This is a genomic window from Aeromonas sp. R4-2, from assembly GCF_040908295.1.
Classification (GTDB): domain Bacteria; phylum Pseudomonadota; class Gammaproteobacteria; order Enterobacterales; family Aeromonadaceae; genus Aeromonas; species Aeromonas veronii.
The window spans coordinates 57,316-114,742 of the sequence record NZ_JBFODL010000006.1 but is presented as its reverse complement, the minus strand read 5'-3'; the positions used below and the strand labels follow the sequence as shown (position 1 = coordinate 114,742).

Genomic DNA, 57,427 nt, shown 5'->3' with positions numbered 1-57,427 from the left:
GGGCTGGTGCACGGTCGGATGCGGCCGGTGGAGAAACAGCGGGTGATGGAGGAGTTCAAGGCGGGCATACTGCAACTGCTGGTCGCCACCACCGTCATCGAGGTGGGGGTGGACGTGCCCAACGCCAGCCTGATGATCATCGAGAATCCGGAACGGCTCGGGCTGGCGCAGTTGCACCAGCTGCGCGGCCGGGTTGGCCGGGGTGCGGTGGCCTCTCACTGCGTGCTGCTCTATCATGCCCCCTTGTCCAAGACGGCCCAGAGCCGACTCGGGGTGCTGCGGGAGACCAACGACGGCTTCCTGATCGCCCAGCGCGATCTGGAACTGCGCGGCCCGGGGGAACTGCTCGGCACTCGCCAGACCGGTCTGGCCGACCTCAAGATCGCCGATCTGGTGCGGGATCAGCCGCTTATTCCACAGGTGCAAAAAATGGCGCGCTTCCTTATGGATAGGCATCCGAGCCATGTCGAACCCTTGATACGGCGTTGGCTCGGCTTGCGGGATCACTATTCCAATGCCTGATCGAGGTAGATGCAGAAGATAGGCACATGTCCTTATGGATAGGCACCCGAGTCATGTCGAACCCTTGATACGGCGCTGGCTCGGTCTGCGAGACCACTACTCAAACGCCTGACAACACATCCCAAAACAGGAGGAAAGCAACCATGAATTCCTGGCTACGCGGCCTGCTCTACACCTTCGCCTTCCTGCTGCTGTTTGTCTGGGTTGCCCTCGGCCTGTTCGACGCCGAGCGCGCCAAAGGCCCCATCGCCAGCTGGATCAGCCAGCAGACCGGTGTGCCGGTCACCATAGGGCGACTGGTGTTCAACCCGCTCCACCCCTACACCCTGCTGGCTGAGCAGGTACGTTACGGCGATGCCGTCTCCCTCGACAAGATCTATCTGGAGATCGAGAGCATCGACTGGCTGAGCCGCGACGTGCGCATAGCCCATCTCGATCTCATTCGTCCCGCCATCAAGCTGCCACTGCCCAACCAGTTGCCGAACCTGCCGGTGCACTCCCTCACCATCAACAACAGCACTATCGATCGCCTCAGTCTGGAGAGCAGCGAGCTGACCCTGCGCGGTCTCAATGCCACCCTGAGCGACTGGGAGCTGATCGACCCGAAACGGCAGCCACAGGCCAACCTGAGCCTCAATATCGGCCAGCTGGAGACTCCGCAGTTCACCTTCGCCCGTCTCAACCTGCAAGGACGGCTGGAAGGAGAAGTGCTGCGCACCGACAAGCTGGTGACCAACCTGTTCGACGGTCTGCTGGAGACCGGCATGGTGCTGGACTGGCCCGCCCGCACCCTGCAACTGCATGACCTCAAGGCACGCGGCATGCGGGTGGAGCTGGGTGATCTGACACAACAAGGCTTCCCGCAGCGCTTCCCGTTGCAAAGCGTGTCGCTGGATCGCGGCCAGCTGGACGGCGTCAGCCTCAACGACATCAATAAGGAACTCTCCTTCAACAACTTCAGCGGCCAGCTCACCGCCTTCAACTGGCAGGCGGACAGCCAGCCCACCGGCTATCTGAGCGGCACCCTGGGCGACATGGGGCGCGGCCTGTTCCAGCTGGAGGAGATCAAGGGCAAGCTCGCCTTCTCGCCCCAGCAGATCGACGGCGAACTGCAGGGCAAGGCCTATGAAGGGGAGTTCAATGTCGAGCTCTCCCTCGATACCCAGCAGCAGAAGCTGACCCTGAAAGACCTGGCGCTAAGCGGCATGGATATCAGCCTGCCGCAGGGTTGGTGGCAGGATTGGCAGAGCTGGCGCCCGCAGCAGGTCGATATCCGCAAGCTGGCGTTCGACAAGCTCAAGGTGCTCTCCTTCGACGATTCCATCCCTCTGTCGCTGACCGGCTGGCAGCTCTATCTGAGTGATCTCGCCCTGCGCAATAACCAACCCGGCCCGCTGCTCGGCCGTGCTCGTATCGAGAGCAAGTGGTTCGAGCTGGTATGGGATGGCCTCAGCGCCCGCAACGGCGAGCTGGATGGGGAGCTGACCCCCAGCTCCTGGCAACTGGGCAAACTCACCAGCTCGCTGCCGGATGAGGGCAGCCTCAGCATGAGCGGCCAGTGGGGCCGCGAACCGGGCCAGAGCAGCCGCCTCCAACTGCAGGCGACCAAGCTGGATCTGCAACAGTGGGGCAAGATATTCCACTCCCCTGTCTCGTTCGCTGGCAAAGCGGACGTGAGCGCCGATCTGCAAGCCGAACATGGCAAAACGGCAGGCGAGTGGCGCCAGACCCTGCAGGGCAGCTTTGCCCTCGATGCCGACGAGCCGTTCTGGGACAAGGTAAAGATAGATCCGCTGCTGGATCAGTGGTTCAAGGGGGCGACCCCGCCCACCCTGACGCCGGATCAGCTGTGGCAGGCGATGCAGGAGGGTGACACCCCCTTCTACCGCATCAAGCTGCAGGGCAAGATCGACAAGGGGCAACTACAAGTCGAGCAGGCTGGCGCCTCCACCATCACCCATCTGCTGGCGCTGCAAGGGGGGATCGATCTGGTCAACGAGCAGTGGCAGCTCGATCTGGGGATCCTCAACGGCAACCGCTGCGCCGAGCTGCTCGGCCAGTGGCGCGGGCCGCTGACTGCCCCCACGCTGGCCTGGAGCTTCCCGCAAAAGCAGGACGCCTGCGGCTGGGAAGTGGGAGTACGCTATCCGCCGCAAGGCAACAGCGCCCCACTCTGGCGACCGGCTCCCGCACCGAAAGCCCAAAACCAAGCCCAAGTGCAGACCCAAGCCGGGCAGACAAGCGACAGCCAACAAGGGTAAAAACAGACAAGGCCTCATGATGAGGCCTTGTTGTTTGATGGGGAAACGACGCGGTTACTGGCCCGGACGGCGGGGCGGCTGCACCACGTAGTGACCACAGAACTCCGCCGCCAGCTTGCCGCCGCTGAACAGCTGGATCTTGAGGCTGAAGGTGGCAGGCTCCCCCCGTTTGAGCGGCTGCAGCACGGCGGGCATACCCTCGCGGGCCACTCGTGCCTCCGGCTCCTCATCAACAGGGCCATGATATTTGATGGTGCTCTCGGCCAGCACCGGCTCGCCCACCAGCCCCTCCTCTTTAAGCTGCAGCCAGATCAGCCCCCAGCCCGCCAGCACGCACTGGCTGTAGACACTGCCGGCGAACATGCTGCCATGCACGTTGAAATTGGCCGCCAGATTGGCCTTGAGATGGAAGGTCTGGCCGTCGTAGTGGCTGATGTGCATCCCCATCTTCTCGCTGATGGGCACCCCACGTGACCAGCGGGTGGTGAGATCCTGACACCACTCCGGCCGGTACTGGATAGTCTGCAACGGGCTAAGGGATTTGATCATCTGGCGATGGGGAATCCGACCAAATGAGACAGGGCCGCCCCCCACTTCGAGAAAGCCGCACTTGCGATAGAACTCCACCGCCTCCTGACGGGCGTTCATCACCAGCCGTTTCACCTTCTCGCTGCGTGCCAGCTGCTCGAGATCCTCCACCATTTTGGCGCCCAGCCCCTGACCGCGATATTCCGGACGCAGCGCCATAAAGCGGATCTGCGCCTCGTCACCGCCGATAAAGAGGCGCCCCACCGCGATGGGAGTGCCATCGGGTGCCAGCATCAGCCGGTGAATGGCAACCGTATCGTATTCGTCCCGCTCGGAACCGACGGGCAGATTGAAGGGCTTACGCAGTAGCTCCCAGCGCAACTGGTAGTAGGCATCCAGCTCGGCGGCTGTCTGAGGGGTGACTACCCGATACATAGTTTCATCCTTGAGTTTGCGCCGACTGGCAGATGGAAGGGCTTACACAGACGTTTCCAGCGCAGCTTGCAGTAAGTACCCGGCTCGGCTGCCGTTTGGGGGGGACCACCCGGTACATAGATCGATCCTTGAGTTACACTGGTCGGAAACCATCTTGCCGTGCAAATTCATGGACTTCAATCTGCAAGCGTACCAAGCCGATCACTTGTTGCACCTCAGCGTCAAACCCCAGCGCCGCCTCACGGTACAGGAAAATGACCAGCACCGCTGGCTGGAGATAGATGGCGTGGTGCAATCCGCCATGTCGCTCGCCGACCCCGCGACCCTCTGTCTGCCCCATCAGCGGGTCATCGCCTGCCTGCTACCGGAGCGGGCTGAGCAAATCCTCGAACTGGGGCTGGGTGGCGGCGATCTCACCCGCCATCTGAGTCAGCGCTGGCCCGATGCTCGCCACGAGTGCGTTGACCTCGACGAAGAGGTGCTGACCGTTTATCAGCAGTTTTTCCAGCATCAGGCGCACGATGGGCAAGCCGTTCCGACACTCCATCAGGCCGATGCCCTCGCCTTTCTCGAGCAGAGCGAGCAGCAGTACGACCTCATCCTGCTCGATCTCTTCAGTCAGGATGGCAACCCGCTGCTGCTGTTTCAGGAGCGGCTCTACCGGGCGCTGGCTCCCCGCCTCAGCGGCACTCTGGTCATCAACCTGCTGCCGCGCACCGCGCTTGAGCTAACCCACGCCCTGACGCTGATCGAACAGTGGATTGGCCCCGCAACCCCCTATCCGGTTGCGGGGCTTATCAACGTGATCGTCCACGTCACACCGCGGGACGAGACATCCTCAGACCTGTAGCCAGAAGGTAACCGGGCCGTCGTTGACCAGCGCCACCTTCATGTCGGCGGCAAAACGCCCGGTTTCGGTCGGGATGCCGCTGGCAGCAGCCTTCGCCACGAAGTAGTCATAGAGGCGTTCGGCCTCGCTCGGGTGGGCACCGCAGGAGAAGCTCGGGCGCATCCCGCTCTTGGTATCGGCCGCCAGGGTAAACTGGGAGACCACCAGCAGGCTGCCGCCGACCTGACCGACATTGAGGTTCATCTTGCCATTCTCGTCACTGAAGACCCGATAGCCGCTCACCTTGTGCAGCAGTTTGTCGGCCTTGGCCTCGTCATCCCCCTGCTCTACTCCGAGCAGTACCAGCAATCCCTGACCGATGGCGCCGGTCACCTCCCCCTCAACAGTCACGCTGGCCTCGCTGACCCGCTGAATCAGTGCAATCACATCCCTCTCCTCTCAAAACAGAACGACCGCCCCGGCTCGATTGCAGGGGCGGTCGTCGATGCTACCAATAAACCGGTGGCCAAGGCGATGGCTTAGCCAAGCTCCTCGCTCGCCGGCTTCTCGTACTCACCGAGGCAGGCTGTGGTCTCCGCACCGAGCAGCACCACCAGCCAACTTAAATAGACCCAGACAAACAGAATCGGGATGGTGGCCAGCGCACCGTAGATGGCCTGATAGGAGGGGAAGTTGGTGATATAGATGGCAAAGCCGCGCTTGGCCAGCTCGAACAGGGTCGCCGCTACCAGCGCACCGATAAAGGCGTGGATCAGCCGCACCTTGCAGTTCGGCACCACGGTATAGACCAGCAGGAAGGTGAGCACCGAGAAGAGGAACGGCAAACCGCGCAACAGCAGATAACCGATGCCGAACAGGCTCTCGGCGCCAAACAGCCGCAGCGAGAAGATATAGGAGGAGATGGCGATACTGGCCCCGATAAGCACAGGCCCCAGGGTCAGGATCATCCAGTACATGGCAAAGGCCTGCGCCAGCGGGCGGCCCTGGGTCGAGCGCCAGATGTAGTTGAGGTTCTTGTCGATGGCGGAGATCAGCATCAACGCCACCACCACCAGCGCCCCAATCCCCACAGCAGTGGTGTTGGTGGCATTGGCGACGAAGCCGTCGATGTACTCCTTGAGCATATCGCCCGCGGTCGGCACGAAGTTGTGGTAGACGAACTGCTCCATCGCCTGCTTGAGGCTCTGGAACACCGGGAAGGCGGACATCATGCCAAAGACCACGGCGATCATCGGCACCAGTGAAAGCAGGGTGACATAGGCCAGATAACCGGCGGTAACCGTCAATCTGTCCTGCTGGAAACGGCCCCAGACAAACTGGGCAAAGTGGCGACCATCATGGCGCAAGAAGGAGAGGGCGTGGGCCAAACGGCCGCTGACAGGCTGCTGCATCTTGATTCTCGTTAGCGTCATAGTGGCAATATTGTGTCAGAGGAGAGCGCTGTTTGACCACCTTTGAACCCGATTTGCCTCCATATGCCCCAACCTGTTACCCGGGTTACGCCTCCGACTGTCGCCAGAAGCAGAGATAAAAACGGCCCCGCTATGGGGCCGTTTGCAACGCTGGATTACAGCATGTAGTCCGCAGGTAGCTCGATGCGGGCGACGCCGGAGGCCACCGCCGCCAGCGCCACGGCGCGGGCTACGCGCGGCAGCAGACGGGCATCCATCGGCTTGGGAATGACGTAATCCTTGCCGAAGGCAAGCTCGCTCACCCCGGCGGCGGTCAGCACCTCGGCTGGCACCAGCTCCTTGGCCAGCGCGCGGATCGCTTCGACCGCAGCAATCTTCATGGCATCGTTGATGCGGCTGGCACGGGCGTCGAGGGCTCCGCGGAAGATGAAGGGGAAGCAGAGCACGTTATTGATCTGGTTCGGGTAGTCGGAGCGGCCGGTACCCATGATGAGGTCGCTGCGTACGGCGTGGGCCAGCGCAGGCTTGATCTCCGGGTCCGGGTTGGAGCAGGCGAAGATCACCGGGTTGGGCGCCATCAGTGCGACCGCTTCGGCGGGCAACACGTCGGGGCCTGAAACACCGACAAACACATCAGCTCCTTCGATGACATCCATCAGGGTACGCAGCGGGGTCTCGTTGGCGAAGCGCTGCTTGTACTTATTGAGATCGCTGCGGCCGGAGTGGATAACACCCTGACGATCCAGCATGAAGATGTTGTGCGCCCTGGCACCACACTTGATCAGCAGGTCCATGCAGGCGGTGGCGGCAGCCCCCGCCCCCATGCAGACGATGCGGCTATCGCTGATGAGCTTGCCCTGGATCTCCAGCGCATTGAGCAGCCCGGCGGCGGTGACGATAGCGGTACCGTGCTGGTCATCATGGAACACCGGAATATCGCAGCGCTCGATCAGCGCCTGCTCGATCTCGAAACACTCCGGTGCCTTGATATCTTCCAGATTGATGCCGCCGAAGGTATCGGCGATAGCCGCCACCGTGTCGATGAACTGCTGGCTGGTCTCGTGCTTCACCTCGATGTCGATAGCATCGATGCCGGCGAAGCGCTTGAACAGCAGGGCCTTGCCCTCCATCACCGGCTTGGAGGCCAGCGGCCCCAGATTGCCCAGCCCCAGAATGGCGGTGCCGTTGGAGATGACGGCCACCAGATTGCCTTTGCCGGTATAGCGGTAGGCATCGGCCGGGTTGGCAGCGATCTCGCGTACCGGCTCGGCGACACCCGGGCTGTAGGCCAGCGCCAGATCGCGGGCGGTTTCGGCTGGCTTGGTCAGGGCGATGGCAATTTTGCCCGGTACGGGCTGGGCGTGGTAATCGAGTGCTTCTTGACGCAGATCGGACATGGGGGACCCCGATGTGGTTGGTGCAAATGAGGTGCCGGCAGGGGGCACGCAGAAGGGCGGGGATCATAAAAGAAAGCGGTGGGCATGCCCAGCAGATCATGCTGCCATCAGCCAGATCAGACCAGTTATTTCAGCAACTTACCCCACCAACAACTACCACTTTAGTTATAGATCCTGCCATGTGGGGTAAAAATGGAGCAAAAAGGGCGGCAAGTTGGCCTTGCCGCCCTTTCTGTCAGTGCTGTAGACCTGACTCAGTTGCCCAGATAGACCGGCAACAGATTTGCCATCGACAGGAAGTGGAACAGCGCGGTCGCCAATCCGAACAGGATCAGCAACCAGGCCATCAGCTTGCCACCAGGGGTAACGAAGTGGGGTGTCACTTCGCCCCGCTCGGCCCGCGCCCGGGTGCGCAGCACCAGCAGTGCCGGAATGATGCAGGTCCAGATGGTGGCGGCGGCACCGGCATAACCGATGGCCAGCAGGAAACCGAACGGGAAGAGCAGGGAGAGCAGCAGCGGCGGCAGGAAGGTGACCGCCCAGGTCTTGCAGCGACCGGCGCGGCTGTTGTCGAACTTGAACAGATCAGCCAGATAGTCGAACACCCCGAGCCCCACCCCGATAAAGGAGGAGAGAATGGCCGCCATGGAGAAGCCGTTGATGGCGCTGGCCACCTTCTCCGATTCGATCACCCCTGAAAGCGCGGAGAGCAGCACACTCACGTCCCCCCCCTTGGCAATCACGGGGGCAAAATCCTGACGGGGCAGGTTGCCGAAGATCCCCAGCAGCCAGAGCACGTAGAGCGCCAGCGCGATCAGGGTTCCCCCCAGAATGGCCCATCTGGCCTGCTGCTCGTTCTGGTAGTAGGCACGCAGAGAGGCCACAGAGTGGTGATAGCCGAACGAGGTGAGCGCCACCGGCAGCATCGCCATGGCATAGGGGGCGTAGCGACTCTCGCTGCCCGCCAGATCGAGCAGGGTCGGCAGCTTGATACTGCCGAGCAGCCCGGCCACACCGAGGGCGAAACTGAGGATCATGAAGGCGATCAGCACCACAGAGATGCGGTCAACGGCGCGGGTCGAGTGCCACACCACCGCAGAGAAGAGCGCCACGAACAACACGGACGCGAGCTTGCTGTCGATCCCCAGAATGCCCTGCAGGATGGCACCGGAGGAGGTGATATAGGCGTAGAGCAGAATGCCGCCAACAAAGTAGACCGAGAGGTTGTTGAGGAGATTGAGCTTCTCCCCCAGCAGCTCGCGAGTCACGGTATTGAAGGAGACCCGCATGTCGTGGTGCTGGAAGGATTCCAGCAGCATCCAGCCGGAGAGGGTCATCATCACCATGGTGACGGTCAGCGCCAGCACCGACCAGAGGGTCCAGGCCCCCGCCCCCGAACTCGGCAGACCGAGCATGCCGGCCCCCACGCAGACGCTGGCAATGATGCAGGCGCCCCCCAAAATTGACGGTTTTTTCTTCATAATCCCTTCTTTTTCTGACTGATTATCTATCCGCGGTAAACAAGACCGCGGCATGATGCCAGCCTTTGCCATGAGACGCCTACCACTATCTGCCATTACCGGGCATGGTCGCCGCATAAAAAATGCCCCGAACGGGGCACTCTATCAGCGGGAATGGTGTGAAGATGGTTAATCCATCACCGGGATACCTGCCCTCGCTTCGACCTGACGGGCGATGGCTTCGGTCATCCCCTGAAAAATAAAGAGGTGGAACGGCAGCATGGCGAGCCAGTAGGCCAACCCCCAGGCGCCCTGCGGGTGCCAGTGAGCGGTGACCCGGATGCGGGTCAACCCGGACTCCTCCGGCAGGATGTTGAACTCCAGCCGCCCGACGCCCGGGGCCTTCATGTTGAACAAGAGATCGAGCCTGCGCCCCTCATCCACCCCGAGGATCTGCCAGGAGTCGAGCATATCTCCCTTCACGAAACGATCCGGATTGGTGCGGCCACGGGTGCGGGCCGGGCCGCCGATCAGGTGATCCATCCATTCGCGCACCACCCACAGCTGGTTCATGTAGAAGTAGCGCTGCTCCCCCCCCAACTGCTGCAACACCTGCCACACCACCTCGGGGGAGGCGAGGCAGATGGCCTCGCCGCTGGCGGTACGGTCGTAGAAGCCATATTCGGGATGGCGCCAGCGCAGGCCGAGCGGCGTCTCCTGCCCCTGCTGTTCGGCACCCAGCTTCTGCTCCAGCGCCAGACTCTCCGCCAGCGCCTCGTCGAAGCTGAGCAGGGTTTGCGGCAGCAGGGCACGTAGCGGGCCGTCATCGGCCGGGATATCGTGCTTGAGACCGCCCACCAGCGCCTTGGCCACCGGCTGCGGCACAGAGGTGACAAACTGCAGCCACCAGGCAGAGAGGCGCGGGCTCAGAAACGGGATGGGAATGATGGGGCAGCGCTTGCCGATATGGGCGGCGAACTTCTGCAACTGCTGCTGATAGCTGAGGAGCTCTGGGCCGACCGCATTGAAGATGCGACCATCCACCTCGTCGGCCTCTACCAGCCCGCCCAGATAGTGCAGCAAGTTGGACAGCGCAATCGGCGGCGTGCGCGAGCGCACCCATTTGGGCGTCACCATCATCGGCAGGTTGAACACCAGATCCCGCATCACCTCGAACGCCGCCGAACCGGGCCCGATGATGATGCCGGCGCGCAACTCCACCGTCGGCACACCGGAGTCACGAAACAGCTCGCCGCAATGGCGGCGGGAGTTGAGATGGCGACTGTTGCACTGCTCGGGCTGGATTGCCCCGAGATAGATGATGCGGCGCACCCCGGCAGCACGGGCGGCGGCAGCAAAGTTCTTCACCCCCTGCTGCTCCAGCCGGTGAAAATCGGCCCCCGCCCCCATGGCATGCACCAGATAGAAGACGGTATCTATGCCCGCCAGCGCAGGCAGCAGGGTGATCGGCTTGAGGCTATCGGCGAGGCGAAACTCGACTCCCTCAGGCAAGCGGCAGGGACGGCGCGCCCCGGCAATCACCCTGTAGCCCAGCGTTTGCAGGTGAGGCACCAGATAGGAACCGATATAGCCTGCCGCTCCCATCACCAGACAATTACGCATGAGTGCAGCCCTCAGCATCATTGATGCAAGGGGCGCCAGACAGGAATCCACCATAGCCCGCCACGTCCATCACCAGACAATTTCCCATGTAATTCTCCCTATCCTTACCGATGCCGCTTGTCAGCCAGAGTGCGCCGCGCTACCTGAAAATGTTCAGCTACAGCGCCACCATCCAGTCTCTTGCCATCCTGCCACGCCGCCACCTTGCAACCTAGTACTAACCACCTCCCTGATTAGTCCGATTTGGTGTTAAGCCCTGTGCATTAAGTGGTCGATAACTGACCAGATGTATAGCGCCGAGGGCGATCATATGCGCATCGATCACTACGACCTCCAGGGGGAGGTGCAATACCGGCAACAACAGGCCCAGAGCCGCAAGGTGCACAACCTCGGGCCAGTGCCACCCGTCGTCAATCCACCGGAAGGCAACAACGCGGCAGTGGCCGGCGAACGCAGCAGCACCCTGGCCCTCACCAGCGCCCTGACGCTGCAAACCGCGAGGCAATCGGCCACCAGCCAGCCAGCAGCAACACCTCCCGCCCCGCCCGCAGCGGACGTCGGCAAAGAGCAGGATGGTATTCCCGATGATGGGCTGGATAACCGCCAGCGACTGATCAAGCTGATGATTGAGGCGATGCTGGGCCACGAAATCGAGCTGCCCAAGCCGATCAAGCCCACCGAAGAGGGGGGCGAAGGGGTGAGCCAAGGAGAAGCCGCAGCTCAGGCCGCCGAGCCGGATCAACTGGTGGAGGTGACAGACACCCTGCTGCAACAGGAGCAGCTCAACGTGGTGGCATCGGCCAGCGTAGCGACTCGGGATGGTCAGACTATTCAGCTCGATCTCGGCTTTGTGCTCGACTGGCGCCAGCTGGAGGTGAGCCAGCGGCGCACCACCCTCAATGCCCTGAAAGACCCGCTGGTGCTCAGTCTGGATGGCAAGATTGCCGATCTGACCGAGGCACGGGTCACTTTCGATATCGATCAGGATGGCAAGGAGGATAGCCTGCCGGGTCTGCGGGAAGGCAGCGGCTTTGTGGCGCTGGATCGCAATGGCAACGGCACCATAGACGATGGGGGCGAGCTGTTTGGTGCTCGCTCCGGCAATGGCTTCGGCGAGTTGGCCACCCTGGATGAGGATGGCAACGGGGTGCTGGATGAGGGGGATAGCCAGTTTTCAGCCCTGCAGTTCTGGCATCCGGAGCACGCACCTATCGCGCTGGTCGAACTGGGGATCGGCGCCATCCTGCTGCGCCCCCTCGACACCCCCTTCAACCATCTGGGGGAGAGCGGCAATCAGGGGGTGATGCGCCAATCCGGCCTCTATCTCACCGAACAGGGCAAGGGGGGGTGGGTGCAGCAGATCGATCTGCGGGTCTGAGCCTTGAAATGAAATCACCCATCGGTCGCTGACGATAACTGCCAGCGACCAATTCCGCTCCATCAACTCAGCTCGGTGGGGTCGATATCCAGACTCCAGCGCACCTTTTTGGTCTCGGGCCAGCTTTCCAGCTCCTTCACCGCCCAGTCCAGCAACTGGGCCAGCGGTGCCCGATTCGGCCCCTGCACCAGCAACTGCATGCGAAACTTGCCCGCCTTGCGCTCCATAAAGCCGCTGATGGGCCCCAGCACCTGAACGTGGGGATAGCGGGCGCTGCGCAGAGTATCGGCGAGGCGGGCGAGGAACTGCTGAACTTCGTCGCGGCCATTGGCCTCGGCGCGGAACAGCCCCTGATAGCTGAAGGGCGGCAACCCCAGCAGGCGGCGCTCTTTCAACGCCGTATCGGCGAAGTGGCCGTAACCGTTCTGGGTCAGATCCTGCAGCAGGGCATGCTCGGGATGGTGGCTCTGCAGCACCACCAACCCGGGCTTGCTGGCACGACCGGCACGGCCCGCCACCTGGGTGTAGAGCTGGGCTAGTTTCTCGGCCGTGCGAAAATCGGCGCTGAACAGGGCGCCATCCACATCCAGCAGCCCCACCAAGGTCACATCTGGGAAGTGGTGGCCCTTGGCCAGCATCTGGGTGCCGATCAGGATCTTGTACTTGCCCGCCTTGATGTCGCCGAGATGGGTCTCCAGCTCCCCCTTGCGGCGGGTGTTGTCCCGATCGATGCGCACTACCGGATATTGCGGGAACACTGTGGTAAGCAGCTGTTCCAGCTGTTCGGTGCCCACTCCCGATCCGATCAGCTCGTTGCTGCCACACTCGGGGCAGTGGTGTGGCAACGGGCGCACGCTGTCACAGTGGTGACAGTGCAGCCGTCGTCCGGCCTGATGCCAGGTGTACCAGGCATCGCAACGCTCGCAAGCGGCGCTCCAGCCGCACTGGTGGCAGATCAGAGCCGGGGCATAGCCACGGCGGTTGAGAAACAGCATCACCTGATTGCCCGCCGCCAGATGCTCTGCCATCAGCTGCTCCAGCTGGGGGGAGAGCCCGGCCTGCAGCCGCACGTTCTTGATATCCAGGATCACCTGACGGGCGGTCTGGGCGTTACCGGCACGGCGAGTCAGGGTGAGATGGTGATACTTGCCGGTGCGGGCGTTGTGCAGCGTCTCCAGCGACGGGGTGGCCGAGCCAAGCAGGATGGGGATACCGGCACGATGAGCCCGCATCACCGCCAGATCCCGCGCGTGGTAGCGAAAACCGTCCTGCTGCTTGAAAGAGCCGTCGTGCTCTTCGTCGATGATGATGATGCCGAGGTTGTTAAACGGGGTGAAGACGGCGGAGCGAGTGCCGATCAGGATGGCGGCGCCGCCGTCGCGGCAGGCGAGCCAGGCGTCGAGCCGTTCCCGATCGTTCATGGCGGAGTTCATCGCTACCACCGGCACGTTGAAGCGGCGGCGGAAGCGGTTGATGGTCTGCGGGGTGAGACCGATCTCCGGCACCATCACCAGCGCCTGCTTGCCCGCCTTGAGCAACGGCTCGAGGATGCTTAAATACACCTCGGTTTTGCCGGAGCCGGTGATGCCATCCAGCAGAAAGGCGCCGAACTTGTCGCTCTGGCTGGTAACGGCAGAGACGGCCAACGCCTGTTCGCCATTGAGGCGCAGCCCCTCCCCCGGCTCGAAGCGGGCAGCCCAATCGCCATCATGGCTCGGCTCCAGCGAACGCTTCTCCAGCAGCCCCTTCTTCTCCAGCGCGGTGAGAGCTGCGCTCTGGATCTCCTCCTGCTTGAGAGCGGAGGGGGTCTGCGGCCCCTTGCGCAGCAAGGCGAGCGCTTGCTGCTGCTTGGCCGCCCGCTTGAGCTCGTTGAGGTCGATGGCCATGCCCGCCTCGGTGGCAAACCAGAACTCCAGTTCACGATAAGCGGCAGGCTCCCCCTTGCGCACCAGCACCGGCAGGGCGTGGGGCAGCACCTCACCCAGCGGATGCTGGTAGTAGCTGGCGCTCCAGTTCATCAGCGCCAGAATATCCGGCCCTAGCACTGGTGCCGTGTCCAATACCCGTTTGATGGGCTTGAGCTTGTTGCGGGGCACCTGGCTGTCAGCCGGATGATCCACCACCAGCCCGACCAGGGTCTGGGGACCGAAAGGGATCTCGACCCGGCAACCGGGGGCAGGTAACGGCAGGGGAGAGAGATAGTCGAAGTGACGGCGTAACGGTACCGGGACAGCGACACGAACCAGATCCAGCGTTTGGGAAGAATTCACCAGGGGTTGCCTATTTTTTCTGCGAAGCCACTTGCCTGATCTCAGGCATTTCCTATATTATTCGCAGCCTTTGAAACTGTGTTCAACAATCGTGTGGTGTCCGACAAGAGATCGGATGGCGACACGGCCTATTAATTGAGGTTGTCCATGAAAGCTGGTATCCATCCTGACTACGTAGCCATCACCGCCAAGTGCTCTTGCGGTAACGTCATCAACACTTTCTCTACCATCGGTAAAGATCTGAACCTGGACGTGTGCTCCGAGTGCCACCCGTTCTACACCGGCAAGCAGAAAGAAGTTTCTAGCGGCGGCCGCGTAGACAAGTTCAACAAGCGTTTCGGTGCGATGACCACCAAGAAGTAATTTTACTTCTGAAGAATTCTGAAAAAGGCGCCCATCGGGCGCCTTTTTTACGATCCCTGTTTTTCATCCTTCATGTTCCCGCAGCCAGATGCACTCGCCCCTACTGGCCAAACCCTTTGGAACGACGCAAATAGACATACCCCTCACCCGGGCTGCCCCAGCGCGGGCTCCCTGCGTTGTCATAGGCGCGATCCAGCAATCTGACGCTGTCGGGGCCAATCCAGATATGCTGCACCAGCGTCGTGGCACCACCAAAATCGGTGGAGCAGTGGCCCACCCGGGTATGACCGGCATATTCGCCGGAGGGGGTGCGGGTCAGCCAGATCTCGCAACCGTGGCGCAAGGAGAGCTGCTGCGGGGTCAGGCTGTCGAGCAGGGCGGGATCATGCCAGGCACCGGCAAAATCGGTGGCACGGGGCATGGTCAGCTCTGCCATCAGGATCCGCCCGTCAGGGGCGGGTGAGAAGCGATAAATACGCTGGCGAAAGGGGCGGATGGAACGCATGCTCAGATACTGCTCGGCATAGACCCAGCGATAGCCCTGATAGCCGGGCCAGATCTCCATCAGGCGCAGCTCGGCACTGGTAAAGCGGCTGTCGTAACTGGCCTGCTCCCGGCTCGTAAAGGCCCCGTTGAACCAGCTGAGTAGCGGCTCCATACCGAGCTTGAGTGGGGTAGCCTGAGGCGCCGGCCCTGCCAACACCAGACAGGAACAGAGCAGCCCGAATGCGGCCACCAGCAACTTTGCCATCGAATCCTTCCGAATCATCATAGTGGCGGCGATTATATGAGCGAATTTCCCCAATAACAGCCATTACGATCAAATCATTGCCACTCTGGTGTAAAAACCTCATAAGGATGCCAGTCCGCTCACTAAACCCGATATTTTGCCACCGCCTTGTTGAGCAGCTGGGCCTGCTCGTTGAGGCCCTCGCTGGATCTCGCATTTTCCTCCGCCATGATGCTCGACTCCTGGGCGATGTCGCGGATGTTGTTGACGTTGCGGTTCACCTCGTTGGCCACCAGACTCTGCTGTTCGATGGCTGCCGCAATCTGGGTGCTCATATCCATGATGTGGGTAACATCCTGAGTAATCTGCCCCAGCAACTCCCCTGCGGTACTGGCCTGATCCGAGCTGCGGTTGCCCTGCTCGCGGCAGGTTGCCATCACCTCGACGATGCTGCCGGTCTGTTTCTGCAGCGAGCTGATGATGCCGGCAATCTCCTGGGTCGATTTCTGGGTACGGATGGCCAGATTACGCACCTCATCGGCCACCACCGCAAAGCCGCGCCCCTGATCTCCTGCCCGAGCGGCTTCGATGGCTGCGTTGAGGGCCAGCAGGTTGGTCTGCTCGGCAATGCCGCGGATCACATCGAGCACGGAGCCGATGGTCTCGCTCTCTTTTTGCAGCTGGCTCACCTCGCGGGATGAACTCTCCAGATTGCCCGCCAGCGAGCGGATCTGCTCGACAGTATTCTCGACCGCAGCCCGCCCCTCCATCGCCTTGTTGTTGGTCGCCTGCGCATTGTTTGCCGCCTGCTCGGTATTGCGGGCGATTTCTTCGATGGTGGAGCCCATCTCGGTGGACGCGGTCGCCACCATGTCGGTCTCCTGCAGCTGACGCGCCGCCCCTTCACTGGTGCGTTTGACGTTGGCCGAAAGGTGATCCGCTGCTTCGGTCAAGGTGTGCACGCTCTGCTTCACATCGCCGATCAGGTCGCGAAACCCGCCCAGCATCACGTCGAGATTGCCTGCCAGCTGGGCCATTTCATCTGCCCCGCGCAACTCTATCTTCAGACGCAGGTCATTATCCTGACGAATGCGGTTGACGGTATCATTCACCTGAGTAATGGGACGGTCGATGCTGCGCCCCAGCAACACGCTCATGATGCCGATCAGCACCACAATCACCCCGCCACAGACCAGCATCAGGCTGTTGAGGCGAGCGCTCTGCCGCTCCAGCTCAGCGACAATGTGCTGATCGACGGCGGCAAACCCCTGTTCGGTCTGATGCACCAGATCCCGCATCTGGTTGCGCAGCCCCTCATCCTCTTTCAGCCCCAGTACCTGCATCCCCTGCACCAGCGCCACAAAGTCCTGCCGGTACTGCTTGCTGGCCTGCTCCAGCTTGCCGCGACCCGCCTCCGGCAAAGTGGCAAGGCTATCCTGAAAACTCTTGTGCAAGGTCTCGAAACGCTCCAGATACTGGATATCGGAGCGCAGCATGAAATCTTTCTCCGCCCGCCTCAGTTGCAGCATGGTGATGAGCAACCCCTGCTGATCCAGCTGCTTGAGCCCATTCTCCACCTCATGTACCGCCGCCCTCAACTTGCCATAGAGCCCCTCCTCCGGCCCCAGACCAAGCTTCTGCTGCTGGGCCACCAGATCGTTGAAGGCTTTGCCATAACCGCTGATCTGCTGATCCAGTCTGGTCAGCTCCCCCTCGACGGCAGCCAGATTGTCATCGGTCACCAACTCCCGATTGTGCTGGTGAAAGTCTGACAGCCCCTGATTGAAGCGCTCGACGAAGGTCATATCCTTGCGGATCAGAAAATCCTTCTCGGCCCGCCGCAGGTTGAGCATGGCGATCTCCAGCTGGTCGATATTGCGCTGGGCTTCGGTCAGGTGACGGTGCACCTGGCTGGAGTAGATAAACAGGCCGCTCAGTACCAGCATGGCAACGGCAACCAGCACGGTATTCAGGATCAACTTATGACGGATAAGCACGATGGACCTCTCGCAAACTGGTAGTGAACTGCATTGAGCTTATGCAGAAAAGCGGCGACAGGTGATCTGTGCAAGGAATATTCATTGAAATGCCACACCCACTCCTTATACTGGTTGCACCTGTTTCCAGCCGTGGATTTGACACTATGGAATACAATACTTCTGAACTGTGCGACATCTATCAGGACATGGTGGATGTGCTTGAACCCATGCTCTGCTCCTTCGGCGGCCGCGCCTCTTTCGGCGGCGTCATCACCACCGTCAAATGCTTCGAATCGAATGGCCTGATCCGTGAACTCGTCAAAGAGAACGGACTGGGACGCGTCTTGCTGATCGATGGCGGTGGCTCCATGCGCCGCGCTCTGATCGACAGCGACATCGCCACAACAGCAGCAGAGAACGATTGGGAAGGGATTGTCTGCTACGGCTGCGTCCGCGAAGTCGATATTCTGGAAGATCTGGATATCGGCATTCAGGCACTGGCAGCCATTCCGGTCGGTGCCGACAGCAAGGATGTAGGGGAGACCGATCTGCCGGTCAACTTCGGTGGCGTTACCTTCCTGCCTGATGACCACCTCTACGCCGATACCACAGGGGTGATCCTCTCCCCCGAGGCACTCGATATCGAGTAAGCCACAGACAGCGTGACGACGGGAGCCTTGGCTCCCGTTTTTTATGCCTGCAACTTGCTGAAAAATGACAAAAAAAGAGGGCCAGATAAACTGGCCCTTAACTGGAAGCAATGTGAGCAATGTCGTGCCTTCACAAGAAGTCCATCACGTTGGAACGAATGAAGTCTTTCCCGGAAAACAAGTTAACAATAATCATTCTCATTTAACCAAGCAAGCGCTATTTGCAGAAAGTGCAAAAAAATTGACCACCGCGAAGGGTGGTCAATCTGGTCAGGCTTGCCGGGTGGCCGTTTGCAGGCTGGATAATCCGGCCTCGCCCACCAGCTTGCGGCTGAGGTAGCGCAGCAAGACACCGTAGAGCGGCACGAACAAACCAAGGCTTATCAGCAACTTGAATACGTAATCGACGGTTGCGATCTCGACCCAGTGCTCTGCCATGAAAGGATCTGTGGTGCGCCAGAAGGCCACACTGAAGAAAGCGATGGTATCAACCAGATTACCGAACAGGGTGGAGGCCGCAGGTGCAATCCACCACTGCTTGAGCAGACGCAGGCGGTTGAACACCACCACATCCATGAACTGCCCTACCAGATAGGCCATAAAGCTGGCCAGCGCGATACGCGCTACGAACAGGTTGAACTCGGCCAGATGACCAACGCCCTGGAAGCTCCCTTCAAAGAAGAGTACGGAGAGCGCATAGGAGACCGCCAGTGCTGGCAGCATCACGGTCTGGATAATCTTGCGCGCCAGACCGGCACCGAAGATCCGCACCGTCAGGTCGGTCGCCAGGAAGATAAACGGGAAGCTGAACGCACCCCAGGTGGTATGGAAGCCAAACACGGTGATCGGCAGCTGCACCAGATAGTTGCTGCTGGCAATGATCAGGATGTGGAACAACGACAGGCGAACGAGCGCCGTTTGGTACTGCGCAGGGGTCAGATTCATCTTGTGACCTTTTTGGTTAATGGGGTTAGGGAACCCATATCGCCACCCTTGGCGATAATCGAGGGGCGAGATTATACGCCCCCAAACCGATAGTTCAATCTTTATGCGATTACGCTTGTCCAGGTTGGCCAGCGGCAGAGCAGGCCTTGTGGGCGATAGTCACACCTTGTGCTGTCTGGCGAGCCAGAGCAGCGCCTCCCGATCCGCCGGGCGCACCGCCTCCAGCCAGCAACCGCTGTAGTGTTCATACTCCAGCCGAAACTGACTCTCTTCAAACGCCAGCAACCAGCTATGGCGGTCGGCCCCCGCATCCTGCTCGAGCGGCTGCAGCTCCCAATCTCGTAGCAAGGCCTGCGCCAACAGCGGAAACGTGTCCCAATCGAGTGCCGGACAATCCAGCGTCACCACGCCAGCTTCGCTATCTACCTGTTTGATTTGCCAACTCATTCCCTGTCTCTCAGCTACTGCAGGAGAGCTCACCACCGCAATACCATGCCGGAGTCGGGGTGGCGAGATCCTCATATTCGGGTTGTTCATCAAAGGGGCGCTGCAAGGCGGCGAACAGCCGCTCGAACGGCTGCATATCCCCTGCGTCGGCGGCGTCTATCACCTGCTGGGCCAGCGCATTGCGCAGCACATACTTGGGGTTGATGGCATCCATCTGCGCCTTGCGCACGGCATCCTCGCTGCCTTCGCGCATCAGCCGCGCCCGATAGCGTTCCAGCCACGCCTGCCAACCCACTGGTTCAGGCAACAGGGCCAGCAGAGATGCAGGCCCCCCCCCCTCTTGCGTCACCTCACCGAGACGGCGAAGGAACAGGTGGTAATCCACTTTGTTAGCCGCCAGCAACCGGAACAGCTCGCGGAACAGAGCCGGGTCATCCTCCTCCCACACCGCCAGCCCGAGTTTGGCCCGCATCAGTTCGGAGTAGTGCAGCATCAGCTGTTGCTCGTACTGGGCCAACGCTGCAGCCAGCGCATCACCGTCTACATGGCCAGCCAGCGCCTGCGCCAGTTTTTGCAGATTCCAGTAACCGACCGCGGGCTGCTGATCCAGCGCGTAGCGGCCCGCAGGGTCCGAGTGGTTGCAGACAAAATCGGGCACGTAGGAATCGATAAAGCCGTAGGGGCCGTAATCCAGCGTCAAGCCGAGCAGCGACATGTTGTCGGTATTCATTACCCCGTGACAGAACCCCGCAGCCTGCCATTTGGCAATCAACCGCGCGGTGCGGCGCACCACTTCGGCAAACAGTTCGGCGCCACTCTCCAGCTCGGGGAAGTGGTGGCGCAGCAGATAGTCGATGAGTGGCGGGATCTTCTCTCCCTGCCCGCTCCAGGCGAAATACTCGATATGGCCGAAGCGCAGATGGCTGGGGGCGGTGCGCAGCACGGTCGCCCCGCTCTCAACCTGCTCGCGATAAACAGGCTCCTGACTGCCCACCAGCACCAGCGCTCGCGTGGTCGGGATGCCGAGAGCATGGAGCGCTTCGGAGGCGAGATACTCACGGATACTGGAGCGCAGCACGGCGCGACCGTCACCAAAACGGGAGAACGGCGTCTTCCCTGCCCCCTTCAGGTGGAGATCCCAGCGCTGGCCATCCGGCGCCAGCTGCTCACCCAGCAGCAGCGCGCGACCATCCCCAAGCCGCGGGCTATAACCCCCAAACTGATGGCCCGCATAGACCTGCGCTACCGGCTGCATGCCTGGCAGCACTTTTCCCTCGCCACAACAGGCGATCCAGTCAGCCTTGCTGACGCCTCCCAGCCCCAACTCATCCAGCAAAGCCCGGTTGAGATGAAGCAACCGGGGCTGCTGCAGCGGCTGGGGGACCACGGGTTCACAGGCCCAGGGCAACTCGGTCGCAAAAGTGTTGATCAACTTCATGGTTGTGCCATTCGTCCCTGCGTATGCTCGTGTCACTCTTTATACTGCCGTCAGCCATGCTTGTGCTCACTGGCAACCATCATTTTTCAATTCAAGGAGAAGAAGATGCAAAAATGGGTATATGCCCTGCCCTTGCTGGCACTGGCGTGGGGTCATCAGGCCAAGGCTGCCGATATTGAAGCCGGCAAAGCCAAAGCGGCGGTCTGTGCCGCCTGTCACGGCGTGGAAGGCAAGGCGATGATCCCCAACTATCCCCATCTGGCGGGTCAGAATGCCGCCTATCTGGTGAAACAGTTGAAAGCGTTCAAGGATGGCACCCGCAAAGAGCCCTTGATGGACCCCTTCATGGCGCCGCTGACCGATGCGGATATCGACAATTTAGCCGCCTTCTACGCCAGCCTGAAATAACCTCGCGTCTGGCCCTTGGTTCTTCCGCGCCGCGCTTACCGTGGTCGATTAGGCTGCCTAATCGACCCTAACGACGGCAGTAGTCGATGATCAGATCCATAAAGGCTTCGCCAAAGCGCTCCAGCTTGCGGTGACCGACGCCGTTGATAGCCAGCATCTCGTCTTCGGTCATCGGCATCAGTTGAGCCATCTCAATCAGGGTCGCATCGTTGAACACCACGTAGGGCGGCACCTCTTCATCCTCGGCAATCTGCTTGCGAAGGCCGCGCAGCTCCTTGAACAACCGCTTGTCGTAGTTGGCGTTGTCGAGCAGGCCATTGCGCTTCTCCTTGCGGCTGGAGATAGGCTGCAGGCGGGGCACCGCCAGTTCCAGCTTCACCTCGCCACGCAGTACCGGACGGGCAGCTTCGGTCAGCTGCAGCACCAGATTGCGGGTGATGTTCTGGGTCAGCAGCCCCTTGTGGATCAGCTGGCGGATCACGCTCATCCAGTATTCGTGGCTCTGATCCTTGCCGATGCCGTAGGTCGACAGCTTGTCGTGGCCGTGATCCTTGATGCGCTGGTTGAGGGAACCGCGCAGCACCTCCACCACATAACCTACCCCGAAATTCTGCCCCACCCGCCAGACGCAGGAGAGCGCCTTCTGGGCATCTTCGGTGCCGTCATAACTTTTGGGCGGATCGAGGCAGATATCGCAGTTGCCGCACGGCTTGTCGTTGTACTCGCCGAAGTAGTTGAGCAGCACCTGACGGCGGCAGGTTTGCGCCTCGGCAAACGCCGCCATCACGTTGAGCTTGTACTGCTCCACCTGCAACTGCTGCGGGTTCTCGATGTTGTCGAGCAGACGGCGCACCCGACCGATGTCGGCGGGATCGTAGAGCAGCAGCGCCTCGGCAGGAGTGCCATCGCGCCCGGCGCGACCAGTCTCCTGATAGTAGGATTCGATGTTCTTCGGAATGTCGTAGTGCACCACGAAGCGTACGTTGGGCTTGTCGATACCCATACCGAACGCCACCGTCGCCACCACTATCTCGATGTCATCCTTGAGGAAGGCATCCTGGGTCTGCTGGCGCTGCTCGAGCGGCAGCCCCGCATGATAGGGCGCCGCTTTGCAGCCGTGGCGGGATAGCCGCTCGGCCACCTCCTCCACCCGGTTGCGGCTGGAGCAGTAGACGATGCCGCAGTTGCCCTTCTGGCTCTGCACGTAACGCAGCAACTGCTCGGCCGCCTTGAACTTCTCCACCAGGCTGTAACGGATATTGGGGCGATCGAAGCTGGCGGTGTGGATAAAGGGATCGTTCAGCTCGAGGCGGTGCAGCATGTCACTGCGGGTCGCCTCGTCGGCAGTCGCAGTTAGCGCCACCACCGGCACCTGCGGGAACCACTGCTTGAGTCGCCCCAGCGCCGCATACTCAGGCCGGAAATCGTGGCCCCACTGGGAGACGCAGTGCGCCTCGTCGATGGCGAACAGCCCGAGCGGCAGCTCCGCCAGCCGATCCATAAACTCGTGCTGCAGCAAGCGCTCGGGGGAGACATAGACCAGCTTAATCTCGCCGCGGCGCATGGCGGCGAAGTTCTGGATCATCTCCTCCCGACTGAGGGCAGAGTTGATGTAGACCGCCGCCACACCGTTGGCGCGCAGGCTGTCGACCTGATCCTTCATCAGCGAAATAAGGGGAGAGACCACCACCCCGAGCCCGGGCCGCAGCAGTGCCGGGATCTGATAGCAGAGCGACTTGCCGCCACCGGTGGGCTTGAGCACCAGCGCATCGCGCCCCGCGACGATCTGCTCGATGATCTCGAGCTGGCCCGGCCGAAACTGCTGATAGCCAAAGACCGCCTGCAGCAGGGCAAGCGGACTCTCTGGCTGAGGATCTGGCAGGGTTTCGGCAATCGCGGTCATGGGCTCTCCTTTGGGGTCGCCATTCTAAAGCAGCCGCCGCCCACAATAAACCTGCCATTGCGACTGTTAAGGAACTGTTGCAGACTGGCTGGAGTTTTTACTCGGCTTTGATGACAAGGATTGGGATCAGAGAATGAAACAGATGCTCAAGAAGATGGCGCTCAGTGGCATTGCCAACCTGTTTGCCGAGAAGATGCCCTTCAACAAGCTGATCGGCATGCAGGTGACCCACTACGACTTCGACAAGGTGGAACTGCGCATCAAGATGGACGACAAGCTAATCGGCAACCCCTTCCACAACATCTTGCACGGCGGCGTCACCGCCACGCTGCTGGATGTAGCGGGCGGCATGATCGTCGCCGCTTCCTGCATCGACGAGCTGGAGGAGTTCTCCCCCAGTTATCTCAAGGAGCGCTTCGCCCGCCTAGGCACTATCGATCTGCGGGTGGATTACCTGCGCCCGGGACGCGGCAACGAGTTTATCGCCACCGCCCACATCATCCGGGCTGGCAGCAAGGTGGCCGTCGCCCGGATGGAGCTGCACAACGAAGAGGGCACCCACATCGCCTTCGGCACTGGTACCTATCTGGTGGGTTGAACCAAGTTAGTGCATAAAAACCACGCGGCTAATCTACTTTTAATCATTAGATTCCTTACCCCCTCTGGCCGAACAAGGTCCATACTGATAGTCGGGATTGTGTGCAGAGGGAGGATTGCAGGCGATGAGTGCGAAACTGGCCATCAAACCATCCAGAGCCTTGTTGACACAGCTCGAGTCCATGCTCGACGAGGTGCAGACACCCGAGTGTCGCCACTGGTTGGAACAGGAGCTTGAGGGGTATTCTCTCTCCTCACCCCTGCCTTGGTATCGCATCGTTCCCTGTCGGCAACGCGGTCACTTTCTGGATCTGAAAACGGGAAAATATTTGACCTGTCATATCAACAGTCAAACGCTATGCCAACGCGATCTGGCCCAAATTCAGTTCATTTATGCCCGTGAACCCGCCGCCCACTATTTGCTGCAACGCAATTCCGGTATTGAACCCTGGCCAGAACAGCTGCTGGAAGATTATCAGGAGCAGTTGATCCCCGGCCATCTATGCCTGCAAGCCTGGCATGAGCCCGTTATTTCATTACGTGCACAACTGATGGAGGGAATAGAACATTTCATTAGTGAGTACCCCAAGCACGCGGCCTTGCTGCCTCAACACAGTTTCAAGGCTTTGCGGCATCAGCACTGGCATATCTGAGTAAGCGCCTGGCGCGCAAGGAGGGCACCATAGACAAGACCCATAGCGAGATTGCCACAATCTAGAGTGCCGGAGTCAGGATCAGACTCCACCGATGGGCCACCGAGCGGTGGCCCTTTTAATGTCTGTGGTCTTGCTTCGCCCCTGCATACAGCAGGTCAGGTCACTTGGCCAGGTAACAGGTCAGCAGCCAAAGAAAATCGGGAAAACAGGAAGGATAAATGCAAAAAGGCCGCTCTATTGAGCGGCCTTTTCAAATTTGGTCGGTGTGAGAGGATTCGAACCTCCGACCCCTTCGTCCCGAACGAAGTGCGCTACCAAGCTGCGCTACACACCGATGTCTGCGGGACGGGAATTTACCGAAAGCCCCGACCTGACACAAGCCTTTTTTGCATTTTGCAGGAAAAAAAGTGCTGTTCGCTCAACTATTCAGCACTCTTTTCACCCGTTTACCGGACTGCAGCCAGCTGATGACATTCCGGCAACCGGCCGTCAGGCCAGGCGCAGGGATGCAGGCCCCAGCAGACGGCGCTGCCAGTCAGCCACAGTGCCATGCTCCAGCCAGTCGGCTGCATGCTGGCGCCAGTTGGGGGAGAGAGCAGGATTCTCCAGCAGCATCAGCAGATCCGCTTCATTGCGCACCTGATTGAACAGGATATCCGCCGTGCGCTTCACCGTCAGCTCTGGATAAGGCCTGTCCACCAACTCCATGGTCGGCTCCGGCGACACCATCCCCTCCTCCAGCACCCGCAGCAGCCAGCCACAACGGCCATTTAGCTGCATCACCTGCGACATCTGGCCATAGCCAAAGCGCTGGTTGAGCCTGAAGCAGGGGGATCTCGGCTGGCTGATCTGGATCAGCGCCTCGCCGAGTCGATAGACATCGCCAATGCAGGCTTGCGCCTCGGTCAGCCCGATACCGGAGAGGTTCTCGCCAAAGGCGGCAGGTTGCCAGGGTGTACGTGGCGCAGGCAAGCCCAGTGCGGTTTGCCAGGTCTGCCACCAGAGATAGTGATCGGCAGGATAGTAGTGGAGCGCCCGATCCGGGCCACCGTGGTGGCGCAGGTCACACTGTTCATCCCCTTCCAGACCGGCAAAGGTACAGCGAACTGGTGCAGAGATCGGTTGCTTGTGAATGGCGCTGGTGAGGCCGGGCACCAGCTCGGTGCCACGACCGCTAAAAAGGGAGATCCGCATACTCATCCTCCAGGTTGACGAGAGTAGGCGGATCTTATCATGCCATCAGACGACGGCCTGCATCTGGGTGGTCATGGCGATCTCGGCGCGACGGCGCTTCTCCGCCCTGGCCATCAGATACCAGCTGCCGAAGGTAAAGAGCGATACCGACAGCAGGATCAGGCTGGCCACTGCGTTGATCTCGGGTTTTACCCCGAGCCGCACCGCCGAGAAGACCTCCATCGGCAAGGTTGTGGAGCCCGGGCCGGAGACGAAGCTCGCCAGCACCAGATCATCGAGCGACAGGGCGAACGACATCATGCCACCTGCCGCCAGCGAGGGGGCGATCATCGGGATGGTGATCAGGAAGAACACCTTCCACGGCTTGGCGCCAAGATCCATGGCCGCCTCCTCGATGGAGAGATCCAGCTCCCGCAACCGCGCCGACACCACGATCGCCACGTAGGCGGTACAGAAGGTAGTGTGGGCGATCCAGATGGTCAACATGCCCCGCTCGGCGGGCCAGCCCACCAGCTGGGCCATGGCCACGAACAGCAGCAGCAGCGACAAACCGGTGATCACCTCGGGCATCACCAGCGGCGCCGTCACCATGCCGCCGAACAGGGTGCGACCACGGAAGTGGGGAATACGGGTCAGCACGAAGGCCGCCACCGTCCCCAGCGCCACCGCGGCGATCGCGGTGTAGAAGGCGATCTCCAGCGAGCGGAACACAGATCCGATCAGCTGTTTGTTGTCGAGCAGGCCGAAATACCACTTGAGCGACCAGCCACCCCACACCGTCACCAGCTTGGAGGCGTTGAAGGAGTAGATCACCATGATGATCATGGGCAGGTAGATAAACAGCAGCCCCAGCCAGAGCATCAGCTTGGCAAAACCAAAACGTCTCATCATGCCTTGCCCTCCAGCTCTTTGGCCTGGTTACGGTTGAAGAGGATGATCGGAATAATCAGCACCGCCAGCATCACTACCGCCAACGCAGAGGCAACCGGCCAGTCGCGGTTGTTGAAGAACTCCTGCCACAACACCTTGCCGATCATCAGGGTCTCCGGGCCACCCAGCATTTCCGGAATAACGAACTCCCCCACCACCGGAATGAACACCAGCATGCAGCCGGCGATGATGCCGTTCTTGGAGAGCGGCACAGTGATCTGCCAGAACCGGGTCAGGTTGCGGGCCCCCAGATCGGAAGCAGCCTCCAGCAGGCTCTGGTCATGTTTGACCAGATTGGCGTAGAGCGGCAGCACCATGAAGGGCAGGTAGGAGTAAACGATGCCGATATAGACCGCCAGGTTGGTGTTGAGGATCTGCAGCGGCGCGTCGATCACCCCGATCCCCAGCAAGACGCTATTGAGCAGGCCGTTGTTGCTGAGGATCCCCATCCACGCATAGACCCGGATCAGAATGGCGGTCCAGGTCGGCATCATGATCAGCAGCAGCAGAACGGTCTGGGTCTCCTTGTTGGCCCGGGCGATGGAGTAGGCCATCGGATAGCCAATCAGCAGGCAGAGCAAAGTGCTGACGAAGGCCATCTTGAGGGAGCCCAGATAGGCAGCGATATAGAGCTCATCCTCCTGCAGCAGCAAGTAGTTGCCCATGTTGAGCAGGATGGTGAGCTGATTGTCGGCCCAGCTCACCACATCGGTGTAGGGCGGGATCGCCACATCCGCTTCCGCAAAACTGATCTTCACCACGATGACGAAGGGCAGCAGGAAGAAGAGGAACAGCCAGAAGAAGGGGATGCCGATCACCAGTCGGCGCCCCCCGACCCGCTTCAGTCGTTGCAAGAACTTCATGATTGCAGCACCACGCCGCTGTCATCTTCCCAGTAGAGGAACACCTGGTCATCCCAGGTTGGCCGCTTGCCGTGGCGTTCGGCATTGGCGATGAAAGCCTGAACGATTTTGCCCGAGGGCAGCTGAATGTGATAAACCGAGTGACCGCCCAGATAGGCGATGTCATAGACCTCACCCTTGGTCCAGTTGAAGTCCGGGTGCTCGATCTCCTCCGGCTTTTGCAGACTCATCAGCAATTTTTCCGGCCGCAGGGCGTAGGTCACCTTCTTGTTTTCGGCGCGGGAGCTGATGCCGTGGCCCACATAGATGGGCTGCTCCAGATCGGCGCAGGCGATGGTGGCGTGGTCCTGCTCATCCTCCACCAGCAGGCCGTCGAACAGGTTGACGTTGCCGATAAACTCGCACACCAGCCGACTGGCTGGGGTCTCGTAGATATCCATCGGGCTGCCGATCTGCTCGATGCAGCCGAGGTGCATGATGGCGATCCGCTCCGCCATGGTCATGGCCTCTTCCTGATCGTGGGTCACCATGACGCAGGTAACCCCGACCCGCTCGATGATCTCTACCAGCTCCAGCTGCATCTTGGAACGCAGCTTCTTGTCGAGCGCCCCCATGGGTTCATCCAGCAGCAGCAACTTGGGACGCTTGGCCAGGGAACGGGCCAGCGCCACCCGCTGGCGCTGGCCACCGGAGAGCTGATGCGGTTTGCGACGGGCATACTGGGTCATCTGTACCAGCTTGAGCATCTCCTCCACCCGGGCATCGATCTCGGCCTTGGGCAGGCCATCCTGCTTGAGGCCAAAGGCGATGTTCTGGGCCACCGTCATATGGGGGAACAGGGCGTAGGACTGGAACATCATGTTGATGGGGCGTTCATAGGGGGGCATGTCGGTGATGTCGACCCCGTCGAGGAACAGCCGCCCCTCGGTCGGGCGCTCGAAACCGGCCAGCATCCGCAGCAGGGTCGATTTGCCGGAACCGGAGCCACCGAGCAGGGCGAAAATCTCTCCCTTGTGAATATTGAGAGATACGTTATCGACCGCCAGCGTTTCGTCGAACTGCTTGCTTACCCGATCAATTTTCACCAGCACTTCTTTGCGCTGCTGACTGCCCTCGAGGGCTTTCTTGTAGGCACTGGAGGCTATCGCCATTACCAAACTCCCCAACGTGATACCAGCCTTGCGGCCGATTCATAAAAGCGATTTGGCGCCCCCGAACGGGCACCAAGGTTAGGTACCGGACTTGATCTTGGTCCAACTCCGGGTGATTAGACGCTGTACCGAGCGGGGATGTGCTTCCTGCACATAGAGTCGCTCCAGCACGGCTTGAGGGGGATATACCTCCTCATTGTTGCGCACCGCCTCATCCATAAACTCGCCCGCCCTTGAGTTGGGATTCGCGTAGCCCACATAGTCGCTGACCTTGGCGATCACTTCGGGCTGCAGGACGTAGTTGATGAGGGCGTGCGCCTCTTTGACATTGGTGGCATCGGACGGGATCGCCATCATGTCGAACCAGAGATTGCCCCCCTCTTTCGGAATGCTGTAGGCAATTTTCACCCCCTTGCCAGCTTCATCGGCGCGGGCAGCGGCTTGCAGGATGTCGCCGGAAAAACCGGCTGCCACGCAGATGTCGCCATTGGCGAGATCGCCGATGTATTTGGAGGAGTGGAAGTAGGCCACATAGGGCCGTACCTTGAGCAGCAGCGCCTCGGCCTGCTTGATATCCCCCGTCGCATGACTGTTGGGATCGAGCCCGAGGTAGTTGAGGGCAGCAGGGATCATCTCGTCGGCAGAGTCGAGGAAGGCGACGCCGCAGCGAGAGAGTTTCGCCATATTTTCCGGTTCGAAGATGGTGGCCCAGGAGTCAATCTTGTCGACCCCCAGCACCGCCTTGATTTTGTCGACGTTGTAGCCAATGCCGTTGGTCCCCCACAGATAGGGCACCGCGTACTGATGACCCGGATCCACCTTGTCGAGCTGCTTGAGCAGCACGGGATCCAGGTTGGCCAGATTGGGCAGCAGGGATTTATCCAGCTTCTGGAAGGCTCCCGCCTTAATCTGCTTGGCCAGGAAATTATTGGAGGGCACCACCAGATCGTAACCGGTCCGCCCCGTCAGCAACTTGCCTTCCAGGGTCTCGTTGGAGTCAAACACGTCATAGACGGTCTTGATCCCGGTCGCCTGCTGGAAATCGCTGAGGGTGGTCTCGCCGATATAGTCAGACCAGTTGTAGAAGTGCAGCACAGGGGCAGCCTGGGCCACATTCGCCAATCCCATGGTCAGCGCTATGGTTAGCAATCTGGTTGTATTCACGGTGTCAGTTCTCCTGTTTCAGTGGTTGACCGTCTGCGCATCCATTCGCGCGGCCCATCCGGATGGATGGCATCACTACCCTCCCGGCCGAACTGCGGACCGGGAGGGGCATTCGTTACTTACTTGCCGGACTTGATCTTGGTCCAGCTGCGGGTCATCAGACGCTGCACCTTGGCCGGCAGATCCGGGAAGGTGTAGATCTTCTGCAGGGTCGCCGCATCAGGGTAGATACCCGGATCGGTACGGATCGCCTCATCCACCAGCGGGGTCGCCGCCTTGTTGCCGTTCGGGAACTGCACCACGTTGGTGATATTGGCGATCACCTCCGGCTTCATCAGGTAGTTGATGAAGGTGTGGGCCGCCTCGACGTTCTTGGCATCCGCCGGAATGGCGATCATGTCAAAGAAGCTGCCTGCCCCCTCTTTCGGAATGGTGTAGGTGAGCGCGATGCCATTCTTGGCCTCGGCTGCCCGCGCCTTGGACTGCTGCAAGTCACCGGAGTAACCGACCGCTACGCAGAGGTTGCCGTTGGCCAGATCCGAGATGTACTTGGAGGAGTGGAAATAGGCGGTATAGGGACGGATGGAGAGGAACAGCTCCTCAGCCTTCTTCAGCTCGGCCGGTTTCTGGCTATCCGGTTTGAAGCCCAGATATTGCAGGGCAGCCGGCAGCATTTCGGTCGGGGAATCGAGGAAGGAGACGCCACACTCTTTCAACTTGGCCATGTTCTCCGGCTTGAACACCAGATCCCAGGAGTTGACCGAGGCATCGGCCCCCAGCACGGCTTTCACCTTCTCGGCGTTGTAGGCATATCCGATGGTGCCCCACAGATAGGGGATGGAGTACTGGTTGCCCGGATCGCTCGGCTCGAGCGCCTTGAGCAGGTCGACATCCATGTTTTGCCAGTTGGAGAGCTTGGACTTGTCCAGTTTCTGGAACACGCCCGCCTTAATCTGCTTGGCCAGGAAGGGGTTGGATGGCACCACGATGTCGTAGCCCGAGCTACCCGCCAGCAACTTGGCTTCCAGTACCTCGTTACTGTCGAACACGTCATAGACAACCTTGATCCCCGTCTCCTTCTGGAAGTTATCCAGGGTATCCGGCGCTATGTAGTCGCTCCAGTTGTAGACGTGCAGCACCTTCTCTTCAGCCATTGCTCCGGCACTTGCCATGACCAGAGCCACAGAGGCAGCGATCACTCCTGTTTTGAAAGACATCATCCTTGTCTCCTAAGCAAATTGTATGCGCATGCCAACCTGCCCGACCTGCCTCAACCCTTCAGCTTTGCAGCTGTCAGATCCAGACTGCGCCTGGCCAGATCGACCAATTCATCAACCTGTTCCTCGGTGATGACCAAGGGGGGCGATATGATCATGGTATCGCCTACCGCCCTCATCACCAAGCCATTGTTAAAGCAGAACTCCCGGCAAGTCATCCCCGCATTTGCCTGAGCCGGGAAACGCCGGTTGGTCTGCTTATCCTCAACGATTTCCAGCGCGGCGACCAATCCTTTGCCTCGGGTTTCTCCCACCAGCGGATGATCGGCCAGCTCCGCCCAGCGGCGCTGCAAATAGGGGCCGATAGTATCATGCACTCGCTTAACTATGCTCTCTTTCTGCATAAGCTGGATATTGGCCACCGCCACGGCGCAGGAGACTGGATGACCCGAGTAGGTGAAGCCGTGGTTGAACTCGCCCCCCTCTTCCACCAGCCCCTTGGCAACCCGGTCACTCACCATCACAGCGCCGAGCGGCAGATAACCGGAGGTGATCCCCTTGGCCAGACACATCAGGTCCGGCTTGATGCCAAACCCTTCGCTGGCAAACCAGTGGCCGGTGCGGCCAAAGCCGCAGATCACCTCGTCGGCGATCAGCAGGATGCCGTAGTGATCGCAGATACGCTGGATCTCCGGCCAGTAGCTGTCAGGCGGAATGATGACGCCGCCCGCCCCCTGGATCGGCTCGCCGATAAAGGCAGCCACCTTGTCCACCCCCAGCTCCAGAATCTTCTGCTCCAGCTGACGGGCCCGCTCCAGCCCGAAGTCGTGGGCGCTAATCCCCTGCCCCTCACCGAAGTGGTAAGGCTGATCGATGTGCACTATGCCGGGAATGGGCAGACCACCCTGGGCATGCATCCCCTTCATGCCGCCCAGGCTCGCCCCCGCCACGGTAGAACCGTGGTAGGCGTTGTGGCGACTGATGATCACCTGTTTGTCAGGCTGACCCTTGCTGGCCCAGTAGTGGCGCACCATCCGCAGCACGGTGTCGTTGCACTCGGAGCCGGAGCCAGTAAAGAAGACGTGGTTGAGATGGGCTGGCGTCACCTCGGCCAGCAGGGTCGCCAGCTCGATCACCGGCGGGTGAGCGGTCTGGAAGAAGAGGTTGTAGTAGGGCAACTGCTGCATCTGGCGGGTAGCGGCATCCACCAGCTCCTGGAGGCCATAGCCCATATTGACGCACCACAGCCCCGCCATGCCGTCGAGAATGCGTTTGCCCTCGGAATCCTCCAGATAGACGCCGCTGGCTTTGGTAATAATGCGCGAACCCTTCTTGTTCAGGGCCTGAAAGTCGGTAAAGGGGTGCAGGTGGTGGCTGGCATCCAGTTGTTGCCACTCACGGGTTATCTGCTGCATTTGTTGCTCCTCGGTTCCTTCGATTTGGCAATATTCAGTCGTCAAATAGTCAGGTGGGTAGTCAGGCGGGCTTGCATGCTCGCAGCCACAACCACTCACAGGTGGCTGCCGCCACCTGACTCGCGTTCCGGTCTCTTCGATACAGGGATCGGGGAGGCCGACTCCGACCTCCCCGTTACAGGGGGATCAGACGTTCAGCAGCAGGAACTCCCGCTCCCAGCGACTGATCACCCCGAAGTAGGTCTCGTACTCTTTGCGTTTGACCGCAACAAAGGCGCGGGTGAAGCGCTCCCCCAGCATCTCCTTGATGGGCTCGCACTGTTCGAGATGGCTGAGCGCCTCTTCCAGCGAGCGGGGCAGGCTGTAGGGCAGGTCATAGGCGCTCGACTTCATCTCCGGCAGCGGCTCCAGCTTCTCCATCATGCCGAGATAGCCACAGGCCAGAGTGGCGGCCAGCGCCAGATAGGGGTTGGCATCGGCACCGGCGAAGCGGTTCTCCACCCGGCGGGCACTGGGATCGGAGAAGGGCACGCGCAGGCCGCAGGTGCGGTTTTCCACCCCCCACTGGACGTTGCGCGGCGCGCTCTCGCCAAAGGTGAGGCGGCGGTAGGAGTTGACGTTGGGGGCCAGCAGGGCTGTCACCGCCGGGGTGTATTTCTGCAAACCGGCGATGAAGTGCATGAACTGTTCGCTGTTGCCGCCGTTCGGGGTACCGAACAGGTTGTGGCCGTTCACATCTTCCAGACTCTGGTGGATGTGCATGGCCGACCCCGGTTCGTCGCTCATCGGCTTGGCCATGAAGGTGGCATAGATGCCGTGGCGGTGAGCGGCTTCACGCATGGTGCGCTTGAACAGGAACACCTGATCCGCCAGATCGATGGCATCACCATGCAGGAAGTTGATCTCCATCTGGGCGGCGCCCGACTCGTGGATCAGGGTGTCCACTTCCAGTTCCTGCGCCTCGCAGTAGTCATACATGTCTTCAAAGATGGGGTCGAACTCGTTGACCGCATCGATGCTGAACGACTGGCGGGCGGTCTCCGGGCGGCCGTTGCGACCGACCGGCGGCACCAGCGGATAATCGGGGTCTTCGTTACGAGTGACCAGATAGAATTCCAGCTCGGGCGCCACCACCGGCTTCCAGCCCTGCTTCTCGTAAAATGACAGAACCCGACGCAGCACGGAGCGCGGCGCGATGTCGATCAGCTTGCCGTTGACGTCGAAACAGTCGTGGATCACCTGGGCAGTGGGCTCCAGCGCCCAGGGGACAAAACGGATGGTGTTGGGGTCGGGATAGAGCTGCATGTCCCGCTCCAGCGGGTCGATCATGCTGTCGTCATCCGGATATTCACCGGTCACCGTCTGGGTGAAAATCACCTCGGGCAGACGCATGCCCCCTTCGCGCAAAAACTTGTTGGCTGGGATGATCTTGCCCCGGGCGTTGCCGGTGAAATCCGGGAACAGGCACTCCACTTCCGTGATGCGATTGCTCTCCATCCAGCCTTTGATACTGTCCATGTTAAACCCCGACTTTACGGTTGCCATTGGCAAGGGTGTCTAATATATGGAACACCCTTGTTATAAAATTGTAATCAACATCACCATAAAAGCCCGCCATCAAGGGCAATGTCAAGCGGGCGTGTTTAAAAAACTATAAATAACGGCGCATATAATGACCAAGGCGGCACCAAATACTAAACACTCAAATCCGTACGAAGCCCCCCCTCTCATCGTTGCAAAGGCGATGCCAACAGAGGGTGAAGCAGGCGCCAGATCCCGACCAATCCCCCGCAGGAACGGACCATTTTTTTGCAAGGGCGCACAATCCTTATCCTATTTGCTTTGCTTGGCTGCATTTTTTTGGTACAAGGCCCGCCCTGATTTGCACTCTCTTGCATGAAACAGGTGCAAATCGGGATACAAGGGCTTGGTCTGTAGGCAGACAGCCCCCATAAACAGGGATAATTGGGTTAGTAAACTGACTGGTAGTTAATCGTATGTGTGATTTCATGACTGAAGACCAACTGGCCTTTTACAAGGGGCAGATCGAGCGACAGATCGTCGAGCTCGAAGAGCGCCTGAACTCCCAGGCCAGCCAGGCCATCGCCACCGACACCAACGAGATGGCTGATGAAATTGACCGTGCCAGTATCGAGGAAGCCCGCCGTCTGGAGCTGAACCGCATCGAGCACGACAAGCTGCACCTGCGCAAGCTGCGGGGCGCATTGAAGCGCATCAGCGAAGGGGATTTTGGTTACTGCGAATCTTGCGGTGACGAGATCTCCCTCAAGCGGCTGCATGCCCGTCCGGAATCCCGTTTCTGCGTCGAATGCCAGAGCACCAAGGAATTTAACGATACCCACGTGTTCCGTCGCGTCGCCTGATTCTTCGAAGAACCGTCACCATTCTGGTGCAACAGACGCCAGCAAGGCAGGGCCCCGCGCTCAAACCTTGCACAACGCCTCGCAGCAAGATGGTGACAAGTTCTGTTAGACTCCGGACACCTTCCGGAATCTACAGGAGAACAGAGAGTGAAATGGCTCATCAAGCTGTGTTTGTGCCTGCCACTGCTGGCACAAGCACAGGTTCTGACGGTCAAGGTCCCCAGCCGTCCCGTCAACAATCTTGACCAGGAGTACCAGTACAAGCTGCTGGAACTGGCCCTGACCCGCTCCGGGCAACCCTTTCGCATCCAGCCTGTCGAACTCGACCTCAACCAGTTCACCCTCCAGCAGCAGCTGAGCAAGGGCAAGACCATCAACGTCTTCTGGATGGGCACCTCCAGCGCACTCGAATCCTCCCTGATTGCCGTCCCCATTCCGCTGTTTCGCGGGCTGGAAGGATTGCGACTGTCCTTCATCCACGCAGATGCTCAGGAGAAGTTCAACCAGATCAATACCTTGGCCGACCTCAAACAGCTGAAGGCGGCGCAAGGGGTCGGTTGGGCCGATAACAAAATTCTGGAAAATGCGGGTATCCCGACCTTCTCCGGCCGATACAGCAGCCTGTTTCGCCTTATCAACGACGGCGACAAGATCGACTTCTTCCCGCGCGCCCTGGTGGAGATCTTCGCCGAGCGCAGCGAGCTGGTGGCGCAGTATCCCAACCTCGCCATCGAGCAGCATCTGCTGATCCGCTACCCCTTCGCCCAGTTCTTCTTCGTCAGCCCCGAATACCCCAAGCTGGCCAAGGCGATTCAGACCGGGTTGGAGCGTGCCTATGCCGATGGCAGCTTTATGAAGTTCTTCCATGACAACCCCAAGATCCGCGAAGCGCTCGCCAGCGCCAACCTCGATCAGCGGGTCACCATCGCCCTGCCCAATCCGGATATGACCCCGTTGCTAAAATCCATTCCGGCCCAATATTGGGAGTATCCACCGCAAGGATAAGCATCACGAACGCCTGACCACGAAGGTCAGGCTGCGAGAACACAGTGCGCCAGGGAGGTGCCATGAAAGGAATCCAGGAGTGGTTTGCGCAGTATGGCCAGAGTCATCGCCATCCGGTCAACGTCGCCATCCACAAGCTGGCGGTGCCGGGCATCTATCTCTGCTCGCTGGCGCTGCTCTGGTGTCTGCCACACGGGCCCTTGCCAGAGCCCCTCAACTGGGCGGCAGTGGCAGCCATTCCGGTGCTGCTGTTCTATCTGCAACTGTCGTTTTCGCTGTTCGCGGGGATGGCCGGGCTAACCGCGCTGGGATTGTGGATCTGCCACCAATGGCAGGGGCCGCTGTTGTGGCCGGCCGTGGCAGCGTTCGTGCTGCTCTGGATAGCCCAGTTTGTCGGCCACAAGATCGAGGGCAAGCGCCCCTCCTTCCTCGCCGACCTGCAATTTCTGCTGATAGGCCCCGCCTGGGTGCTTGCCAGCCTCTATCGTCGCCTGGGTATTCCCTATTGAGGAGTACCGGGCCAACAGGAGAGACCATGACACATAACCACACGCGACATAATGCCCTGCGCCGCCCCCTGCCCCTGCCCCTGCTGCTGGGGGCCCTGTTTGCCGGCCCGGCGCTGGCCGACAAGGCCGACCCGGTCGGTGAAGTGAGCACAGCCTTCAAGCTGTTAGGCCCGAACCACAAGATCCTGGTGGAGGCGTTCGACGACCCGCGCATCGACGGCGTCGCCTGCTATCTGGCGCGCCCCAAGACCGGTGGTGTAAAAGGCGGGCTGGGCCTGGCGGAAGATCCCTCCCACGCCTCCCTGTCGTGCCACCAGATCGGCCCCATCACCCTGCCCGAAAAGCTGAAGGCGGGAGAAGAGGTGTTCGATGTCAGCACTTCGCTGGTGTTCAAGGAGCAGAAAGTGGTGCGTTTTTACGACAAGAAACGTAATGCACTGGTTTACCTGACCTACAGCACCAAACTGGTGGATGGTTCGTACAAGAGTGCAGTCAGCGCCGTTCCCATTATGCCGTGGGGACAATAACCAGCCGGTTTGTCCGGTGATAGCTGACCCATTTTGTTGTAATTTGACGACACACACGCTGCGGAGCACATACCATGAAAGTCGCCGTATTCAGTACCAAGAGCTATGACAAAGAGCATTTCAACCAGGCCAACAGCCAGTACGGCTTCGACCTGGAGTTTTTCGATGTGCGGCTGGAGGCCAAAACGGCCCGACTGGCTCACGGCTTCCCGGTGGTGTGTCTGTTCGTCAATGACGATGCCGACCGCGAGGTATTGACCGAATTGGCCGCCAACGGTACCCAGGTGATCGCCCTGCGCTGTGCCGGTTACAACAACGTGGATCTGGCGGCTGCCAAAGAGCTGGGGCTGAAAGTGGTGCGAGTACCCGCCTACTCCCCCGAGGCGACCGCCGAGCATGCTGTCGGCATGATGATGTGCCTCAACCGCCGCATCCATAAGGCTTATCAGCGCACCCGCGACGCCAACTTCTCGCTGGAAGGGCTGGTCGGCTTCAACATGCATGGCAAGACCGTTGGCGTCATCGGCACCGGCAAGATCGGTCTGGCCGCCCTGCGTATCCTCAAGGGCTTCGGGGTTCGCCTGCTGGTGAACGATCCTTACCAGAATCCGGCAGCCATCGAGCTGGGTGCCGAGTACGTGGATCTCGATACTCTGTTCCGCCAATCCGATATCATCAGCCTGCACTGCCCGCTGTTCAAAGAGAACTACCACCTGTTGAACAAGGAGGCGTTCGCCAAGATGAAGGACGGGGTAATGATCATCAACACCAGCCGTGGCGGCCTGCTCGACTCCAACGCTGCCATCGAGGCACTCAAGACCTCCCGTATCGGCGCGCTGGGGCTGGACGTCTACGAAGAGGAAGAGGATCTCTTCTTCTCCGACAAGTCCAACGAGGTGATCACCGATGACGTGTTCCGCCGTCTGTCCGCCTGCCACAACGTGCTGTTCACCGGCCATCAGGCGTTCCTGACCCGCGAGGCACTGCACGCCATCGCCGATACCACCCTCGGCAATATCCGCGCCATCGAGAGCCAGGGCCGCTGCGACAACGAAGTGGAATAAGGGCTCGCCCTCTCTTCGTCACGCGCCGGGTTGTGAGACCCGGCGCCTTCGGGTAGGCTAGCCCCCCTTTTTTATTCAGGAGTCTGGCGCCCATGTTTATCGGATTTGATTACGGCACCTCCAACTGTGCCGTGGCCGTGATGGAACAAGGTAGCCCCAGGCTGCTCAATCTTGGCGCATCCCGCTATCTCCCCTCCACCCTGCATGCGCCCCACCGGGATGCTATCGCCGGTCTGTTGGCCGAAGGGCTGGCCCCCGCCCAGCAGGCGGAATACCTCAAGCTGCGTGGCCCCGTGGTCACCCGCGCCCAGATGGTTCGCCGCCAGATGCGCGAAGAGGGACTGATCGACGAGCTGAGCTTTGGCGGTGCCGCGCTGGAGCGCTATCTGGAAGAGCCGGACGACGGCTACTACATCAAATCGCCGAAATCCTTCCTCGGGGCTTATGGCCTCAAGGCTCCCCAGATCGCCCTGTTTGAAGACATCGTCTGCGCCATGATGCTCCACGTTCGCCAGCAGGCGGAGCAGCAGCTCGGCGCCCCGATCCGCCAGGCGGTGATCGGCCGTCCGGTCAACTTCCAGGGTCTGGCTGGGGAAGAGAGCAACCAGCAAGCTATCGCCATCCTGACCGAGGCGGCCCGTCTGGCCGGTTTCGAGCAGGTGGAGTTCCTCTACGAGCCGGTGGCCGCCGGGTTTGAATTCGAGGCGCGCCTCACCGAAGACGCCGTGGTACTGGTGGTGGATATCGGTGGCGGTACCACCGACTGCTCCATGCTGCGGATGGGCCCGAGCTACCGCGATCAGCTGGATCGCAGCGGCGATCTGCTCGGCCACAGCGGCCAGCGGATCGGCGGCAACGACTTCGATATCCGCCTGACGGTGGAGGGGATGATGCCGCTGCTCGGCATGCACGAGACCCTCAAGACCGGCAAGCCGCTGCCCCACCCGCTGTTCTGGGATGCGGCCGCCATCAACGACGTCAGCGCCCAGAGCCGCTTCTACAGCCTCGACACCGCCCGCCAGCTGCAGGATCTGCAGCTCGACAGCCAGCCCGGCAGCAAGCTGGGGCGTCTGGCCAACCTGCGGGCCCACAAGCTGAGCCACCAGCTGGTATGGCGTGCCGAGCAGGGCAAGATCGCCCTCTCGGAGCAGGAGCTCAATCGCCAGTCGCTGGCCGAGCTGGAAAAAGGGCTGGAAGCGGAGCTGACCCGCGAACAGCTGGCCAACGCCTCGGCCCTGCTGCTGGAGAAGATTGGCGAGCTGATGGACGAAGCGATTGCCGCCGCCGGTGTGCAGCCAGATCGTATCTTCGTCACCGGCGGTAGCGCCCGCTCGCCGCTGATCGCCAGCTTTATCCGCCAGAAGCTCCCGTCCATCCCGCTCGAGGGTGGCGATGACTTCGGCTCGGTGGCTGCCGGTCTTGCCCGTTATGCCGAGCGGCTGTTCGCCAACTGAGCCCTGAGATAGCGTAAATCGATGGCAACATCACCCGTGTGTTGCCATTAAGCGACAGTCGTGCGGGACAAGGGGCGACAGAAGCGGTCGGGCGTCCCCTCTCCCGCCCTGCTCCCGACTGCCCAAAAAGGGTATTCTTGACGCTCCCCCAACCGGAGCCCCCTCATGCCCAGATTGCCCTTTTTGCTGATCCCCCTGTTACTGCTCGCTGGCTGCAGCTCGACCGCCTTTGTTCAGCAAGATCTGCAACACCACCACTGGGTACTGAGCAAACTGAATGGCGAACCGATCAAGGCCCCCCGCGACAATCCTCCCGATTTCGAGATCGGCGAGCACTTCACCGTTAACGGCATCGCCGGTTGCAACCGCTACTTCGGTCAGGGCCATCTGGAAGATGACAAGCTGTGGGTCACCAGTCTGGGCAGCACCGAAATGGCCTGCATGCCGCCGCTCGACACTATCGAACGGGCCGTACTGACCACCCTTACCGAGGGTGCGACCCTGAGCGGCACCAGTCAGAACCTGATCCTGCAGGGCAAACAGCACCGTTTGGAATACACCTTGCGCGACTGGGTGTTCTAGCGCTCACAAAGCCGCATCACAAACAGGAACATGTTGTCCGGCTGTGGCACAATATGAGGCAGAGTTCGCAATGGAGGCTGCCTCAGCCATGTCGATGGATCGCCTGTTTGACAAGATCAAACAACTCCCCACTATTCCCAAGCTGCTGCACGAGTTGATGCAGAGCTTCAACGACGAGAATGCCCGCATCGACGAGATTGCGGCCAAGATCGCCATGGATCAGGTGATCAGCGTCAAGGTGCTGCGGATGGCCAACTCGGCCGCCCTGCGCCGGGGCAACGAAGTGACCTCCATCGAACAGGCGGTGATCCGGCTCGGCTTCAACCGGCTGCGCTCCGTGGTGGTCGCCTCCGGCATCATCGGTACCTTCAAGGCCCCGCCCAGCTTCGACAAGAACAAGTTCTGGACCGAGACCTTCCAGGTCGCCACCATCGCCAAGACCCTGGCCCAGGAGGCCAAGGTGATGGATCCCGAGACCGCCTTCACCTGCGCCCTGATCCACAACATCGGTGAACTGCTTATCCAGAGCACCCTGCCGGAAGAGGCGGAACTCATCAACATGGCGATCCAGAACGGCAGCAGCCGGGTCGAGGCCCAGCGGGAGATGCTGGGCTACGACTATGCCCAGCTTGGTGCCGAGCTGGCGCGGCGCTGGAACCTCTCCGAGGCCTTCGTCGATGCTATCTCCCAACAGCTTGACCCGCTCTCCCACGATCCGGTCAGCAAGGAGGCGGTGCTGATCCGCCTCGCCGTGTTTATCTCCTTCGCCTGGAACGCCGGGGTGCCTGCCCAGGCCATCATCGCCCGCTTCCCCAAACCGCTCGCCGACCAGTTGGGACTGGATCCCAAGTCGCTGGCAGGCCAGCTCGAAACATTGCATGAACAGGGTAATGCCCTCGCCGATCTTCTGACTCAATAAGCATCATGACCCATCCGTTTCTGTTTCATCCCCAGGTGGCGCCCTGGTTCAAAGAGAGCGCCGACGCACTGCAACTGACCCTCTTTAGTGAGCTGGATGCGCCGATCCGCGAGGTGTGGCTGCGCCACGAGCCGGATAACGAGGAGTACCTGATCCCGATGACGGCGGTCTCCACCCGCGATCGGCTGCAGGTGTGGCAGGCGACCCTGCCGCTCATCAAGGGACAGGATATCCACCTCTACAGCTTCAAGTGCCTCACCGACGAGGAGCAGTGGTGGCTGCACGGGGCGGGCGTCAGCGCGTCCATGCCGCCACGGGAGCAACATTTTCGCTTCAACAGCCTGCACCAGCCACCGACCTGGGTGCAGGATCAGGTGTTCTACCAGATCTTCCCCGACCGTTTCTGCAACGGCGATCCGTCGCTGAGCGTCAAGCATCACGAGTACGAGTACCGTGGCAAGGCGGTGATCAGCAAGGCGTGGGGCGAGCCGGTCAGTCGCCACGAAGAGGGCCACGGCGCCTGCGAATTTTACGGCGGCGATCTGGCAGGCATCGATGCCAAGCTGCACTACCTGCAATCTCTCGGGGTGACGGCGCTCTACCTCAACCCCATCTTCGATTCGCCGAGCAACCACAAGTACGACACCCAGGACTACTTCAAGGTGGATGCCCACCTCGGCAGCAACGAGCAGTTCGCCGAGCTGACCCGCAACCTGCACCAGCGTGGCATGAAGATCATCCTCGATGCGGTGGTCAACCACACCTCTACCGAGCACCCCTGGTTCTGCCCGCCACTGGGGGCCCAGAGCAACCCGGACTCCCCGTGGCGCAGCTTCTACACCTTTGATAAAGAAGGGGATTACGTCAGCTGGAAGGGCATTCGCAGCCTGCCCAAGCTCGACTTCTCCTGCGAGAAGGTGCAAGACGCCGTCTATCGGGCCGACGACGCCATCCTCCGTTACTGGATGCGCGCCCCCTACCAGATCGATGGCTGGCGCTTTGACGTCATCCACATGCTGGGTGAGCGCGGCACCGCCGAGGGCAACCGCAGCCATGTACGCGCCATTCGCGGGGCAGTGAAGCAGGAGAACCCGGACGCCTATGTGCTCGGCGAACACTTCTTCGAGGCGAGCCAGTGGCTGCAAGGGGATCAGGAGGATGGCGCCATGAACTACTATGGCTTCGCCCACCCGATCCGCGCCTTCCTGGCGGGGCAGGATATCGCCTACCACCCCATCAAGATCAGCGCCGAAGAGCTGGATCGCTGGCTCAAACTGGCGCGGGCCCACATCCCGTTCAAGAACCAGCTGGCACAGTTCAACCTGCTGGACAGCCACGATACCGCCCGCTTCCTCCATCTGCTGGGAGAGGACAAACAGCGGATGCAGCTGGCCGCCACCCTGCTGCTCACCTATATCGGCGTGCCCTCCATCTACTACGGCGATGAAGTGGGGCTCTCCGGCGGCAACGATCCGGACTGCCGCCGCTGCTTCCCGTGGGATACCACAGACTGGGATCACGTGCTGCACGACCACTATCGTCGGCTGATCCAGATCCGCCGCCAGCGCCCCTCCCTGCGCCGTGGCGATATCCAGACCCTCTACGCCGGGCCCCACAGCTATGTGTTCGCCCGTACCCTGCAAAGCGATCAGGTGGTGGTGGCCTGCAACCGCCATCCGAGCGAGCCGCGCACCATCAGCTTGCCCCTGTGGCAGACCGCGAGCCCCGCCAGCCGCTTCACCGACGCCTTCAACGGCGAGAAGTTTGAAGTGGAGCAGGGCGAGGTGCAGCTCACCATCCCCGCCAACTCGGCCAGGGTGCTGATCTCCAGCTGAGCGGGCAACTGACATGCTGAAAAACAAAACCGGAGCCCAAGGCTCCGGTTTTTTATTCCGTTCAATCCACCATAACGTCTGGCCACTAACCAGCCGCCATCAGTAGTTGATGCTGACGTAGGGCACTTCCGGCACCTGCCACAGCTGTTTGAGATAGACGGTGAGCACGAAGAAGAAGTTGGCCAGCAGGTTGGCGAAGCGGTAGAGGATGGGGTCGAAGCTGACGCCACTCTCCTCGAGGCGCACCAGCAGTCGCACCACCTTCTTGCTGCCACAGCGGCAAAGATGCAGGGTCGGGATCGGCTGCGGCCCTTGCGGCAGCACAAAACCGGTGACCCGGCCCCGGCTCGCCTCGTTGTAGTGGTCATAACGGGTCTTGAGCCACTCAAGGTCTGCCTCGAAGATCCCCAGTTTGCCGCGCACCGAACCGTTGAGGTTATAGATAAGCCGCTGCAACGCCGCGAGATCCGCCAGCATGGGCGCAATATCGGCATCCGGCGAGAGGTGTGACAGCACGGCACCGACCTGGCAGCAGAGCTCGTCGGTGGCGATTTCAAAATCACATTTGAGCGAGGTTTCGAAGATAAAGGGGTAGCAGAGCTCGCGCTTGTCTCTTGGCTTCTTGGGGTTCATGGGGCAACCGGATTGGAGAAAAGGCCAGTTTGCCAGCCCCGGGAAGGGCTGGCAAACGGCAGGTCATTACTTGCGTTACACGCTGTGGCTCAGGCGTTCTTACTGGCGGGCTCGGTGGAGGGCTGGAACTGGTTGATCATCCGCAGCGCCTCCAGCATTCGCTGGTTGAAGCTGGTGAAGCGATCGACCTGTGCCGGTTCCCCTTCCCCTCTCGCGGCCAGCACGGCCGGGGTCAGCGCCTGTTGCTGGGATGGTGGCAGCAGGGTATCTGCCTGTTTCTGCACCTGATCCAGCTTGGGCAGGTAGTCGGCAAACGGCTTGATCAAATCCTGCAGGGAGTGCGCCCCCTGATAGGTCTGGCTCAGCTTGACACTCTGCTTGAGCTTGAGGGAGTAGGAGGCCAACTGGCTGTCATCCAGTTTCAGCTCGCTCGCCTTATCCAGCAGATCCTCGAAGTTGCCGGAGAAGAAGCTCCCCGCCAGCTCGTCGATCCCCTTGACCAGCTTGCCGATGGACTCCATCTCGTCGCTGCTGAGATCCCCCTCCAGCGAGAAGCTGAAGCTCTGGCTCGATTTGAGGCTGAACTGGCTGCCGCTCTCGCTACTCTGGGACTTGGTCTGCCAGCTGTCGTTGAAGCGCAGCACTACCTTGTCGCCATCCTTGGTCTGGATCTCCAGATACCCCTGCTGGCGACTGGCCATCTCGGCCTGTCCCATGTCGGTCGGGGAGACCTTGCCGAAGAACTCCTTCTCGAACTCCTCGAGCCCTTTCTGGATCAGCTTGTAGCTCTGATCGATACCGGTTTTGATATCGTCGTTGTCAGTCGCCCACTTGCCGAGCTGCTTCTTTGCCTCCTCAAAGCCCTTGTCGACCCCCTTGCGGGCCTGCTCCATCATCCCGGTCAGGTCGTCGTCGGATTTGCCATCGGCGCGCGCGGCACCAAGCCGCCCGGTCACGAACTGCAGCACGTTGTCCGCCACCGACTGGAAGTCGAACAGGGTCTCCGGGGTGATCTCCTCGGGCTCTTTCACCTTCGGCGCCTGATAGCCCTGGCCGTTGATCTCCAGCGAGAACTGCAATGCCTGCTGGATCAGCACCTGCGCCCACTTGGGCGGCTTGTGCAAGGAGACCTCCTCCTCGCTCTTGACCTGTTTCTGCTCCGCCTGTTGCGGCGATTTGGGAGAAACACCCACTCCCTTGGGTTGGGCTGCGCCCACTCCTTCGATCTGCATAATGTGTCCTCCCACCATGCCTGTAGATCAGCTATCGGCCTGACTGAACACTTCTTGACCACAAAATGCTGGACAATCTGCGGCTGGCTTTTAAAATCGGGCCCCTTTGGGTGGCCTGTTGCCTTCCCCCGATTTCGACCCGGCCCGGCCGGTGTGCATGTGAGGTATTTATGACCCAATCCCAACAGCCTTCCGCGAACGCTCCGGCGCCTAGAACCGCGGCCGACTATCAGGCCCAACTCGACGAAAAGCACGCTCGCCTCACCGAGCTGTTTGCCGGCTTCACCCTCCCGGCGCTGGAAGTGCACAGCTCGCCGGCGGAGTACTACCGGATGCGCGCCGAATTTCGCATCTGGCACGAGGGGGACGACCTCTTCCACTGCATGTATGCCCCGGCGACCAAAGAAATTATCCGGGTCGACCACTTCCCCACTGCCAGCCGCCTCATCAACCAGCTGATGCCGCTGCTGCTGGAGGGGCTGCGTCCCCATCAGGTGCTGCGTCGCAAGCTGTTCCAGATCGACTACCTCTCCACCCAGTCCGGCCAGATCATCGTCAGCCTGCTCTATCACCGCAAGCTGGAGGCCGAATGGCAACAAGCCGCCGAAGCGCTGCAGGCCGCTCTGCGCGCCAAAGGGTTCGAGCTGCAGCTGATTGGCCGCGCCCACAAGCAGAAGATCTGTCTGGGGGATGACTTCGTCATCGAGCAGCTCAACGTGGCGGGTCGCCAGCTCACCTACAAGCAGGTGGAGAACAGCTTCACCCAGCCCAACGCCGCCATCAACGAGCAGATGCTGGCCTGGGCGCTGGATGTGACCAAGGGGAGCGAAGGGGACCTGCTGGAGCTCTATTGCGGCAACGGCAACTTCTCCATCGCGCTGGCGCAGAACTTCCGCAAGGTGCTGGCCACCGAGATCGCCAAGCCGAGCGTCGACTCCGCCCAGTTCAATATCGCCGCCAATGGCGTCGACAACCTGATCATCCTGCGCATGTCAGCCGAGGAGTTCACCATGGCGATGCGTGGCGAGCGGGAGTTCAACCGCCTCAAGGGGGTCGACCTCAAGAGCTACCAGTGCAACACCATCTTCGTCGACCCGCCCCGCGCCGGTCTCGATGATGCCACCGTCAAGCTGGTGCAGGAGTACGACAACATCCTCTACATCTCCTGCAACCCCGAGACCCTGCAGGCCAACATGGCCGTTCTGGGCGAAACCCACGAGATCGCCCGTTTCGCCCTGTTCGACCAGTTCCCCTGGACCCATCACATGGAAGCCGGGGTCTATCTGCGCCGCAAGGCCGGTTGATTCAGGCAGACAGGAAAACAACAACAGGGCCGGATGGCCCTGTTTTGTTAGTGACTGAACACCGGCCTCACTCCAACCGGAAGTGGCCCACGATCTCCCGCAGCCGGTCGTAGGTCTGCTGCATCGCCGCAGAGCTGGCGACCGTCGCTTCGCCATTGTGGGTCAGCTGGCGGATCACTTCAGCGATGGCGCTCATGTTGCGATTGATCTCTTCGGCCACCGCGCTCTGCTGCTCCGCCGCCGTGGCGATATGGCTGATGAGATCGTTGATCTCCACCACTTCTCCCGCCATCAGATCCAGCGACTCGTTGACCCTGGTAGTGTTCTCGGCCGCCCCCTGACAGCTCTGCTTGGTATTGCCCATGGCATCCACCACAGTGCGGGTGCCTCGCTGCAGACTGGCCAGCATGGTCTGGATCTCGGCTGTGCTCTGCTGGGTGCGGGCCGCGAGGGAACGCACCTCGTCTGCCACCACCGCAAAGCCACGCCCCTGTTCACCAGCGCGGGCCGCCTCGATGGCGGCGTTGAGGGCCAGCAGGTTGGTCTGTTCGGCAATGCTGCCGATCACCCCCAGCACAGAGCCAATCTGCTGCACATCCTGCTGCATCGCCTCGATGGAGCGAGCAGTGGCTTCCACTTCGTCCACCAGCGCCATCACGCTGACCATCGCCTGATCCACCACCTGACGGGACTGGCTTGCCAGCTGCTGGCTCTGGCCGGTGAGCCGGGCAGTGCTGGCCGCACTCTCGGAGACGGAGACCGCGGTGCGGCTCATCTCGTTGATGGCGGTCACCACCTGCTCGGTCTCGCGTACATGGTCCGCCAGCAGGGACTGGGCGGCGCCGGTCTGACTGGCCAGCCCCTCGATACCGCTGTTGAGCTGGCCGCTCGCCTGTCGCACCTCCCCCATCATCTCCTGCAGCCGCTCGATAAAGCGGTTGATCCCGGCCGAGATCTGGCCCAGATCATCGGTACTGGTCACCGCCAGCCGGCGGGTGAGATCGCCACTGCCGCGAGAGAGCTCCAGCACCAGATCCCGCAGCGAGAGGATAGGGCGATAAGCCACGTTGAGTGCCAGTATGGCAAGCACCATCACCACCACGGCGACACCGAGCAGCGCCATGATGATCTGGCCGTTGAGTGCACGGGTCATCGCCTGGATGTAGTCGAGGTCGATGTAGCCAGTCAGCGTCCAGCTGCTGCCGCGAATATCCAGCTGGTTGGGGCGCGCTTCGCTCTCCCCCTGCGGCTTGCTGTTATAGAGGCTGTTGCCCTGACTGTCGGCCAGCGAGAAGTAGCGGCCATCGCCACTCATCTTCTCCAGCAGGCTTTTGAACTCGCTCATGTCGAGGTAGTAGAGATATGCGGAATCGGCACCGCGCGGCACCAGAATGGTGATGACCGGCTTGCCATCCACCTGTTGCAGCGGGCTGACGGTGATCTGGTTATTGGCGGCGGGGATCAGCTTGCGCAGCGCATCCACTTTGGCGCTGTCGTTGATGACCCCGCTCACGTCGAAGGCCATGTCGCCGATCACCTTGACGATGTTGTGAAAACCGGTCTCTTGCAGGGTCTTCTTGACGTTGGTCACCCCGAAGTTGAGGTTGGCGGCCAACAGGATTTTCTGATTGATGTCGCTGGCCAGCTTCTCTTTGACCAGGGTGATCTGTTCGTTGATGTTGTGGGTGGCCTGAGTGCGAATGTAGCCACTGATGAAGTGGTTGACGCTGAGCCCGGCGGTGCCGATGGTGACCAGAATGGCCAGTAGCAGCAAGAGGTAAATCTTGACCTTGAATGGCATGGGTTCCCTCCAGAAGAGAGGGCTGGCAGCGCCAACCCTCCCTGCCAATCGTTATTTCTTCTTGGCGTACTTCATGGAGTCCAGGGCCACCGCCAGAATGATGATGCCGCCCTTGATGATGAACTGCCAGTAAGGGCTGACCCCGATATAGGTCAAACCATAGTTGATCAGGGTGAAGATAAGTACGCCGGTGATCACACCCGCGACCGTTCCCACCCCGCCGGCAAACGACACGCCGCCCACCACGCACGCCGCGATGGCATCCAGCTCGTACATGAAGCCGAGGTTGTTGGTGGCACTACCGATCCGGCCCGCTTCCAGCATGCCGCCGAAGGCGTAGAAGACCCCAGCCAGCGCATAGATCATCACCAGATTAACCGCCACGTTGACGCCGGAAACCTTGGCTGCTTCCGGGTTGCCGCCGATGGCGAAGATGTTCTTGCCAAAGCGGGTCTTGTTCCACAGCACCCAGACAAAGAGGCTGGCAATGGCCGCGTAGAAGGTGAGGTACGAGAGCTTGAAGCCGCCGATCCGGATAAAGCCCTGGGCGAAGCTGGAGAAGCGGGGGTCAAAACCGGCCACCGGCGAGGCACCCACCGAGTCGAAGTAGAGGGAGTTGATACCGTAAACGATGATCATGGTCCCCAGGGTGGTAATGAACGGGGTTACGTTCAGATAGGCGACGATCAGGCCGTTGACCAGACCTATCAGGGCACCCACCACGCACACCAGCAGGATCACCGCAGGAATGGGCACCTCCCCCAGCGTCGGGAACACCTTGTTGACGTTGGTCAGCGCCTGCAGCATGGTCGCCGCAATCAGCGCTGCCAGACCGACCTGACGACCGGCCGACAGATCCGTACCCTGGGTGATGATGATGCCTGCCACCCCCAGCGCGATGATGACCCGCACCGAGGACTGGGTCAGGATGTTACTGAAGTTGGTGAGACTCAGGAAGGAGGGTTCCTTGATCACGATGATCATGAGCAGCACCAGCAGCACCACGTAGATGCCGTTCTCCTTGAGCGCCCGCATCAGATTGAAATTTTTAGCCGACTCCATAAATGTCTTCCTGTCTCTAGAGGTACAGAGATGCCAGGCGCAGTATCTCGCTCTGGTCAGTTTCTTTGGTGTTGACGATCCCGGCGACCCGGCCATTGCTCATGACCATGATGCGGTCGGTGATCCCCAGCAATTCCGGCATCTCTGACGAGATGATGATGATCCCCTTCTCCTTCTTCGCCAGCTCCAGAATGAGCTGATAGATCTCGAACTTGGCCCCCACGTCGATGCCGCGGGTCGGTTCGTCCAGCATCAGGATCTCCGGCTGGGTCAACAGCCAGCGGCCGATGATCACCTTCTGCTGGTTGCCCCCGGAGAGGGAGCCGATCTGGGTCTGCTGGGTCGGCGTCTTGACCCGCATGGAGTCGATGACCCACTGGGTATCGCTCTTCATCTTGTTGTCGCTGAGCAGCCCCATGGAGCCCTTGTAGTTGTCCATGTTGGCGATGAGGGAGTTGAAGGCGATATCGAGACGGGAGTAGATACCGGTGGAGCGGCGTTCCTCGGTCACCAGCGCAAAGCCGTTGCGGATCGCTTCGTGGGCGTTGTGGTTGGCCACCTCTTTGCCATGCAGCTTGATGCTGCCCTGGCTGCGATCGCGAATGCCGAACAGGGTCTCGACGATGTCGGTGCGCTTGGCCCCCACCAACCCGGCGACACCGAGGATCTCCCCCTTGTGCAGGTTGAAGGTCACATCCTGAATGGAGGGCTGGTTCTTCGCCGTCAGATGTTCGACCTCGAGGATCACCTCTTTTGGCTGGTTGGTTTTTTCCGGGAAGCGCTGGGTCAACTCGCGACCGACCATCATGCCGATGATCTGATCCATGGTCATCCCCTTGAGCGGCTGGGTTGCCACCCACTGGCCATCCCGCAATATGGTGATCTCGTCACAGAGCTGGAAGATCTCTTCCATCTTGTGAGAGATGTAGACGATGCCGCACCCCTTGTCCTTCAACTTGTTGATGATCTTGAAGAGGTGATTCACCTCTTTCTCGGTCAGCGAGGAGGTGGGTTCGTCCATGATGACGATCTTGGCATCGTAGGAAAACGCCTTGGCGATCTCGATCATCTGCATCTGGGAGACCGACAGGGTCGCGACCTTCACCTTGGGGTCGATGTCGATATCCAGCTCATCGAAGATGCGCTTGGTGTCGTCATACATCTTGCCGTGGTCGATAAACCACCCCTTGGTGGGGTAGCGGCCGAGCCACATGTTGTCCATCACGGTACGCTGCAGCACCAGGTTGAGCTCCTGATGCACCATGGAGACGCCATTTTCCAGCGCCTCTTTGGAGGAGGTGAAGTTGATCTCCTGCCCCTTGAAGAAGATCTTGCCCTGATCCTTCTCGTAAATGCCGAACAGGCACTTGAGCAGTGTGGATTTTCCCGCTCCGTTCTCGCCCATCAACGCATGCACAGAATGAGGACGGACCCGTAAATTGACATTATCGAGTGCCTTGACGCCGGGAAAGCTCTTACTGACGTCAATCATCTCCAACAGCCATTCTGATTGTTGCTGTGTTGTCATATCAGCCATCACATCTGGTTGAAAAAAGGGCAAGGGGATCTCCCTTGCCCTGGAGGAGGGAATTACTCGAATTGGGACAGGTTGTCTTTATCCACACCGACGTAGGCAACACGTACTACCTTGTCGACGATATTCCACTTGGTGCCTTCACCGGCCGGTTTGCCTTCAGCCAGGTTCTTGGTCAGCTCGAAGGTGGCTTTGGCCTGGTTGGCCGCATCGTTCAGCACGGTACCCGCCATGGCACCGCTCTTGACCATGGCCAGCGCTTCCGGCAGCGCATCGACGCCGAATACCGGAATGGCAGTCTTGCCCTGAGCTTTCAGTGACTCGACTGCACCCATTGCCATGCCGTCGTTGTTGGCGATGACCACTTCGATCTTGTTGGCGTTGGGGCCGGAGATCCAGGCGTCCATCTTGTCTTTCGCCATGGCGGTATCCCACATACCGGTATCCATGTGCAGTTGCTCGGTCTTGACGCCGCCATCGTTCAGGGTCTTGACCACGTAGGAGGTGCGCGCTTCGGCATCCGGGTGGCCCGGCTCCCCTTTCAGCAGCACGAACTGGATCACGCCATCCTTGTTCAGATCCCACTCCGGATGGGCTTTCCAGTGTTTGGCAATCAGCTGACCCTGGATGATCCCTGACTCCTTGGAGTCGGTGCCCACGTAGTAGGCCTTGTCGTAGCTGGCCAGATCGGTAGCGCTCGGCTCCTTGTTGTAGAAGACCACCGGGATATCTTCGCCACGGGCTTTCTCGATCACCACCGGGGCCGCAGCCGGGTCAACCAGGTTGATGGCCAGCGCCTTCACCCCTTTGGCCAGCAGCACGTCGATCTGGTCGTTCTGCTTGGACTGGTCGTTCTGGGAGTCGTTCATCAGCAGTTCCACCCCCGGAGTGGCTGCCGCCTCCTTCTCGATGGCCTTGCGCACGACCGCCATGAAGTTGTCGTCGTATTTGTAGACGGTTACCCCGATACGGGTGTCAGCCTGGGCATTGGCTCCAGCCATCATGCCCATCAGCAAGGCGGCAACTGTGGTCAGTTTTTTCATTATGTGTGCTCCGATGTGTCTATCTGTGTTGTAGGGTGGCGAGCAATTGAGCAAGCGCCAATCAATGTAATCAGTTTGTTGTCATTTCTTCTGTGATCATGACGACAAAATGAAAACGTTTACACTCTGTTACATTGAAACTTTATATTTATTTTTCAAATACATATAAATAAAAATCAGATTTGAGACTCAATCTTTCCCACAGCATTGAGGCTAGTCGTTACTGGTCTGTTGTCAAAATGGCGCACTGGCTCGACAGTCGCCTCCATAGCTGGCTTAACGGAGAGTGCAGCCCCAACGGTAACGACGCTCGAGCAGTTGATACTCGGGACGCACGCTTTGGCTCCAGGAGTCATCACCGCCCACCCCCATGTGGGCGCCATCGAGACAGACCCACAGCCCCTCTTCAACCACCAGATCGCTCTGGTGACGGGCGGCGGCCAACTGCTGCTGACTGAAGCGGCTGGCACTGAAATGGAAGCTGCCGTTCACCGTCGTGCTGCCCAGCTGCAACTGGCGGGTATCGCAGCGCAAGCCGTTGTCACTCGGGAAAATGTAAGGGGTGTGCATGGCCTCCAGCGGCAGGCTCCAGCGCCCCAGATCGGCGCCCAGCAGGCGATCCGGATAGTTCTCGTGAGGGCCGCGTCCCAACCATTCGGCTCGCGCCGGTACCTCGGCCAGATGAAGCAGCAGGCCAATCCGCGGCAGCGACGGCAGCACCTGTGCCAGCTCGGTCTCTATCTCCAGGCTCATGGCGCCATCGTCGGTAAAGCGGTGATGCCAGTGACTCACCAGCAGCAGCTCATCGTGGTGGAAGTAACCATGGCTGACCCGGATATCCCCTCCGACGACCGCGATCCCCAGACAGCGGTGCTGCCACTGACCGAGACCACAAGCCTGCCAGCGGGCAATCCAGGAGTTGGGGTCGGCGTGATCCGCTTCGCTAGTGCCAATGTCGTTGTCGAGCGGCGCCCGATAGAAGTGATCCATGATCGGCGCCAGCAACTGCTCCTGCCCCGATTTTTGCCAACTGGTGATGCGGCCGCTCAGCTTGTCGAGCCGCCACTGGCTGTTTGCGGCGGTGATCCGCCAGCCATCCGGCTGCTCGCTCAGGGTGGCGGCAGCGACCGGCGCTGGCAGGGCAAGGGGGGTCGGCAGGGTGAACTGCTGACGGGCGACCTTGTGATCCGCCTGCGACCAGGGGGTAGCCTGCGGCTGAACGATGGCAAGATCGAGCCAGGCCAGTGAGCCTGCCGCAAAGGGGGGCAACGCCTCGCTCAGAGTCAACTCGATCACCCCCTGTGGCGCCAGCTCAAGGGAAACCTCCCCCTGCTGCTGCACATGGCCGTTCTCACACAACTGCCAGCAAAGCCGCTCGTTATCGGTTTCCCGAAACAGGTATTCGCTCTCGATCCGCACCCGCAGCGGGGTGTGCTCGAGCAGGGCAAAACGGAACGGCTGTTGGGCGCGCTTAGCCTCGCACAGGGCGGGATGGGGGGTGCGATCCGGGAACAGCAGGCCGTTGCAGCAGAACTGGCGATCGTTTTGCACATCACCAAAGTCGCCGCCATAGCCCCAGTAGTGGCGACCATCGATGGTGTATTTGTCGAGCCCCTGATCGACCCAATCCCAGACAAACCCGCCTTGCAGACGTGGATGATCGCGAAACGCCTGCCAGTAGTGGGCGTAGCCCCCGAGACTGTTGCCCATGGCGTGGGCATATTCGCAGAGGATCAGCGGCCGGTGCTCGCCGGGCAGGCCGATCCACTTGGCCAGCGCCCACTTGGGCACCGCCGGGAAGGGCTGATCCTGATGGGTTCTGGCATACATGGGGCAGATGATGTCGGTGGCCGGGGTATCGGCCCCGCCCCCCTCGTACTGCACCGGACGGCTCGGATCGCTGCGCTTGATCCAGCCATACATGGCATCGTGGGCCGGGCCGTAACCCGACTCGTTGCCCAGCGACCAGATGATGATGGAGGGGTGGTTGAAATCCCGCGCCACCATGCGGGTCGCCCGCTCCAGAAAGGCATTGCTCCAGGCGGGATCCCGCGCCAGCCGCCCCATCGGAGTCATGCCGTGGGTCTCCAGATTCGCCTCGTCCACCACATAGAGACCGAGCCGATCGCAGAGGCGATAGAAGTCGGGGTGGTTGGGATAGTGGGAGCAGCGCACCGCATTGAAGTTGTGGCACTTCATCAGCAGCAGATCCCGCTCCATGGTGGCGCGATCGATGGCATAGCCTTTGGCGGGGTGATGCTCGTGACGGTTGGCACCGCGCACAAGCAGCGGCTGACCGTTGACCCGCAGCAGGCCGCCACGGATCTCCACCACCCGAAAGCCCACATCACATGCCTCGCTCTCGATAACCTGGCCCTGTTCGTCCAGCAGGGTCAGGGTCAGGCGATAGAGATGGGGCGTCTCGGCGCTCCACTTGCGCGGCGCAACCACGTCGAGCCAGCACTCGGCGCGATCGTCATACGCCCCTTTTTCATCAATGGTTTGGGTGCCAATCGGCTGGTGCAGGGCCGCGACCCGCTCGCTGCCGTCATAAAGATTGGCCTCCACCGACAGACCGGCCCCATTGGCCACCTGCAGTGCAATCTTGAGACGACCATCCCGATAGCAGGCATCCAGCTCAGGGGTGACCCGGATATCCATCAGATGGCGGGCCGGTTTGTGCAACAGGCTGACGGAACGGAAAATCCCCGACAGCCACCACATATCCTGATCTTCCAGATAGGAGCCATCGGACCAGCGCAGCACCAGCACCGCCAACCGGTTGCAACCGGCGTGCAGGTAGGGGGTCAGATCGAATTCGGCAGGCAGGCGGCTGTCCTGGGAGTAACCGACCCAGCGGCCGTTGCAGAAGAGGTGGAAGGCGCTGCTCACCCCGTCGAAGATGATCCGGCTCTGGCCACTGGCCAGCCAGTCGGTAGGAAGTTCGAACTCGCGTGAGTAGCAACCGGTGGGGTTCTCTGCTGGCACTCGGGGCGGATCGCAAGGAAAGGGGTACTTGATATTGGTATAGATGGGGCCATCGGTGGGCGGCCGCGCGGCCGGATAGGCGGCATCCAGCTGCCAGTTGCTCGGCACTGTAATGGGGCAAACATCCACCAGATCCTGCGCCAGCCAGCTCTCGGGCACCAATTCGGGAGCGGCAAAGAAGGAGAAGCGCCACTCGCCATCGAGCAAGAGACGGGAGGAAGAGGCCAGATCACCCCTGGCATCCGCTTCGCTGCGCCAGCTGAACATGGGGGTATGGGCAGCCAGACGGTTTACCGACGTAATGGCCTGAGTCTGCCAATCCTGACGCGCCACTATCTCCCTGAGCATTCACTCTCTCCCTGCTGATTGAAAAACGAATTCAGTCTAGAGAAGTATGACGCAGGGAACGGCGATCTCGCTCACACAGATGTAAACGATTACACTAATTTTGTTAAGTAAAGCGGAGTAAAAATGATTAAAAACAGGTAAAACAATAACTGTGCAAGAAACGGCCCCGAACAGGGCCGCAAAAGGGGGCTATCCGGCCCGAACCGGTGCCACCGAGTGGCGATTGATCAGGGTGGGGGTATAGATCCGGCTCTGGGTCGCGTCACTCTCCCCCGCCGCCAGCTGAATGGCCAGCTTGGCCGCCTGGGCCGCCATCAGCTCAATGGGATAGCGCATGGTGGAGAGCTTGGGGCGCAAATATCTGGCATAGATGATGTCATCGAAGCCCACTACCGAAACCTCCTCCGGCACTCGCAGGCCGTTGTCGGCCAGCACTGAGATGGCGCCCGCCGCCATGGCATCGTTATAGGCCACCACGGCGGTCACCTTGAGCCCCTTGGCCAGCAGGTTGAGCATGGCGCGCTCGCCCCCCTCCTCGTTCGGCGTGCCGCTCTCGATAAGCTCGGGATCGGCTGCCAGACCGGCTTCCATCAGCCCATCCTGATACCCCTGCAGACGCAAGGTGGCATCCTCGATGGCGTGATCCGAGCTGATAAAGGCAATATGGCGGTGGCCCAGCTCGATCAGGTGGCGAGTCGCCGTAGCCGCCCCCAGCCGATTGTTGAGGGCGATGCAGCGCCCCTTGAGGGCCGGAATATCGCGGTTGATCAGCACCATACCGGGCACTCGCATGGCGTAATCGTAAAGTTCCTCGTCGCTCAGCGCCTTGCTGTGCACCACCAGCGCCTCGCAACGCTTGCCGATCAGCAGCTCGATCGCCTCACGCTCCTGACGCGCCTTGTGAAAACCGTTACCCATCAGCAGGTGAAGGTTCTGCTCGACGGCGATGCCGGAGACCCCCTTCACCAGTGCACCGAAGAAGGGATCCGCCACGTCACCGACCACTACCCCCATGGTGTCGCAGGTCTGGCTGACCAGTGCCCGCGCGTTGGCGTTGGGGGTGTAGCCCAGTTCGGCCATGGCCTTCTGCACCACTTCGCGAGACGCGGCACTGGCCTTGGGGGAGTTGTTCATCACCCGTGAAACCGTTGCCACCGACACATTGGCCAAACGGGCGACATCCTTGATGGTGCTCATGCTGTTTTCACTTCTTTCACTGTGCAATAGAGCGCCATTATACCCAGCAAACCCTTTGAAAACAGAGGTGAAACGCATATCTGCCATCAGGATGATCACAAAAACAGTGTAATCGTTTACACCGTTTTGCAAGCAAGCTCACAGTTTGGTCGCCACACCCTCGGCTAGACTGCTTCCAGACACTTTTTCAGTGGAGAGCAAGATGAATGTTCTGGTCACCGGCGGTTGCGGATATATCGGCAGCCACACCTGTCTGGCCCTGCAAGCGGCAGGTATGAATCCCGTGGTGGTCGACAACCTCTGCAACAGCAAGCGCAGCGTATTGACTCGAGTCGCGGCTATCAGCGGCCAGCAACCAGTGTTCTATCAAGGAGATATTCGCGATGCCACCCTGCTGGACCGGATCTTCGCCGAACAGCAGATCGACGCAGTGATCCACTTTGCCGCCCTCAAGGCGGTCGGTGAGTCGACTCGCATTCCACTGGATTACTACGAGAACAACCTCGGCGGCACCCTCACCCTGCTGCAGGCGATGAAGCGGGCCAATGTGCACAATCTGGTGTTCAGCTCCTCGGCGACCGTCTACGGCGATCCCGCCAATCTGCCGATCCGCGAGGATTTCCCCCGCAGCGCCACCAACCCCTACGGACGATCCAAGCTGATCATCGAGGAGATCGTCGAAGATCTGCAGCTGGCCGAGCCCCACTGGAGCATGACCCTGCTGCGCTACTTCAATCCGGTCGGCGCCCACGAATCGGGCACCATGGGTGAAGACCCGCAGGGGATCCCCAACAATCTGATGCCCTATATCACCCAGGTCGCCATCGGCCGTCGCGACTGCTTGTCTGTCTTTGGAAACGATTACCCCACCCCGGACGGCACCGGTGTGCGCGACTACATCCACGTGATGGATCTCGCCGAAGGGCATGTCAAGGCGCTGCAACACTGCGCCGGCAAGGGTGGCGTGCACACCTACAACCTGGGTACCGGTCAGGGCCAGAGCGTGTTGCAGCTGGTCGCCGCTTTCTCTGCTGCCTGTGGCAAGCCGTTGCCATTTCGCATCGAACCGCGCCGCCCGGGCGACATCGCCGCCTGCTGGGCCGATCCGGCCAAGGCCGAGCGCGAGCTGGGCTGGCAGGCGACCCGCAACATCGACGCCATGTGCGCCGACAGCTGGCGCTGGCAATCTGCCAATCCGAACGGTTACGAGGAGTAGGCCAGCCTACTCACCGTTAATAAACGACTTTATTTTTCAATACCTTATTCAGGAGAGATGATGTTCAACCCCGTCGATCATCCCCATCGCCGCTTCAACCCGCTGACCGGCCAGTATGTGCTGGTCTCCCCCCATCGGGCCAAACGCCCCTGGCAGGGACAGGTGGAGAAGGTGAGTCAGGCCCCCAAACAGGCCCACGATCCCGACTGTTTCCTCTGCGCGGGCAACACCCGGGTCACCGGCGACATCAACCCCGACTACAAGGGCACCTTCGTTTTTACCAACGACTTCGCCGCCCTGATGCAGGATACCCCGGCCGCCAATAGCGCCAGCGATCCCCTGCTGAAGCTGGAAGCCGCCCGCGGCACCAGCCGGGTCATCTGCTTCTCGCCGGATCACGGCAAGACCCTGCCCGAGCTGCCGTTGCTCGCCATCGAAGGGGTGATCACCACCTGGAGGGATCAGGTCGCCGAATTGTCGGCCCAGTGGGAGTGGGTGCAGGTATTTGAAAACAAAGGGGCCGTTATGGGCTGCTCCAACCCGCACCCCCACGGCCAGATCTGGGGCAGCGATTTCCTGCCCAACGAGATCGCCCGCGAAGAGC

Annotated in this window: 50 protein-coding genes and 1 tRNA gene (2 of these 51 running past the window's edge); 21 read left to right on the top strand and 30 right to left on the bottom strand. The window is 60.6% G+C overall.

Annotated features, from left to right (window positions below; all coding sequences use genetic code 11):
* Positions 1-522 carry the end of an ATP-dependent DNA helicase RecG gene (recG, locus tag AB5Y99_RS02685; RefSeq protein WP_162516203.1) on the top strand. Its footprint begins 1,548 nt before the window's first position, so the window shows 522 of its 2,070 coding nt (coding positions 1,549-2,070); its start codon lies beyond the left edge, outside the window; the stop codon is at positions 520-522.
* 143 nt (positions 523-665) lie between these two features.
* Complete coding sequence (locus tag AB5Y99_RS02680; protein ID WP_368208633.1) at positions 666-2,783, top strand: AsmA family protein; 2,118 nt, start codon at positions 666-668, stop codon at positions 2,781-2,783.
* A gap of 54 nt (positions 2,784-2,837) precedes the next feature.
* Here AB5Y99_RS02680 and AB5Y99_RS02675 read toward each other — a convergent pair whose 3' ends face one another.
* The gene (locus tag AB5Y99_RS02675; protein WP_368208631.1) at positions 2,838-3,746 is read right to left on the bottom strand and encodes a YiiD C-terminal domain-containing protein; all 909 of its coding nucleotides are present in this window, start codon (positions 3,744-3,746) and stop codon (positions 2,838-2,840) included.
* A 169-nt stretch (positions 3,747-3,915) separates the two neighbouring features.
* Here AB5Y99_RS02675 and AB5Y99_RS02670 point away from each other — a divergent pair, with 169 nt between their 5' ends.
* Entirely contained in the window at positions 3,916-4,596 is a 681-nt protein-coding gene (locus AB5Y99_RS02670; protein WP_368208647.1) for a spermidine synthase, read from the top strand.
* Here AB5Y99_RS02670 and dtd read toward each other — a convergent pair.
* The 5 genes from dtd to AB5Y99_RS02645 all read right to left on the bottom strand — a co-directional run bounded on the left by dtd (position 4,585) and on the right by AB5Y99_RS02645 (position 10,488).
* Positions 4,585-5,022: a D-aminoacyl-tRNA deacylase gene (dtd, locus tag AB5Y99_RS02665; protein ID WP_368208630.1), complete on the bottom strand. Its 438-nt coding sequence runs from the start codon at positions 5,020-5,022 to the stop codon at positions 4,585-4,587. The two genes, AB5Y99_RS02670 and dtd, sit on opposite strands and share 12 nt — an antisense overlap.
* Before the next feature lie 92 nt (positions 5,023-5,114).
* On the bottom strand, positions 5,115-5,987 hold the full coding sequence (locus AB5Y99_RS02660) for a virulence factor BrkB family protein (RefSeq protein WP_005340664.1): 873 nt from the start codon (positions 5,985-5,987) through the stop codon (positions 5,115-5,117).
* Positions 5,988-6,163: 176 nt separating this feature from the next.
* Positions 6,164-7,405 carry a malic enzyme-like NAD(P)-binding protein gene (locus tag AB5Y99_RS02655; RefSeq protein ID WP_368208629.1) on the bottom strand — a complete coding sequence of 414 codons (1,242 nt, stop codon included), beginning with the start codon at positions 7,403-7,405 and terminating at the stop codon, positions 6,164-6,166.
* Between the two features lie 254 nt (positions 7,406-7,659).
* On the bottom strand, positions 7,660-8,886 hold the full coding sequence (locus tag AB5Y99_RS02650) for an aromatic amino acid transporter (RefSeq protein ID WP_100652317.1): 1,227 nt from the start codon (positions 8,884-8,886) through the stop codon (positions 7,660-7,662).
* A gap of 168 nt (positions 8,887-9,054) precedes the next feature.
* A complete protein-coding gene (locus AB5Y99_RS02645; RefSeq protein ID WP_368208628.1) occupies positions 9,055-10,488 on the bottom strand; it encodes a DUF2867 domain-containing protein in 1,434 nt (477 codons plus the stop codon).
* Between the two features lie 286 nt (positions 10,489-10,774).
* Here AB5Y99_RS02645 and AB5Y99_RS02640 point away from each other — a divergent pair, with 286 nt between their 5' ends.
* Positions 10,775-11,866 carry a hypothetical protein gene (locus tag AB5Y99_RS02640; RefSeq protein ID WP_368208627.1) on the top strand — a complete coding sequence of 364 codons (1,092 nt, stop codon included), beginning with the start codon at positions 10,775-10,777 and terminating at the stop codon, positions 11,864-11,866.
* Between the two features lie 62 nt (positions 11,867-11,928).
* Here AB5Y99_RS02640 and priA read toward each other — a convergent pair whose 3' ends face one another.
* Positions 11,929-14,136: a primosomal protein N' gene (priA, locus tag AB5Y99_RS02635; RefSeq protein WP_368208626.1), complete on the bottom strand. Its 2,208-nt coding sequence runs from the start codon at positions 14,134-14,136 to the stop codon at positions 11,929-11,931.
* Positions 14,137-14,283: 147 nt separating this feature from the next.
* Between priA and rpmE the strand changes: the two genes are divergently transcribed.
* Positions 14,284-14,499, top strand: a complete 216-nt coding sequence (gene rpmE / locus AB5Y99_RS02630; protein WP_005340673.1) for a 50S ribosomal protein L31 — start codon at positions 14,284-14,286, stop codon at positions 14,497-14,499.
* 100 nt (positions 14,500-14,599) lie between these two features.
* Here the strand turns inward: rpmE and AB5Y99_RS02625 are convergent, their stop codons facing one another.
* On the bottom strand, positions 14,600-15,250 hold the full coding sequence (locus AB5Y99_RS02625; protein WP_368208625.1) for a chromophore lyase CpcT/CpeT: 651 nt from the start codon (positions 15,248-15,250) through the stop codon (positions 14,600-14,602).
* Between the two features lie 122 nt (positions 15,251-15,372).
* Positions 15,373-17,226, bottom strand: coding sequence for a methyl-accepting chemotaxis protein (locus AB5Y99_RS02620; protein WP_368208623.1), 1,854 nt, complete (start codon positions 17,224-17,226; stop codon positions 15,373-15,375).
* 146 nt (positions 17,227-17,372) lie between these two features.
* On the opposite strand from AB5Y99_RS02620, the gene rraA reads away from it, so the two are divergent.
* On the top strand, positions 17,373-17,858 hold the full coding sequence (gene rraA / locus AB5Y99_RS02615; RefSeq protein ID WP_005340678.1) for a ribonuclease E activity regulator RraA: 486 nt from the start codon (positions 17,373-17,375) through the stop codon (positions 17,856-17,858).
* 270 nt (positions 17,859-18,128) lie between these two features.
* Here the strand turns inward: rraA and AB5Y99_RS02610 are convergent, their stop codons facing one another.
* The 3 genes from AB5Y99_RS02610 to AB5Y99_RS02600 form a co-directional block, all read right to left on the bottom strand.
* On the bottom strand, positions 18,129-18,803 hold the full coding sequence (locus AB5Y99_RS02610) for a 7-cyano-7-deazaguanine/7-aminomethyl-7-deazaguanine transporter (protein WP_005340680.1): 675 nt from the start codon (positions 18,801-18,803) through the stop codon (positions 18,129-18,131).
* Between the two features lie 159 nt (positions 18,804-18,962).
* On the bottom strand, positions 18,963-19,250 hold the full coding sequence (locus AB5Y99_RS02605; RefSeq protein WP_368208622.1) for a DUF3630 family protein: 288 nt from the start codon (positions 19,248-19,250) through the stop codon (positions 18,963-18,965).
* Positions 19,251-19,260: 10 nt separating this feature from the next.
* Positions 19,261-20,688 carry a YdiU family protein gene (locus tag AB5Y99_RS02600; RefSeq protein ID WP_368208620.1) on the bottom strand — a complete coding sequence of 476 codons (1,428 nt, stop codon included), beginning with the start codon at positions 20,686-20,688 and terminating at the stop codon, positions 19,261-19,263.
* Between the two features lie 105 nt (positions 20,689-20,793).
* Between AB5Y99_RS02600 and AB5Y99_RS02595 the strand changes: the two genes are divergently transcribed.
* The gene (locus tag AB5Y99_RS02595) at positions 20,794-21,096 is read left to right on the top strand and encodes a cytochrome c (RefSeq protein WP_005340687.1); all 303 of its coding nucleotides are present in this window, start codon (positions 20,794-20,796) and stop codon (positions 21,094-21,096) included.
* Between the two features lie 67 nt (positions 21,097-21,163).
* Here the strand turns inward: AB5Y99_RS02595 and recQ are convergent, their stop codons facing one another.
* Entirely contained in the window at positions 21,164-22,999 is a 1,836-nt protein-coding gene (gene recQ / locus AB5Y99_RS02590; protein WP_368208618.1) for an ATP-dependent DNA helicase RecQ, read from the bottom strand.
* 133 nt (positions 23,000-23,132) lie between these two features.
* Between recQ and AB5Y99_RS02585 the strand changes: the two genes are divergently transcribed.
* Both AB5Y99_RS02585 and AB5Y99_RS02580 read left to right on the top strand, forming a co-directional pair.
* Positions 23,133-23,597, top strand: a complete 465-nt coding sequence (locus tag AB5Y99_RS02585) for a thioesterase family protein (RefSeq protein ID WP_042054246.1) — start codon at positions 23,133-23,135, stop codon at positions 23,595-23,597.
* 124 nt (positions 23,598-23,721) lie between these two features.
* Positions 23,722-24,249 carry a hypothetical protein gene (locus tag AB5Y99_RS02580; protein ID WP_005356927.1) on the top strand — a complete coding sequence of 176 codons (528 nt, stop codon included), beginning with the start codon at positions 23,722-23,724 and terminating at the stop codon, positions 24,247-24,249.
* 260 nt (positions 24,250-24,509) lie between these two features.
* Here AB5Y99_RS02580 and AB5Y99_RS02575 read toward each other — a convergent pair.
* From AB5Y99_RS02575 to AB5Y99_RS02535, 9 genes are all read right to left on the bottom strand, one after another.
* Positions 24,510-24,586 (bottom strand) — tRNA-Pro (locus AB5Y99_RS02575).
* Positions 24,587-24,741: 155 nt separating this feature from the next.
* Entirely contained in the window at positions 24,742-25,446 is a 705-nt protein-coding gene (locus AB5Y99_RS02570) for an MOSC domain-containing protein (protein ID WP_368208616.1), read from the bottom strand.
* Positions 25,447-25,491: 45 nt separating this feature from the next.
* Positions 25,492-26,334 carry an ABC transporter permease subunit gene (locus AB5Y99_RS02565; protein WP_031227712.1) on the bottom strand — a complete coding sequence of 281 codons (843 nt, stop codon included), beginning with the start codon at positions 26,332-26,334 and terminating at the stop codon, positions 25,492-25,494.
* Positions 26,334-27,239, bottom strand: a complete 906-nt coding sequence (locus AB5Y99_RS02560; protein WP_368208614.1) for an ABC transporter permease subunit — start codon at positions 27,237-27,239, stop codon at positions 26,334-26,336. The genes AB5Y99_RS02565 and AB5Y99_RS02560 overlap by 1 nt, the downstream gene beginning before the upstream one ends.
* Positions 27,236-28,390 (bottom strand): polyamine ABC transporter ATP-binding protein, encoded by a 1,155-nt coding sequence (potA, locus tag AB5Y99_RS02555; RefSeq protein ID WP_005340704.1) that lies wholly within the window; start codon positions 28,388-28,390, stop codon positions 27,236-27,238. Before potA ends, AB5Y99_RS02560 begins: the two co-directional genes overlap by 4 nt.
* Before the next feature lie 78 nt (positions 28,391-28,468).
* A complete protein-coding gene (locus AB5Y99_RS02550) occupies positions 28,469-29,554 on the bottom strand; it encodes a polyamine ABC transporter substrate-binding protein (protein ID WP_005355476.1) in 1,086 nt (361 codons plus the stop codon).
* Positions 29,555-29,673: 119 nt separating this feature from the next.
* Positions 29,674-30,771 carry an extracellular solute-binding protein gene (locus AB5Y99_RS02545; protein ID WP_368208646.1) on the bottom strand — a complete coding sequence of 366 codons (1,098 nt, stop codon included), beginning with the start codon at positions 30,769-30,771 and terminating at the stop codon, positions 29,674-29,676.
* Between the two features lie 53 nt (positions 30,772-30,824).
* Positions 30,825-32,186, bottom strand: a complete 1,362-nt coding sequence (locus AB5Y99_RS02540) for an aspartate aminotransferase family protein (protein ID WP_368208612.1) — start codon at positions 32,184-32,186, stop codon at positions 30,825-30,827.
* A 186-nt stretch (positions 32,187-32,372) separates the two neighbouring features.
* Entirely contained in the window at positions 32,373-33,704 is a 1,332-nt protein-coding gene (locus AB5Y99_RS02535) for a glutamine synthetase family protein (protein ID WP_013723370.1), read from the bottom strand.
* Between the two features lie 479 nt (positions 33,705-34,183).
* Between AB5Y99_RS02535 and AB5Y99_RS02530 the strand changes: the two genes are divergently transcribed.
* The 9 genes from AB5Y99_RS02530 (at position 34,184) to malZ (ending at position 42,465) form a co-directional block, all read left to right on the top strand.
* Positions 34,184-34,570: a TraR/DksA C4-type zinc finger protein gene (locus AB5Y99_RS02530; RefSeq protein ID WP_005356952.1), complete on the top strand. Its 387-nt coding sequence runs from the start codon at positions 34,184-34,186 to the stop codon at positions 34,568-34,570.
* A gap of 147 nt (positions 34,571-34,717) precedes the next feature.
* On the top strand, positions 34,718-35,575 hold the full coding sequence (locus AB5Y99_RS02525) for a hypothetical protein (RefSeq protein ID WP_058059403.1): 858 nt from the start codon (positions 34,718-34,720) through the stop codon (positions 35,573-35,575).
* A gap of 62 nt (positions 35,576-35,637) precedes the next feature.
* The gene (locus AB5Y99_RS02520) at positions 35,638-36,084 is read left to right on the top strand and encodes a DUF962 domain-containing protein (protein ID WP_043821502.1); all 447 of its coding nucleotides are present in this window, start codon (positions 35,638-35,640) and stop codon (positions 36,082-36,084) included.
* A gap of 26 nt (positions 36,085-36,110) precedes the next feature.
* Positions 36,111-36,611: a CreA family protein gene (locus AB5Y99_RS02515; RefSeq protein WP_368208611.1), complete on the top strand. Its 501-nt coding sequence runs from the start codon at positions 36,111-36,113 to the stop codon at positions 36,609-36,611.
* 74 nt (positions 36,612-36,685) lie between these two features.
* Positions 36,686-37,675, top strand: a complete 990-nt coding sequence (locus tag AB5Y99_RS02510; RefSeq protein WP_005340720.1) for a 2-hydroxyacid dehydrogenase — start codon at positions 36,686-36,688, stop codon at positions 37,673-37,675.
* 92 nt (positions 37,676-37,767) lie between these two features.
* On the top strand, positions 37,768-39,129 hold the full coding sequence (gene yegD, locus AB5Y99_RS02505; protein WP_075116201.1) for a molecular chaperone: 1,362 nt from the start codon (positions 37,768-37,770) through the stop codon (positions 39,127-39,129).
* Between the two features lie 165 nt (positions 39,130-39,294).
* The gene (locus AB5Y99_RS02500) at positions 39,295-39,711 is read left to right on the top strand and encodes an META domain-containing protein (protein WP_224969255.1); all 417 of its coding nucleotides are present in this window, start codon (positions 39,295-39,297) and stop codon (positions 39,709-39,711) included.
* Positions 39,712-39,781: 70 nt separating this feature from the next.
* On the top strand, positions 39,782-40,630 hold the full coding sequence (locus tag AB5Y99_RS02495) for an HDOD domain-containing protein (protein ID WP_064341032.1): 849 nt from the start codon (positions 39,782-39,784) through the stop codon (positions 40,628-40,630).
* A gap of 5 nt (positions 40,631-40,635) precedes the next feature.
* Complete coding sequence (gene malZ / locus AB5Y99_RS02490) at positions 40,636-42,465, top strand: maltodextrin glucosidase (RefSeq protein WP_368208609.1); 1,830 nt, start codon at positions 40,636-40,638, stop codon at positions 42,463-42,465.
* A 99-nt stretch (positions 42,466-42,564) separates the two neighbouring features.
* Here the strand turns inward: malZ and AB5Y99_RS02485 are convergent, their stop codons facing one another.
* Together AB5Y99_RS02485 and AB5Y99_RS02480 are read right to left on the bottom strand one after the other, a co-directional pair.
* Positions 42,565-43,098 carry an ATP--cob(I)alamin adenosyltransferase gene (locus AB5Y99_RS02485; RefSeq protein ID WP_368208607.1) on the bottom strand — a complete coding sequence of 178 codons (534 nt, stop codon included), beginning with the start codon at positions 43,096-43,098 and terminating at the stop codon, positions 42,565-42,567.
* 89 nt (positions 43,099-43,187) lie between these two features.
* Positions 43,188-44,330: a DUF5610 domain-containing protein gene (locus tag AB5Y99_RS02480; RefSeq protein ID WP_368208605.1), complete on the bottom strand. Its 1,143-nt coding sequence runs from the start codon at positions 44,328-44,330 to the stop codon at positions 43,188-43,190.
* A gap of 170 nt (positions 44,331-44,500) precedes the next feature.
* Between AB5Y99_RS02480 and trmA the strand changes: the two genes are divergently transcribed.
* The gene (gene trmA, locus AB5Y99_RS02475) at positions 44,501-45,634 is read left to right on the top strand and encodes a tRNA (uridine(54)-C5)-methyltransferase TrmA (RefSeq protein ID WP_368208603.1); all 1,134 of its coding nucleotides are present in this window, start codon (positions 44,501-44,503) and stop codon (positions 45,632-45,634) included.
* Between the two features lie 67 nt (positions 45,635-45,701).
* Here the strand turns inward: trmA and AB5Y99_RS02470 are convergent, their stop codons facing one another.
* From AB5Y99_RS02470 to AB5Y99_RS02445, 6 genes are all read right to left on the bottom strand, one after another.
* Positions 45,702-47,435 (bottom strand): methyl-accepting chemotaxis protein, encoded by a 1,734-nt coding sequence (locus tag AB5Y99_RS02470; RefSeq protein WP_368208602.1) that lies wholly within the window; start codon positions 47,433-47,435, stop codon positions 45,702-45,704.
* Positions 47,436-47,486: 51 nt separating this feature from the next.
* Positions 47,487-48,497, bottom strand: coding sequence for a galactose/methyl galactoside ABC transporter permease MglC (mglC, locus tag AB5Y99_RS02465; protein ID WP_368208601.1), 1,011 nt, complete (start codon positions 48,495-48,497; stop codon positions 47,487-47,489).
* A 16-nt stretch (positions 48,498-48,513) separates the two neighbouring features.
* The gene (gene mglA / locus AB5Y99_RS02460; RefSeq protein ID WP_368208600.1) at positions 48,514-50,034 is read right to left on the bottom strand and encodes a galactose/methyl galactoside ABC transporter ATP-binding protein MglA; all 1,521 of its coding nucleotides are present in this window, start codon (positions 50,032-50,034) and stop codon (positions 48,514-48,516) included.
* A gap of 53 nt (positions 50,035-50,087) precedes the next feature.
* On the bottom strand, positions 50,088-51,074 hold the full coding sequence (mglB, locus tag AB5Y99_RS02455) for a galactose/glucose ABC transporter substrate-binding protein MglB (RefSeq protein ID WP_005340747.1): 987 nt from the start codon (positions 51,072-51,074) through the stop codon (positions 50,088-50,090).
* A gap of 276 nt (positions 51,075-51,350) precedes the next feature.
* On the bottom strand, positions 51,351-54,410 hold the full coding sequence (locus tag AB5Y99_RS02450; protein ID WP_368208599.1) for a beta-galactosidase: 3,060 nt from the start codon (positions 54,408-54,410) through the stop codon (positions 51,351-51,353).
* A 189-nt stretch (positions 54,411-54,599) separates the two neighbouring features.
* Positions 54,600-55,607 (bottom strand): substrate-binding domain-containing protein, encoded by a 1,008-nt coding sequence (locus tag AB5Y99_RS02445; protein WP_041915397.1) that lies wholly within the window; start codon positions 55,605-55,607, stop codon positions 54,600-54,602.
* Positions 55,608-55,809: 202 nt separating this feature from the next.
* Between AB5Y99_RS02445 and galE the strand changes: the two genes are divergently transcribed.
* On the top strand, positions 55,810-56,823 hold the full coding sequence (galE, locus tag AB5Y99_RS02440; RefSeq protein ID WP_368208598.1) for a UDP-glucose 4-epimerase GalE: 1,014 nt from the start codon (positions 55,810-55,812) through the stop codon (positions 56,821-56,823).
* Positions 56,824-56,883: 60 nt separating this feature from the next.
* Positions 56,884-57,427 carry the 5' portion of a UDP-glucose--hexose-1-phosphate uridylyltransferase gene (locus tag AB5Y99_RS02435; protein ID WP_368208644.1) on the top strand. Its footprint extends 515 nt past the window's final position, so the window shows 544 of its 1,059 coding nt (coding positions 1-544); the start codon lies at positions 56,884-56,886; its stop codon lies beyond the right edge, outside the window.

What these genes read in the sequence shown, in the direction of transcription:
- AB5Y99_RS02605 (WP_368208622.1), bottom strand. Translation starts at nt 19,250, where the DNA reads ATGAGTTGGCAAATCAAACAGGTAGATAGCGAAGCTGGCGTGGTGACG.
- AB5Y99_RS02640 (WP_368208627.1), top strand. Translation starts at nt 10,775, where the DNA reads ATGTATAGCGCCGAGGGCGATCATATGCGCATCGATCACTACGACCTC.
- AB5Y99_RS02445 (WP_041915397.1), bottom strand. Translation starts at nt 55,607, where the DNA reads ATGAGCACCATCAAGGATGTCGCCCGTTTGGCCAATGTGTCGGTGGCA.
- mglC (WP_368208601.1), bottom strand. Translation starts at nt 48,497, where the DNA reads ATGGAGTCGGCTAAAAATTTCAATCTGATGCGGGCGCTCAAGGAGAAC.
- AB5Y99_RS02520 (WP_043821502.1), top strand. Translation starts at nt 35,638, where the DNA reads ATGAAAGGAATCCAGGAGTGGTTTGCGCAGTATGGCCAGAGTCATCGC.
- AB5Y99_RS02680 (WP_368208633.1), top strand. Translation starts at nt 666, where the DNA reads ATGAATTCCTGGCTACGCGGCCTGCTCTACACCTTCGCCTTCCTGCTG.
- AB5Y99_RS02645 (WP_368208628.1), bottom strand. Translation starts at nt 10,488, where the DNA reads ATGCGTAATTGTCTGGTGATGGGAGCGGCAGGCTATATCGGTTCCTAT.
- recQ (WP_368208618.1), bottom strand. Translation starts at nt 22,999, where the DNA reads ATGACCGCGATTGCCGAAACCCTGCCAGATCCTCAGCCAGAGAGTCCG.
- AB5Y99_RS02650 (WP_100652317.1), bottom strand. Translation starts at nt 8,886, where the DNA reads ATGAAGAAAAAACCGTCAATTTTGGGGGGCGCCTGCATCATTGCCAGC.
- AB5Y99_RS02595 (WP_005340687.1), top strand. Translation starts at nt 20,794, where the DNA reads ATGCAAAAATGGGTATATGCCCTGCCCTTGCTGGCACTGGCGTGGGGT.
- AB5Y99_RS02515 (WP_368208611.1), top strand. Translation starts at nt 36,111, where the DNA reads ATGACACATAACCACACGCGACATAATGCCCTGCGCCGCCCCCTGCCC.
- mglB (WP_005340747.1), bottom strand. Translation starts at nt 51,074, where the DNA reads ATGAAAAAACTGACCACAGTTGCCGCCTTGCTGATGGGCATGATGGCT.
- AB5Y99_RS02600 (WP_368208620.1), bottom strand. Translation starts at nt 20,688, where the DNA reads ATGAAGTTGATCAACACTTTTGCGACCGAGTTGCCCTGGGCCTGTGAA.
- AB5Y99_RS02470 (WP_368208602.1), bottom strand. Translation starts at nt 47,435, where the DNA reads ATGCCATTCAAGGTCAAGATTTACCTCTTGCTGCTACTGGCCATTCTG.
- AB5Y99_RS02450 (WP_368208599.1), bottom strand. Translation starts at nt 54,410, where the DNA reads ATGCTCAGGGAGATAGTGGCGCGTCAGGATTGGCAGACTCAGGCCATT.
- rpmE (WP_005340673.1), top strand. Translation starts at nt 14,284, where the DNA reads ATGAAAGCTGGTATCCATCCTGACTACGTAGCCATCACCGCCAAGTGC.
- AB5Y99_RS02585 (WP_042054246.1), top strand. Translation starts at nt 23,133, where the DNA reads ATGAAACAGATGCTCAAGAAGATGGCGCTCAGTGGCATTGCCAACCTG.
- AB5Y99_RS02540 (WP_368208612.1), bottom strand. Translation starts at nt 32,186, where the DNA reads ATGCAGCAGATAACCCGTGAGTGGCAACAACTGGATGCCAGCCACCAC.
- AB5Y99_RS02535 (WP_013723370.1), bottom strand. Translation starts at nt 33,704, where the DNA reads ATGGACAGTATCAAAGGCTGGATGGAGAGCAATCGCATCACGGAAGTG.
- mglA (WP_368208600.1), bottom strand. Translation starts at nt 50,034, where the DNA reads ATGGCTGATATGACAACACAGCAACAATCAGAATGGCTGTTGGAGATG.
- AB5Y99_RS02570 (WP_368208616.1), bottom strand. Translation starts at nt 25,446, where the DNA reads ATGCGGATCTCCCTTTTTAGCGGTCGTGGCACCGAGCTGGTGCCCGGC.
- potA (WP_005340704.1), bottom strand. Translation starts at nt 28,390, where the DNA reads ATGGCGATAGCCTCCAGTGCCTACAAGAAAGCCCTCGAGGGCAGTCAG.
- AB5Y99_RS02565 (WP_031227712.1), bottom strand. Translation starts at nt 26,334, where the DNA reads ATGAGACGTTTTGGTTTTGCCAAGCTGATGCTCTGGCTGGGGCTGCTG.
- galE (WP_368208598.1), top strand. Translation starts at nt 55,810, where the DNA reads ATGAATGTTCTGGTCACCGGCGGTTGCGGATATATCGGCAGCCACACC.
- AB5Y99_RS02560 (WP_368208614.1), bottom strand. Translation starts at nt 27,239, where the DNA reads ATGAAGTTCTTGCAACGACTGAAGCGGGTCGGGGGGCGCCGACTGGTG.
- AB5Y99_RS02480 (WP_368208605.1), bottom strand. Translation starts at nt 44,330, where the DNA reads ATGCAGATCGAAGGAGTGGGCGCAGCCCAACCCAAGGGAGTGGGTGTT.
- rraA (WP_005340678.1), top strand. Translation starts at nt 17,373, where the DNA reads ATGGAATACAATACTTCTGAACTGTGCGACATCTATCAGGACATGGTG.
- trmA (WP_368208603.1), top strand. Translation starts at nt 44,501, where the DNA reads ATGACCCAATCCCAACAGCCTTCCGCGAACGCTCCGGCGCCTAGAACC.
- yegD (WP_075116201.1), top strand. Translation starts at nt 37,768, where the DNA reads ATGTTTATCGGATTTGATTACGGCACCTCCAACTGTGCCGTGGCCGTG.
- AB5Y99_RS02500 (WP_224969255.1), top strand. Translation starts at nt 39,295, where the DNA reads ATGCCCAGATTGCCCTTTTTGCTGATCCCCCTGTTACTGCTCGCTGGC.
- malZ (WP_368208609.1), top strand. Translation starts at nt 40,636, where the DNA reads ATGACCCATCCGTTTCTGTTTCATCCCCAGGTGGCGCCCTGGTTCAAA.
- AB5Y99_RS02580 (WP_005356927.1), top strand. Translation starts at nt 23,722, where the DNA reads ATGAGTGCGAAACTGGCCATCAAACCATCCAGAGCCTTGTTGACACAG.
- AB5Y99_RS02495 (WP_064341032.1), top strand. Translation starts at nt 39,782, where the DNA reads ATGGAGGCTGCCTCAGCCATGTCGATGGATCGCCTGTTTGACAAGATC.
- AB5Y99_RS02660 (WP_005340664.1), bottom strand. Translation starts at nt 5,987, where the DNA reads ATGCAGCAGCCTGTCAGCGGCCGTTTGGCCCACGCCCTCTCCTTCTTG.
- AB5Y99_RS02485 (WP_368208607.1), bottom strand. Translation starts at nt 43,098, where the DNA reads ATGAACCCCAAGAAGCCAAGAGACAAGCGCGAGCTCTGCTACCCCTTT.
- AB5Y99_RS02545 (WP_368208646.1), bottom strand. Translation starts at nt 30,771, where the DNA reads ATGTCTTTCAAAACAGGAGTGATCGCTGCCTCTGTGGCTCTGGTCATG.
- AB5Y99_RS02655 (WP_368208629.1), bottom strand. Translation starts at nt 7,405, where the DNA reads ATGTCCGATCTGCGTCAAGAAGCACTCGATTACCACGCCCAGCCCGTA.
- AB5Y99_RS02610 (WP_005340680.1), bottom strand. Translation starts at nt 18,803, where the DNA reads ATGAATCTGACCCCTGCGCAGTACCAAACGGCGCTCGTTCGCCTGTCG.
- AB5Y99_RS02510 (WP_005340720.1), top strand. Translation starts at nt 36,686, where the DNA reads ATGAAAGTCGCCGTATTCAGTACCAAGAGCTATGACAAAGAGCATTTC.
- AB5Y99_RS02625 (WP_368208625.1), bottom strand. Translation starts at nt 15,250, where the DNA reads ATGGCAAAGTTGCTGGTGGCCGCATTCGGGCTGCTCTGTTCCTGTCTG.
- AB5Y99_RS02670 (WP_368208647.1), top strand. Translation starts at nt 3,916, where the DNA reads ATGGACTTCAATCTGCAAGCGTACCAAGCCGATCACTTGTTGCACCTC.
- AB5Y99_RS02675 (WP_368208631.1), bottom strand. Translation starts at nt 3,746, where the DNA reads ATGTATCGGGTAGTCACCCCTCAGACAGCCGCCGAGCTGGATGCCTAC.
- AB5Y99_RS02530 (WP_005356952.1), top strand. Translation starts at nt 34,184, where the DNA reads ATGTGTGATTTCATGACTGAAGACCAACTGGCCTTTTACAAGGGGCAG.